The organism is Pseudoduganella sp. GW821-FHT05F09 (assembly GCF_059419605.1).
Genome location: NZ_JBWKSD010000001.1, coordinates 57,672 through 115,342 on the forward strand (window position 1 = coordinate 57,672; position 57,671 = coordinate 115,342).

The window sequence follows — 57,671 nt, forward strand, 5'->3', positions numbered from 1 at the left end:
CGCCAAATGACAATGCGCTGTCGCTGCGGGGGAGGTGGAAGGCGCAAACGCGGCGCTATACTGATTTTCAAGCTGGGCAATGCAGTACCAACAGAACAAGGAGCGAGATGATGGCTAAAGCAGTGCGATTCAACACCGTGGGCGGACCCGAGGTGCTGTACCTGGAAGACGTGGAAGTGGGCGCGCCGGGCAAGGGCGAGGTGCGGGTGCGCCATGTGGCGGTCGGCATCAACTACGCCGACACCTACTTCCGCAACGGCACCTACCCGATCGCGCTGCCGAACGGCATCGGCGTCGAGGCCGCCGGCGTGGTAGTGGAGGTGGGCGAGGGCGTGAGCGACTATGCGCTGGGCGACCGCGTCACCTACACCGGCTTCCTGAACACGCTGGGCGCCTACAGTACCGAGCGCGTGATAGCCGCCGCCGCGCTGATCAAACTGCCCGAGACCATCGCCTTCGAAACCGCCGCCGCCATGACCATGCGCGGCCTGACCTCGGCCTACCTGCTGCGCCGCCTGCACGCCTTCCAGCCCGGCGACAGCATCCTGCTGCACGCTGCCGCCGGCGGCGTAGGGCTGATCGTGTCGCAGTGGGCCAAGCTGCTGGGCCTGACCGTGATCGGCACCGTGTCCACGCCGGAAAAGGCCGAGATCGCGCGCGCCCACGGCTGCGACCACGTGATCAACTACAGCAGCGAGGACGTGGCGCCGCGCGTGCGCGAGCTGACCGGCGGGCGCGGCGTGGACGTGGTGTTCGACAGCGTGGGCAAGAACACCTTCATGTCTTCGCTCGACTCGCTGCGCAAGCGCGGCCTGATGGTGTGCGTGGGAACAGCCTCCGGCGGCGTGCCGCCGTTCGATCCGGTGCTGCTGGCCATGAAGGGCTCGCTGATGCTGACCCGCCCGGCGCTGGCCGATTTCATCGCCGACCCGGCCGAGAAGGCGGCGCTGGCGGCCGAGGTGTTCGAGCACGTGGGCAGCGGCCGCATCCGCATCGGTATCAACCAGCACTACACGCTGGAGCAGGCCGCGCAGGCGCACCGCGACCTGGAGTCGCGCAAGACCACCGGCTCGTCGATTTTCGTCATTTAAGGAAGGCTGCCATGCACATTGAACAACTGACTTGCGCACTGGGCGCCGAACTGCAGGGCGTCAAGCTGGCCGACGCGATACACGACCACGGCCTGTTCGCCGCCATCCGCGCGGCGCTGCTGACCCACCGCGTGCTGTTCCTGCGCGACCAGGACATGACGCGCGCCGAGCACGTGGCTTTCGCGCGCCGTTTCGGGGAACTGGAGGACCATCCCGTGGCCGGCAGCGATCCGGAGCATCCCGGCCTGGTGCGCATCTACAAGACGCCGGAACAGCCGGCCGACCGCTACGAGAACGCCTGGCACGCGGATGCCACCTGGCGCGACGCGCCGCCGTTCGGCGCCGTGCTGCGCTGCGTTGAATGCCCGCCGGTCGGCGGCGACACCACCTGGGCCAATATGGCGCTGGCCTACGAGAAGCTGCCCGAGGACGTGAAGCTGCGCATCGAGGGCCTGCGCGCGCGCCACAGCATCGAGGCCAGCTTCGGCGCCGCCATGCCGATCGAAAAGCGCCTGGCGCTCAAGGCCATGTACCCGGACGCCGAGCACCCGGTGGTGCGCATCCACCCGGAGACCGGCGAGAAGATTTTATTCGTCAACGCCTACGCCACCCACTTCAGCAACTACCACACGCCGGCGCGCGTGCGCTTCGGCCAGGACGCCAGCCCCGGCGCCAGCGAGCTGCTGAACTACTTGATACGCCAGGCCCAGATTCCAGAATTCCAGGTGCGCTGGCGCTGGCGCCCGAACAGCGTGGCGATCTGGGACAACCGCGCCACCCAGCACTACGCGGTGATGGACTACCCACCGTGCCATCGCAAGATGGAACGCGCCGGCATCATCGGCGACATCCCTTTCTGACCCAATAAAAAATAACGGAGCACACATGCAATTCCTCGACGATTCCCTGCACCCAGAAAACCAGGACAAGGTGGTCATCACCACCGCTCCCTACGGCCCGGAATGGGCGCCGGAGGACTTCCCGGAAGACATCCCGGTGACGATGGAGGAACAGGTCCAGAAGGCGGTCGACTGCTACAACGCCGGCGCCACCGTGCTGCACCTGCATGTGCGCGAGCTGGATGGCAAGGGCAGCAAGCGCCTGTCCAAGTTCAACGAGCTGATCGCCGGCGTGCGCGCCCGCGTGCCGGACATGATCATCCAGGTCGGCGGCTCGATCTCCTTCGCGCCGGAGGACGACGGCCAGGCCGCCAAGTGGCTGTCCGACGACACGCGCCACATGCTGGCCGACCTGGACCCGAAGCCGGACCAGGTGACCGTGGCCATCAACACCACGCAGATGAACATCATGGAGCTGCTGTATCCGGAATACCTGGAGGGCACCTCGCTGGCGTCGCCGATGATGCACGCGGCCTACAGCGAAATGACGGTGCCGGCCGGTCCGGCCTGGGTGATCGAGCACCTGCGGCGCCTGCAGGCGTCCGGCATCCAGCCGCACTTCCAGCTGACCGGCATGCACGCGCTCGAGACGCTGGACCGCATGGTGCGCAAGGGCCTCTACACCGGCCCGCTGAACCTGACCTGGATCGGCATCGGCGGCGGCTTCGACGGACCCAACCCGTTCAACTTCATGAACTTCCTGCGCGCGGCGCCGGATGGCGCCTGCATCACCGCCGAGTCGTTGCTCAAGAACGTGCTGCCGTTTAATATGATGGCCATGGCCATGGGCTTGCATCCGCGCTGCGGCACGGAAGACACGCTGATCGGCCAGCTGGGCCAGCGCATGACGTCGGTGCAGCAGATCGAGCAGTGCGTGCGCGTGGCCAAAGAGCTGGGCCGGGAGATCGCCAGCGGCAAGGAAGCGCGCGCCATCTACCGCATCGGCGTGCAGTACAAGGACGCCGAGGAAACCCTGCGCATGAACGGCATGGCGCCGAACCGTGCGCGCGGCCAAAAGAACGTGCCGCTGCGCACCTGAGGAGGACGCCATGGCTATCGCCCCACCGATTGACGACGGCAGCGCCGACCCGGCCGTCCCGCGCGGCTACGCGTGGATCGTGTTCGCGCTCTCGTTCGGCCTGCTGATCTCGGACTATATGTCGCGCCAGGTGCTCAACGCCGTGTTCCCGCTGCTGAAGGCGGAATGGGCGCTGAGCGACGCCCGGCTCGGCATGCTGTCCGGCGTGGTGGCGCTGATGGTGGGCCTGCTCACCATTCCGCTGTCGCTGCTGGCCGACCGCTGGGGCAGGGTGCGCAGCCTGGCCCTGATGGCCGCGCTGTGGAGCCTGGCCACGCTGGGCTGCGGCCTGGCGCAGGACTACAGCCAGATGTTCGCCGCGCGCTTCCTGGTGGGCGTGGGCGAGGCCGCCTACGGCAGCGTCGGCGTCGCCGTGGTGCTGTCGGTGTTCCCCAAGCATATGCGCGCCACGCTGACCGGCGCCTTCATGGCCGGCGGCATGTTCGGCTCGGTGCTCGGCATGGCGCTGGGCGGCTCCATCGCGGCCCACCTGGGCTGGCGCTGGGCCTTCGGCGGCATGGCCCTGTTCGGGCTGGCGCTGGCGCTGCTGTATCCGGTGGTGGTGCGCGAGAAGCGCATCGCGCCGCAAGGGCAGGGCGCAGGCGCGGGTGCTACCGTGCGCATGCCGTTGTCCAGCCTGTGCGGCAGCTGGTCGGTGCGCGCCGCGTATGTGGGCAGCGGCCTGCAGCTGTTTGTCGGCGGCGCCTTCATCGTCTGGATGCCGAGTTTTATGAACCGCTACTACGCCATGGACGCGGGCCGCGCCGGCGCCGTGGCCGCGCTGGTGGTGCTGGCCAGCGGCGCCGGCATGATCCTGTGCGGCATGCTGAGCGACCGCCTGTGCCGCAACGCGCCGGCGATGAAGATCAAGCTGGCGATGGGCTATTGCCTGGCCAGCTGCGCCCTGCTGTCGATGGGCTTCGCGCTGCCGCCCGGCGCGCCGCAGCTGGTGCTGGTGGCGTGCGGCATGTTCCTGGCGGCCGGCACCACCGGCCCGGCCGGCGCCATGGTGGCCAACCTGACCCACCGCTCGGTGCACGGCACCGCCTTCGCCACGCTCACGCTGGTCAACAACCTGCTCGGTCTGGCGCCCGGCCCCTATCTGACCGGGGTGCTGGCCGACCGCCTGGGCCTGGACATGGCGTTCCGCCTGGTGCCGCTGGTCAGCCTGGCCGCCGCCGCCGTGTTCTGGAGCATGCTGCGCCACTACAGCGGCGACGTGGAGCGCGCCGCGCAAGCCGCCGCCGCGCGGGCGGCCGCTGCCGCCGTTGCCGCAGGTTCTGGCGCTGCCGCCAGCGCGCCGGATGCGGCCAGGGAGGCCGTGTGACGCGCCGCCTGCGCATCGCCATGGGCTTCGACTTCGTCTGCCCGTGGTGTTTGATCGGCCTGCGCCAGCTGCGCCAGGCCATTGCCTTGCTGCACGCCGAGGCGCCGGACGTGGAGGTCGAGTGCGACTGGCGCGGCGTGCAGCTGCTGCCCCACATCCCGGCCGGCGGCGCCCCTTTCCATGAATTCTATCTGCGCCGCCTGGGAGGCGAGGCCGCGCTGGCGCAGCGCCAGGCCCAGGTGCGGGCGGCGGCCGAAGCGGCCGGCGCGCGCATCAACTACGCCGCCCTGGAGACCATGCCCAACACCGCCGACGCGCACCGCCTGCTGCAGCTGGCCGCCGGCCTGGGAGACAGCGCGCAGCGCGACGCCTTGTTCGAGAGCCTGCTGACCGGCTACTTCGAGCGCGGCGACGACCTGGGCCGCGAGGCCACGCTGATGGCGCACGCGGTGGCCTGCGGCTACAGCCCGCAGCAGCTGGCCCCGGCCATGCGGGGCGCGGATGTTCCCTACCAGGGCGACAACGCGGCCACCGGCGTGCCGTACTACACGCTGGAGGGGCAGCCCATCGGCAGCGGCGCCCGCTCGGCTTCGCACCTGCTGGACGCGATGCGCACGGCCCTTGCTGCACAGCCTGCGGCGGCGCAGTGACGCGCCGCGTCGAGGTGCCGCCGGAGCGCCTGCCGCCGCCCGGCGGCCGCTCCCTGCTGCACACCGGCGCCGCCTGCGTGGCGCTGTTCCAGGTCGACGGCCGGTACCACGCCATCGACGACCGCTGCCCGCACCAGGGCGCCTCCCTGGCCGGCGGCAAGCTGGAAGGGCGCATGCTGCAATGCCCCGCGCACGGCCTGCGCTTTGATTTGGCCAGCGGCTGCCTGGCCAACGTGCCGTCGGTGCGGGTGCCGGTATATCCCATCCACATAGAAGAGGGCCGGGTCTACCTCGACCTGCCCGACCAAGAGAACTGATATGAACACCACGATTACCGCCGCCGCGCCGCTCTGGCGCGAGCGCCTGCGCACGCTCGCGCCGGGCTTTCTCACCGCCGCCATGGTGGCCGCCGCCGCCAGCTTCCTGTCCGAACACTACGGCGCGCCGGTGATGCTGTTCGCGCTGCTGCTCGGCATCGCGCTGAACTTCCTGGCGGCCGAGGGCCAGTGCAAGCCCGGCATCGAATTCACCGCGCGCACCGTGCTGAGGGCCGGCGTGGCGCTGCTGGGCCTGCGCATCACGCTGGCGCAGATCGCCGCGCTGGGCTGGAAGCCGGTGGCGCTGGTGGTGGTGGTGGTGTGCGTCACCATCCTGCTGTCGGTGCTGGCGGCCAAGGTGCTGGGCTTTAATAAGCTGTTCGGCCTGCTGACCGGCGGCGCCACCGCCATCTGCGGCGCCTCGGCCGCGCTGGCGCTGGCGGCCTCGCTGCCGGCCCATCCGCAAAAGGAGAAGGCGGTGCTGTTCACCGTGATCGGCGTGTCCGCGCTGTCCACGGTGGCCATGATTTTGTACCCGATGATCTGCCAGCTGTTCGGCCTGACGCCGCTGCAGGCGGGCGTGTTCCTGGGCGGCACCATCCACGACGTGGCCCAGGTGGTCGGCGCCGGCTACAGCATGTCGCGCGAAACCGGCGACGCGGCCACCGTGGTCAAGCTGATGCGGGTGGCCATGCTGGTGCCGGTCATCCTGTGCGCGGCGCTGGTGGCGCGCGCCCAGGGCGCCAAGGACGGCAGCAGCGGCCCGCGTCCGCCGCTGCTACCCGGCTTCGCCGTGGCCTTCTTCGTGCTGGCCTGCGTCAACAGCACCGGCTGGATACCGCCCGCCATGCAGCAGCTGGGCAACGACTTGTCGCGCTGGTCGCTGGTGATCGCCATCAGCGCGCTGGGCATGAAGACCCAGCTCAAGGAACTGGCCAGCGTCGGCCTCAAGCCGGTGCTGCTGATGGTGGGCGAGACGGTGTTCCTGGCCGTGCTGGTGATGGTGCTGCTGCGCTGGGGAATGTAGAAGAGCTTACTGCGGCGGCTGCAATGGCTTGCCGTGCACGGCGCGCCAGTTGGCGGGCGTGTCGCCGAACTGGGTGGCGAACCAGCGGCTGAAGCTGCTCGCCAGCGAGTAGCCCAGCAGGTCGCCGATGCGCGCCAGCGAGTAGCTGGGATTGTTCATATAGCGCTGCACCAGGTCGCGCCGCACGCCGTTGATCAGGTCACTGAAATTCTCGCCGTCGTCCTCCAGCCTGCGCTGCAGCGTGCGCACATTCATGCCCAGCGCCTGGGCGATCTGCTCGATGGTGGCGCGGCCCATAGGCAGCAGCAGGTAGATCGCCTTGCGCACCTCGAACACCAGCGACGGCTCGTGCGCGCCCGGCAGCGTGTCGATAAAGCGCTGGGCGTAGCGCGCCATGGCCGGATCGGCCTTGGGATTGGGGGCGCTGAACGCTGCGGCCGGGCAGGCGATGCCGTTGAACTCGGCGCCGAAATGGATATCGCAACCGAACACGCGGCGGTGGACGCGCTGGTCTTCCGGCGCATCGTGCGTGAAATTGATGCTCAGTGGGCGCCAGGCCGGCCCCAGCAGGCTGGCGCACAGGCGCGCCATCACGCCCAAGGCCAGTTCGGTGGCCTGGCGGCACGGCGTGGGCGCGTCGGTCACCACTTCTTCCCGGATGATGACCAGGTCGCCGGCCTCCTCGATATAGATGGCCAGCGCGCGGTTCAGCAAGTGGCGGTACTGCACCGTGATCTGCAGCGCGTCGCGCAAGGTGGCCTGGTGGGTCAGCAGCAGGGCGACCGCGCCCAGGTCGGAGAACTGGCGCGATTCGGCCATGCGCAGGCCCAGGGTCTGGCAGCCGCTGCTGGCGGCCGAGTTTTCCAGCAATTGCACCGCGCCGAGCACGGGGATGGACTGGTCGGGGTCCTGCAGCATAGTCCTGGTCAGCCCCACCGCCGACAGTTCGGCCTGGGCGTTGATGCCCAGGTGCTGGGCAATTTCCAGATAGTTGGTTAGCACGGCTGCGCGAACTAGTGTTCCCATTGCGATTGATTCCTCCTTGATAGGCAGCGGCGGCCGCATGCATGGCTACTTGCAGTAGCCATGATACCGTATGGCGCGGCCCGAAATGTTGCGCGGTTTTGTCTTTTCATGACAGCGGCGAACCGGTTCACGACATCGGCCGCAGCGCTGCGCCCAGCCTTTCCATTGCCGGAACGGACGGTTTTTGTATCACAATATGTCTGCCATGCGCCCGGACACAGAGCGAGCGCCTTCCGACATGCGCCGGATACAGCTGCGCGGTGTAATGGCGGCTATCGACAATCACTATAGCGAGGCATGCAGATGAAACGGATCTCTTTGGCGCTGGCCGGCGGCGTGGCGGCCGTCCTGATGGCGGTGGCGGCAATCGGCATGGCCACGGCGGCGACGGCGCCCGCCGGGCCGCTCAGCGGCAAGCTGCCGGTGGAAGGCACTGCGCCCGGCTTTGACGGCGCGGTCACCTGGCTCAATTCCGCGCCGCTGACGAACAAACAGCTGCGCGGCAAAGTGGTGCTGGTGGACTTCTGGACTTATTCCTGCATCAACTGCATCCGCACCGTGCCCTATGTGCGCGCCTGGGCAAGCAAATACAAGGACCAGGGCCTGGCCGTGGTCGGCGTGCACACGCCCGAGTTCAAGTTCGAGCAGGACCTGACGAATGTGAACGCCGCCGTGGGCCGCTTCCAGATCGACTTCCCCATCGCGGTGGACAGCAAGCAGAGCATCTGGCAGGCCTGGGGCAACCGCTACTGGCCGGCCTACTACCTGGTGGACGCCAACGGCAAGATCCGCTACAAGCAGTTCGGCGAAGGCAGTTACGACAAGATGGAGCGCGCCATCCAGTCGCTGCTGGCCGAGGCCAGCGGCAAGCCGGCGGTCGACAGCGGCCTGGTGGACCCGCCCACGCCGGCCGAGCAGATGCAGCCGGACCTGGACCACATCGGCTCCGGCGAAGCCTACATCGGCTACCGCCAGGCGGAGAACTTCCGCTCGCCGGAGCGGGTGCGCGAGGACCGCCCGCAGCAGTATTCGGTGGGCGCGCTGCAGCTCAACGAGTGGGGCCTGTCCGGCCAGTGGACGGTGGGCGCCGAGAGTGCGGTGGCGGGGCAGGCGGAGGCCGCCGTGGCGCACCGCTTCAGCGCGCGCGACCTGCACCTGGTGCTGGGCGCGGGCAAGCCGGGCGCCAGCGTGCGCATCAAGGTCACGCTGGACGGCCAGCCGCCGGGCGCGGACCACGGCGCCGACATCGACGCGGACGGCAACGGCGTGGTCAGCGCCACCCGCCTGTACCAGCTGGTGCGCCAGAGCGGCAAGGTGCGCCAGCGCCGCTTTGAAATCCGCTTCCTCGACAAGGGAGCGGAAGCCTACGCGTTCACTTTCGGCTGACCGGACAGGGCAGGCAAATATTCCCCCTTGCGCATGTTAGGCTGTGGCAGGATTTGTCCTGTCTACCAAGCAAGGAGTAATGAATGCGCCAGTTCCTGCACCTGAAATTCGTCATGGCCGCTTGCATGCTCGCCGCCGCGCTGCTGGGCAGCACGGCGGCCAGGTCCATGGCGCTGGCGACGGAGCGGCTGTACCTTTCAGGGACCGGACCCAAGGATGCTGTTCCCTGGGAGTTCATGGTGACAGGTGGCAGGCGGGCCAACGAGAACGCGCAGATTCCCGTACCTTCGGTATGGGAGCAGCACGGCTTCGGCACATACAATTACGGTGAAGACAAATCGCGTCACAGCGAGGAGCATGGGCACTACCGTGTGACATTCAAGCCGCCCGCCGCCTGGAAAGGGCGCCGTATCCGGCTCGTCTTCGACGGCGTGATGACCGATGCGACCGTGAAGGTCAATGGCGTGCAGGCCGGGCCGACCCATCAAGGCGCTTTTTATCGCTTCAAGTACGACATCACCGAGCTGGTGAAGGTAGCCGCAGACAACTTGCTGGAGGTCGATGTCGCCAAGGAATCGGCCAATCGCGCCACCAATATCGCCGAGCGCCATGCCGACTACTGGGTGTTCGGCGGGATTTTCCGCCCTGTCTGGCTGGAAGCGGCGCCGCTTGAATCGATCGAGCACGTCGCCATCGACGCCAGGGCCGACGGCCAGCTGGCCGTGCAGGTCGAGCTGGCGGCGCCCCAGACCGTCACACGGGTGGAAGGCCAGGTGACGACGCTCGATGGCAAGGTGGTGGGGACGCCTTTTTCCGTGCGCGTACCCGGCGGCGGCGGGAGTCCGGTGCACCTGGGTAGCCGGATAGCCGCACCCAAACTGTGGAACGCCGAGACCCCGAACCTGTATCTGCTGAAAGTCACGCTGTACCGTGGCGGGGAGGCGCTGCACACGGTCACGGAGCGCTTTGGGTTCCGCACGGTTGAAGTGCGGCCGGGCCTGGGCATCTATGTCAACGGCCAGCGCGTACTGCTGAAAGGCGTCAACCGCCACAGCTTCCGTCCACAGACGGGCCGGGCGCTCGACCCGCAGGACAATGTCGACGATGTGCGCCTGATCAAGTCGATGAATATGAATGCGGTGCGCCTGTCGCACTATTCGCCGGACCAGGCATTCCTGGAAGCGGCGGACGAGCTGGGCCTGTATGTGCTCGACGAGCTGAGCGGCTGGCAGCGCGCGCACGACACCGAGGTCGGGCGCAAGCTGGTCAGGGAGCTGGTCGAGCGCGACGTCAACCACCCCAGCGTCATCTTCTGGGACAACGGCAATGAAGGCGGCTGGAACCGCGCGCTGGACGGCGAGTTTGCCCGCTACGACCCGCAAGGGCGCAGCGTGCTGCATCCATGGGAACTGCACAGCGACGTCGATACCAAGCACTATTCCAGCTACCAGGACCTGGCCCGTCGCTTGGCCGGCCGGCACGTCGTGATGCCCACCGAAGTCCTGCACGCGCTCTACGATGGCGGCGGGGGCGCCGGGCTGGATGATTACTGGAAGGCCATCGCCGCCTCGCCGGTGGGGGGCGGCGCCTTTATCTGGTCCTTGATGGACGAAGGCATCGCGCGTACCGACCGGGGCGGCGCGCTGGACGTCTTCGGGACTTACGCGCCCGATGGGGTGCTCGGGCCGCGCGGCGAGAAAGAGGGCAGCTACCATACCATCCGCGAAATCTGGTCGCCCGTGCAGATCGCCGCACCGGACCTGGGACGCGGGTTCGACGGCCGTTTGCAGGTCAAGAACAATTACGGCTTCACATCGTTGGCGCAGGTGCGGTTCCGTTGGCAACTGCTGCGTTTCGCCGCGCCGGACGCCGATAGCACCGCCGCCACGGTGCTGCAAAGCGGCCATGTCGCAGGGCCGGCCATACCTGCGCATGGGAGCGGCCAATTGAAGCTGGCGCTGCCGAAGGATTTCGCGGCGGCGTTAAGCCGGGCCGACGCGCTGGTCTTGGATGCCAGCGGTCCGTCCGGCGAGCCATTGTGGACGTGGACCTGGCCGGTGTCCGGCCCCACTTTGCCGGCAGCGTTGTTGCCGGCTGGCGGCGCCACACCGCGAGTGAGCAGCGGCGCGGAAGGCATCCGCCTTGGCGCCGGGGACGTCGTGGCGGCCTTCGATGCCGACACCGGCCTGCTGCGCGCTTACCAGCGCGGGCAGCAGGCGGCGCCGCTCACTGCCGGGCCGCGCCTGGTGTATGCCAAAGCATCCAAGCTGCCGGTGGTTGACTTGTCGGGAATAAAGCCGGCCGGCGACGTGGCGGACTTGCCCTGGACCGCGCTGGCGCCGGCGCCGCAAGCCCAGTTTCTGGCGACGCCGCAGATGGCCAATGTCGCGCGTATCGCACTCGATTTCCTGAAGACCGACACCTACGTCAAGTTCAAGCTGGAGGTCAGCGCCGACGGCCAGAGCTGGCATACGCTGTTCGACGCCGCCCGCCGCAGCAGCGACGGCGACCGCTACAGCTTCCCGCCGCAATTGGTGAAGGGGATACGCGTGTCCCAGCCGGTCAGCGAGGCGGGGCGTCTGATTCCGCTGCGGACGATCGCGCTGGGCTATGAAGCCGAACGCTTTCCGCCGCCCCCACAGCCAGCGCGCATTACCACCGGCTCGGACGGGGAACAAGCCTGGTTCGAAGCGGACGGCGCCGGCGGTCTACAGCACGTGCGCTGGACGCTGCGCCGCGACGGCGCCCTGAAGCTGGAGTATCGCTACGATTTAAGCGGAGACTATGTGTACCACGGCGTCACCTTCGACCAAACGCAGGAAGGGCTGCGGTCGATGAAGCGGCTGGCCGACGGCCCGTCGCGGGTCTGGCAAAATCGCTTGCGCGGGACGGGGCTGATGGTCAGCGAGACGCCGTATCGCGCCGGCGGCCCGGTATCATCCGGCGATGCGGAGTTCCAGGGTTATTTCGGCAACTTGCGCTGGGTACGCTTCGACTCCAGCGGCGGCCCGCTATTGGTGAACAATGGCAGCCCCGGTCTTTTTCTGCGGGTAGGCACGCCGCAGTTGGGCCACATCCACACCTCGATGGACTTCCCGCCCGGCGACCTGTCCTTCCTGGCCGCGATTCCGGCGATGGGCTCGAAGATGATTGCGGTTGGCTCGACGGGACCGTCGAGCCAAGCCGCGAAAGCAGCAGGCACTTATCAAGGGACACTGCTGTTCAGCCTGCCTTGACCCGGCAGCTCGCGCGGCGCGCCGTCCTGGTCCGGCTGCGGCGCGCCGTCGTCGTGGTGGAAGGGCGCCTTCCAGCACACGATGAAGGAAGGTATCGTAGCCACCATTACGAAGATAAAGTAAGGCACGTAGCCCATCATCTGCTGCAGGTGGCCGCTGATCACGCCGGTGACCATGCCGCACAGGCCCATCAGGCCGGTGCCGAAGGCGTAGTGGGTGGTGGCGTATTTGCCGGGGGCGAGCTGCTGCATCAGGTAGATCATGAAGCCCACCGCGCCGAAGCCGAAGAAGAACTTCTCGATCACCACGCCGGCGCTGATGGCCAGCAGGCTGTCGGGCTGGTAGATGCTCATCACCAGGAAGGTGGCGTTGGGGATGTTGATGGCGCAGCACAGCGTGAACAGCGTGGACTTGAGGCCGCGGCGCGCCACGAACCAGCCGCCCAGCAGGGAGCCGAGCAGCACGGCCGCCAGGCCGTAGGTGCCGTAGATGATGCCCAGCTGCTCGTTCGACAGGCCCAGGCCGCCCTTGGCCACCGGGTCCACCATGAAGAAGGGGCCGATCTTTTCCAGGAAGCCCACGCTCAGGCGGAACAGGAAGGCGAAGGCGATCATCAGCCACACGCCGGGCTTGGCGAACAGGGTGCGGAAGGCGTCGACCAGGATGCGGCGCGCTTCGGCGGCGGAGGAGGGCGTGTCCGGCGCGCGGGCGCCGTCCGGCATCACGCGCACATGCCAGGCCATCATCACCACCGTCAGCACGGCGACGATGATGAAGATGACGCGCCAGGCGTCCATCCACTCAGGGCCGAAGGTCTTGGGGTCATGGCCGAACACGTCGGCGTGCAGGCGGCCGGACAGGTAGACCAGGCCGCCCGAGGCCACGATGGGGCCGACGTTCCAGGACAGGCTCTGGATGCCGCAGTACAGCGACTGGCTGCGCGAGTCCAGCGAGGTGACGTAGACGCCGTCGCTGGCGATGTCCTGGGTGGCGCCGATAAAGGACATCAGCACGAACATGGCCACCAGCAGCGCCATCGCGCCCGGCATGGCCATGGCCAGCGCAATGGCGCCAAAGCCCAGGGCCAGCAGCAGCTGGGTGGCCAGCACGAAGAATTTCTTGGTGCGGTACATGTCCACGAAGGGCGCGAACAGCGGCTTGATGGTGTAGGCGAAGATCAGCATGCTCGAATAGCCGGCCGCCTGGCCGTTGTCCATGCCCAGGTTCTTGAACATGATGGAGCTCACGCTGGTCAGCATCACATAGGCCAGCGCCATGGTGAAATAGCCGGTGGGCACCCATAGCAGCGGCGAGGTTGATGGACGGTTTGGTGGCATTGCGGTCTCCGTTGCTGCTGTTTTGATGAATTATAGTCAGTCTTTGAAAACGTTTTCACATTTCATGAAAACGTTTTCATGATAACGACAGACTTTCTATAAAGTCAAACAAAACCTCACCAGAGGTGGTGCACGTGCGGGGCGATACGGGAATGGTAGATGGTGCGGATTTCCTGCATCACGTCGGCCGGCAGGGCTGCGGAGTTGCTGGAGGCGCTGGCGGCGCTGTTGGCCTGGGCCTGGGCGCCGTTCTTCGCGCCGGGGATGACGGTGCTGACCGCGCCTTCCATCAGTATCCATTTCAGCGCGAACTGGCTCATGGTGGTACCGGCAGGCAGCAGCTTGCGGATGTCCTCCACCACCTCCAGCGCCAGGCCGTAGGGCACGCCGGAGAAGGTCTCGCCCTTGTCGAAGGCTTCGCCGTTGCGGTTGAAGGCGCGGTGGTCGTCCGCCGCGAACAGCGTAGCGCGGTTCATCTTGCCGGTCAGCAGTCCGGAAGCCAGCGGCACGCGGGCAATCACGCCCACGCCGCGTTTGGCCGCCTCGGCGAAGAACAGGCCGGCCGGGCGCTGGCGGAACATATTGAAGATGATCTGCACCGTGGCCACGTTGGGGTACTCCATCGCCTTCAGGCCTTCCTCCACCTTCTCGACCGACACGCCGTAGCTGCGCAGCTTGCCCGCCGCGACCAGGTCGTCCAGCACGCCGAACACCTCCGGACGGTAATACACCTCGGTGGGCGGGCAGTGCAGCTGCAGCAGGTCCAGCGCGTCCGTGTCCAGGTTGGCCAGCGAGCGCTCCACGAAGGCGGTCAGGTTCGCGCGGTTGTAGCCGTCGGCGGTATGCGGCGACAGGCGGCGGCCGGCCTTGGTGGCCACCATGGGGCGCGGGCCGCCGCGTTCCTTCAGCACCTCGGCGATGATGCGCTCCGAGCGGCCGTCGCCATACACGTCCGCCGTGTCGATAAAGGTGGTGCCCGCGTCCAGCGAGGCGTGCAGCGCCTGTTTCGCGTCCGCCACGGACACGTCGCCCCAGGCGCCGCCGATGGCCCAAGCGCCAAAGCCGATTTCCGATACTTCTTTCCCCGTCTTGCCCAACACGCGATGTTTCATTGCTTGTATCCCTGGTGGTGTAAAGCCCAGTTATATCCCGGATCGCCGTTGGCGTGATACGATTTTGGATTAGCTGGCTTCATTGCAGCGATGAAGGAGATTCATCCATGTCCACCCTGGACCGTGTCGACCTCGCGGACCTGCGGGTCTTCCTCGCCATTACGCGCACGCGCAGCTTCAAGGCGGCCGCCATCCAGCTCGGGCTCACGCCGTCCGCCGCCAGCCACGCCATGCGCAGGCTGGAGGAGCGGCTGGCCACCAAGCTGCTCAACCGCTCCAGCCGCGCAGTCTCGCCGACCAATCTGGGGCAGGAGCTGGCGCAGCGGCTGGAGGAAGGCTTCGACCGCATAGGGCAGGCGCTGGCCGAGCTGGACGCGCCGGGCGCCGGCCGATTCGGCGAGCTGCGCATCAACGTCTTCGCCGACGCGGCCCACGTGCTGATACAGCCCGCCATCCCCGAATTCGCCAGGCAGTGCCCGGACGTGCGGCTCACCGTGGTGGTGGAGGACAGGCCGATCGACATCGTGGCCGAAGGCTACGACGCGGGCATACGCTACGGCCACTACGTGCCGGAGGACATGGTGGCCGTGCCGCTGAGCCGGCCACAGCGCTGGATCGTGGCCGGCGCGCCTGCCTACCTGCAAGCGCGCGGCCAGCCCGCGCATCCGGACGACCTGGCGGGCCACACCTGCTTGCAGCTGCTGCTGGGCGACAAATCGAGCTACCGCTGGGAGCTGGGGCGGGGCAGGGCGCGGCGGCATGTCCGCGTGCCCGGCCTGATCACGATAGGCGACACCGCCAGCACCATCGCCGCAGCCAAGGCCGGCGTAGGCCTGGCCTATGTGCTGGAAGCGCGGGTGCGGGAAGAACTGGAGCAGGGCAGCCTGCAGCTGGTGCTGGCCGGCTACGCCGCCAGCAGCGAGCCCTTCCACATGTACTACAGCAGCCGCCGCCACAACCACCCCGCCTTGCGCACGCTGATCAACATCATCCGTTCCCAGCAGTCGCTGGCGAAATTGCGTTAACCAACCCGGGGTCAGTTCTACCATCACGTCATGCTTTCAGGCATGACGTGATGGTAGAACTGACCCCGGGTGAGTGCATTAGCTGGCGCGGCCGCTGGTGTCGAACGGGGCGGGGCGCCAGGGGTCGCCGGTGCGCTCGAGCCAGGGCTGCAGCTCGCGCTCGACCAGGTCCTGCACCAGCGCCATGTTGGCGGGGGCGATGTTGTTGAGCTGGTGCGGGTCGGCCTTGCGGTCGAACAGCACGTATTGCAGCGGCTTTTTGTCCCGGCGCTCTACGGACAGCGTGTATTGCGCGGTGCGCACGCCGCGCTTGCCGAAGGCGTTGGCGCCGTAGGGCATGTACATGTAGAGCTGCGATGCCGGTCCGTCGCCTTTGCCGGTGCGCATGCGCCGGGACAGGTCGCTGCCTTCCACCGTGGCGGGTATCTTGCCCTCCAGTCCGAGCAGGCCCAGCATGGTGGGATACAGGTCCGGCAGCGACATCAGCATGTCGTCCATGCCGGCCTGCACCACGCCGGGCAGGCGCAGCATCATCGGGATGCGCATCGATTCTTCGTAGTAGTTGTTCTTGCTGACCTCGCCATGCGCGCCCAGGCAGCAGCCGTGGTCGGAGAAGAACACCACCAGGGTGTTGTCGCGCAGACCGCACTCGTCCAGCGTTTGCAGGATGCGGCCGAACTGTTCGTCCACGCCGCTGACCATGGCGAAGTAGGCCTGCGCGTGCTGCGGGCCCGCTCCCGCCGCGTAGGCCTTGTCCCAGTTCACCGCCGGGCTGCGGTTCAGCTCCCTGGCGCTCTGGCCCGCGTACATGTCCAGGTAGCGCTGCGGCACCTGGTCGTAGGGGCTGTGCGGCGGGTTCATCGAGACCACCAGCGCGAAGGGCTTGGCGGGATCGCGCAGCTTGCCGCCTTCGTTTTTCAGGTAGCCGATGGCCTTGTCGGCTTCGTGTTCGGGACCCCACTGGCGGATGTGCAGCGGCGTGTCGCGCGTGCTTTCGCTGCTCCAGTACATGGGCGTCAGGTGGCGGTCGTAGGTGCCGTAGGAGTACCAGTAATCAAAGCCGTGGCGGCGCTCCGGGGGCGTCCATTCGTTCCATTTCATGCCGTGGGGCGGGTTGTTGTAGCTGTCGACGTAGGGCGCGTGCGGCGCGTCCAGGTGCCATTTGCCGATGTAGCCGGTGGCATAGCCCTCGGCTTTGAGGATGTCGGACCAGCACAGCGCATGCCGCGACAGGTCGATGCCGACCAGGGCGCCGTAGTCGTGGCAGTTGCCCGTCATGCCGTTGCGGATGGCGTATTGGCCCGTCATCAGCATGCCGCGCGCGGGCGTGCACAGCGGGTAGTTGGACACGGCTTCGCGCAGCACGCGCGCCTCGCGGGCGAAGCGGTCGATATTGGGGGTGAGCACGGGATCGGCCTGCATGAATTGCTGCGCTTGCGCCCGCATTTCGTCCGGGAAAACCAGCAGCAGGTTGGGCGGCCGGCCCTTGCCCGGCTTGCGCGGCTTGCCCGGTGCGGCGGGCTGGGCTGGCGCTGCCAGCATGGCGCCGCCGGCGGCGGCCAGCTGTTTGATGAAGTCGCGGCGTTTTGCGGTCATGCTGGTGTCCTTTGAAAAGTTGGGCGCAAGGGCGTGAGTTAACGTTATCACTTTGCCGATCGCGTTGCAACTGCGGTTTGTTGTGGCCGGCAAACGGCGCGCGGGTTTTTCGATTGCGCCTGTACGTATTTGGGTGATAACGTTAACTTATAAAAATAATCCTGGTTGCGCACACATTGGAGAAACACATGAATCTCGCTTTCCGTCCGCGGCGCCCCGGCTTGCTGCTGGCCCTGCTGCTGCATGCCGGCCTGACCGCCGCCCCGGCCCGCGCCGACGTGTACGACGACCTGCGCACCAAGTGGCTTAACCGCGCCGCCAGTGCCCCGCCGCTGGCGGCCGACGATCCCGACGTGGCCATGCAGGCGGCCAACAGCAGCAGCGGCACAGAGCGCTACTGGACCACCTTGAACCAGGCGCCGGACCGCACTGCGCTGTGGCCGGATCTGCCGCTGGGCACGGTGTCGGCCAACATTACCGCCAGCGTGGCCCGCCTGAGCGCGCTCATGGCGGCCTACAAGTCTGCCAGCTCGCCTTACTACCAGAGCGCCGAGGTGCTGCAGGCCACGCTGGAGAGCCTGGACTGGCTGATCGAGCATGGCTATTCGGCCACCGGCACCGGCTACGACAACTGGTGGGACTGGCAGATAGGCACGCCGGCCAACCTGAACACCTTCATGCTGTCGAACTACAGCCTGCTGACGCCGGCGCGCATCGCGGCCTGCGTCGCCGCGATGGACCACTACACGCCCACGCCGGTCAAGCGCGCCAGCATGGATGGCACCATCGCCGCCAACGCCATCGAGGAGGTGTCCGCCAACCGGCTGGACAAGGCGCTGGGCGCGGTGCTGCGCGGCATAGTGGGCAAGGACAGCTCGAAGATCGCGGCCGGGCGCGACGCCATCCCCGCCGCGCTGGCCTATGTCGCCAAGGGCGACGGCTATTACGTCGACGGCAGCTTTATCCAGCACACCAACACGCCTTATGTGGGCGCCTATGGCACCGTGCTGCTGGCCGACATCACCAAGCTGTACTACCTGCTCAACGATACGCCCTGGTCCATCAGCTCGGACCCCAATTACCTCAATCCCTTTGACTGGGCGATGAACGCCTACCGCCCGTTCATCTTCGACGGCGCCATGATGGACAACCAGCGCGGCCGCAGCATCTCGCGCCAGGGCACGTCGGACCATCTGACCGGACGCTCCACCATCAACTCGCTGGCCGAGCTGGCGCAGGTCTTGCCGGAGCCGCAGGCCTTCCAGCTCAAGTCCGTGATCAAGGGCTGGGTTGAGCGCGACGGCAGTTTTGGCGACAGCTATTTCACGCCGTGGTCCGGCGCTGGCGTGCCGGTGTTCGACATCGCGCTGATCAAAGCCATCCTGAATGACGCCAGCATTCCTTCCGCGCCGGAAGGGAATGAAACCCGCATCTTCGCGTCGGCGGACCGCGCCATATCCCGCCGCGACGGCTATGCCTTTGCCTTGTCCATGTTCTCCAAGCGCATCAGCGCTTTCGAGTTCGGCAACGGAGAGAACAAATTGGGCGTGTGGACCGGCATCGGCATGACGCAGCTCTATAACGCCGACCAGACCCAGTACACCTACAACTACTGGCCCACGGTCAATCTGCGCCGCCTGTCCGGCACCACGACCGACGGCAGCAACGCCACGCTGGTGGCGTGGAAGCACTACAGCAACCCCAAGAACGCCATCGGCGGCGCGGAACTGAACCGCGAGTTCGCCACCGCCGCCATGGAGTTCGCAATGACCAACGCGACGGCCAGCACCTTGTCGGGCAAGAAGGCGTGGTTCATGTTTGGCGACCGCATTGTGGCCGTCGGCACCGGCATCACCAGCACCGACGGCGTGCCGGTGGAGACCATCGTGGAGAACCGCTTGCTGAACGGCGCGGGCGACAATCAGCTGACCGTCAACGACGTGGCCAACGCGAAGCCGGCCACGCTGGCCTGGTCCGAAGCCATGCCCGCCACCCAATGGGCCCACCTGGCGGGCAATACGTCCTACGGCTCCGATATCGGCTATGTCTTCCCCGACCTGCCCGCCGTGAACGCGCTGAGGGAAAGCCGCAGCGGCACGTGGCGCGCCATCAACGACGACGGCGGCACGGCCACGGTCAGCAACAACTTCCTGAGCCTGGCGCTGAACCACGGCGTCAATCCCACCAACGCGGTGTACACCTACATCCTGCTGCCCAACCGCAGCGCCGAGGAGACGGCCGCCTTTGCCGCCGCCAATCCCATCAGCGTGATCGAGCGCTCCACCACCGCCACGGCGGTGCGGGACAATGCGCAGGGCGTGACGGGCGTGGTGTACTGGTTTGATTCGTCCAAGACCGTCAACGTGGCGGGCCAGCCGTATCTCACCAGCGACAAGCGCTCGGTGGTTACGCTGCGGCAGGTGGGGAGCGAGCTGGAACTGGCGGTGGCCGATCCCACCCAGCTCAATACCGGCCTGATTAACCTTGAGCTGAACCGCAGCGGCAACCTGGTGAGCAAGGACGACGCCATTTCCTTCCTCAATCCGGGCGCGGCCACCATCAAGCTTGCGGTCAGCGTCAACGGTTCGCTGGGCAAGTCCTTCAAGGCCAAGTTCGCGCTGACCAACAAGACCGCGCTGGCGCCTGCTGCGGATGCGTATCTGCGTGACGGCACCTACGCCAGCACCAACTATGGCGCCACGGCGAGCATGGTGGTCAAGCAGGAGACGGTGAGCTATACGCGCAAGGGGCTGCTGAAGTTTGACCTGTCCTCCATCAGCGGCACGGTCACCAGCGCCAAGCTGAAACTGACGCCGACCTCGGTGGGCATGGCTGGCGTGACGCACAATCTTTACCAGACCGCCACAGACAATTGGACCGAGGGCGCGGTGACCTGGAACACCATGCCGGCCAGCGGCGGCTTGCTGGGAAGCTGGGAAGTGCCGGCGGCGAATACGCCGGTCGAGATTGATGTGACGGCGGCGGCCAGCGGCGTGATGGGCGGCGGCAAGGTCTTGTCGCTGAAGGTGGAGGGCGCCGCCAATTACGGCAGCGCCTCGTCGGTGGAGTATGGAACAAAGGAGAACGGTAACGCGAATTACCGTCCCACGCTCGTTATAACTTACCAGTAACAGTACAGCCGCAATTCACGAGCAACCTTTTGCCCGTTCCGGCGTTTCGCCGGGACGGGTTTTTTTTGGCCGCATCGCGAGCAAGGCCACCATCCCCGCACCCATCAGCAGCAGCGATGCCGGCTCCGGCACGGTCACCGCGTCCAGATAATTAATGGTCAGGACCATGTTGGCGCGGTCCGCCGCGTAGGCGCCGTTGTTGGCCACCGTCCATTGCGCCACGGTGGAGCCGCGCAGGTGCATGCCGAACCAGCTGTCGTGCGCGGCCAGGCTGGCCGCCAGCAGGGAGGTGACGTCGAAGTAGCTGGCCGCGCGTCCCGCCAGCGTGGATACCACCGAGCCGTAGTTGGCGCCGGGGGCATTCCAGCTGTAGGCAAGGTTGCCTGCGTTGGCGTCGGCGTCGAAGCCCACCAGCGTGCCGTTCTGCGACGTGGTCTCGCCCTCCTTGAGTTCAAACGACAGCACGGCGCTGGATATGGCCTTGCCCGCCAGCGCACCGATGTCGACCTGCATAATGGTGCGGCTCAAATTGCTGCGCTCCACGCCCAGTATGTGGCCCCAGGCGTTGCTGTACATGCCCAGGTAGCCGGTGCCCGCGTAGGTGCTGGCGGTATTGCTGTTCCTGAGCGCGGCGAAGGTGCCGATGTCGTTGAGCGAAATCGTCATCACGCTGGCGTGGACCTGCGTTGCGGCCAGCAGTGGAATCAGGGCGAACAGTTTTTTCATGATGCGTCTCCGGTGGGGTAGGTGGCAACGTGTTCCGTCCGCGCGGCTTTTGCTCCGGCGCGGCCTTCGAAATAGCGTCCGATTTCCTCCAGCGTCTTGCCGCGCGTTTCAGGCAGCAGGAAGGCGGCGGCCAGGAAGTACACCACCGTGCAGCCGGCCCAGGCGAAGAACATGGGGGCGTAGCCGTGCTGACCCACGGTGGGCAGGAAGACGGCGGCGATCGAAGTCGATACCAGCTGGTTGAGCAGCAGCGCCACGCTCATGCCGTTGGAGCGGATGCGGTTCGGCATCAGCTCGGACAGCGCCAGCCACACGCACACGCCGGGACCGACCGCGAAGCTGGACACAAACGCCAGCAGGCAGGCCAGCAGCAGCCAGCCTTGCGCGGGCGTGGGCGGGGCGCCGAGGCGGGCGCGTTCGATCACCAGCGGCGCGCCTTGCGCCAGGCTCATGTCGGGGAAGGGATTCAGGTGCAGCGCGCGGAAGGCTGCGCCGAGCGCGCTGTCGCCTTCGATGCCGGCGGGCGGGGCGATGTTCAGCGCTTGGCCTGCGCGCAGCGTGCGCACTTGCGTCAGCGGGCCGTAGCTGTAGGCGATCTCCAACTGGTAGGCGTCGCTGCCTGCGAGAGCGCGCAGCGCGGGTGCGTCCAGCGCGAGCGCTTCGTTCCTCGCCAGCGGCGCCAGCGCGGCGCGCATATCGGCTTTGCCGTTGTCCATGGCGAGGAACAGGGCGCCGGCGGCGCACAGGGAGGCGATAATGCCGCCGCAGCCGAGCATCAGCAGGAAGCGGCGGCCCTTGCGGTCCACCAGCACCACGGCGGCCACGGTCACCAGAGCGTTGGCCAGTTTCAGCGCGACGTCGCCCCAGTTGGCTTGCGAACCCGCCAGGCCGCCTTGCTCGAGGATGTTGACGGAGTAGGCCAGCACCGAGTTCATGCCGGTGGCCTGGTTGCAGGCCAGGATCAGGCAGGCCAGCAGGAAGGGCAGCACAAAGCGGCGCTGCAGCAGGCTGCCCTGGTCGGCGGCCGGCGCAGTGGCTCCAACTCCGGTTCCAGCTCCGGCTCCAGCTCCGGCCCCGGCGGCGGTGTTGCCGGTGGCCGCGCTGATGGCGGCCAGTTCGGCGTCGGCGTCGTCGTGCGTGCGGGTGCGGCGCAGGGCGGCGAGGGCTTGCTCGCGGCGTCCGCGTCCCAGCAGCCAGCGCGGCGATTCGCTCAAGCCCAGCACGCCCGCGCAGAACAGCAGTCCCGGCGCCAGGCTAAGCCAGAAGATGCGGCGCCAGGCGGCGTCCTGCATGGCGGGCAGGCCGGCGGGATTGGTCTGCGCGACCGCTTCCACCTGCTGCGCCACGGCCAGGCCGATCAGCGCGGCCGCCACCAGGCCTATGGTGAGCAGCAGCTGGAACAGCGCCGTGCCGCGCCCGCGCACGGCGGCGGGCAGCGATTCGGCCAGGTAGAGCGGCACGATCACGCCGATCAGGCCGCCGCTGACGCCTTGCAGCAGGCGCCCCAGCAGCAGCGGCACGTAGCCGTCGGCCAGCGCGATCATGGGGATGCTGGCCGAGAACAGCAGGCCCGCCACCAGCATGCCGGCCTTGCGGCCGATGGCGTCGGCCAGCGCGCCTGCGGCCAGCGAGGACAGCACGGACCCCAGCAGCACTGCCGCCACCACAAAGCCGAGCTGCTGCGCCGACAGCTTCCACAGCTGCGCGGCGGACGATACCAGATAGGGCAGGGCGCCGGCGATGATGCCGACGTCTATGCCGTACAGCAGGCCGCCAAGGCCGGCCACGGCCAGCAGGTAGCGGGTTTGGCTTGCATGTTTTTCAGGCGGGGACGGGCGCATGGTGTTTTCCTTGTTGGAGGTCCAGGGGGCGTCCGTGCAGCAGCACGGAACGGAGTTGCAATTCGTCGTCGAGCACGACGATGTCGGCGCGCGCGCCGGGGGCGAGGCGGCCACGGTCCTGCATGCCGAGGTAGTCGGCGGGGAAGCGCGACACGCGGTCGCTGGCATCGGCCAGCGTCAGGCCGATGCCGACCAGGTTGCGCAGCGCCTGGTCCATGGTGAGCGCGCTGCCGGCCAGCGAGTCGCCGCTGGCCAGGCGCACGCAGCCCGCGCACTTCATCACGCGCTGGCTGCCCAGCATGTAGGCGCCGTCAGGCATGCCGGTGGCGGAAGTGGCGTCTGTCACCGCGTACAGGCGCGGGATGGCGCGCATGGCGGCGTGTATCGCGCCCGGCTTGGCATGGTGCAGGTCGGGGATGATTTCAGCGTACTCGCCGTGCGCCAGCGCTGCGCCGACGATGCCGGGTGCGTACTGGTTCAAGCCTGTCATGCCGTTGAACAGGTGGGTGAATCCGGCCAGGCCCGCTTCGAGCGCCGCCACGCCGTCTTCATACGTGCCTGCGCTGTGGCCGGCCTGCACGCGGATGCCCATGGCGCACAGCTCGGGGATGAGCTGCAGGTGGCCTTGCACTTCCGGCGCCAGCGTCAGCACGCGGATGGGCGCCAGCGCATGCCAGGCCTGCACTTGCTCCAGCGTGCCCTGCGTGACCAGCGGCGGCTGCGCGCCCAGGCGGCCGATGTTGAGGAAGGGTCCTTCAAGGTGCACGCCGGCGATGTGGGCCGTATCCGGGGCGGGGCTGGCCATGGCCGCGCCGGCGCCGCGCAGCGCGTGCGCTATCGCTTCGGGCGGGGCGGTCATGGTGGTGGCCAGCAGCGTGGTGGTGCCGTGGCGCGCGTGCAGCCGGGCCACGGTCTGCGCGGCGTCGCCGCCCTGCATGATGTCCACGCCGCCCGCGCCGTGCACGTGCAGGTCGATGAAGCCGGGCAGTATCCAGCGGTCGCCGCGCGCGGTGTGGTCGGCTTCGATGGCGACGATGTCGCGGCCGTGGTGCAGGCGGCCGTGTATCCAGCCGCCGGGGGTGAGGATGCGGCCTTCCAGCATATCAGCTGCCATGCTCGTCCTCCGCGACGATGACGGTGATGCCTTGCGCGGCCAGCTGCTCGCGCAGGGCGGGCGCCAGGCTGGCGTCGGTGACGATGGTGTCCACTTGCTTGAGCGTGCAAATGCGGTTCAGGCAGATGCGCCCGAATTTGGACGCGTCGGCCAGCACGATCACCTGGCGCGCGCAGGCCGTCATGCGGGCGTTCAGGCTGGCGTCGGCCGCGTCATGGGTGGACAGGCCGAAGGCGGTGTCGATGCCGTCCGCGCCCAGGAACAGCTTGTCGAATACATAGCCGTCCAGGCTGGCCTCGGCCTGCTTGCCTTGCAGCGACTGGGAGGCGTGGCGCAGCACGCCGCCGGAGACGATCAGGTCGATGTCGCTGGAGTGCGCCAGTTCGGAAGCGATGGGCAGGCTGTTGGTGAACACCGTCAGCGTGCCGCGCGAGGGCAGCAGGCGCGCCAGCTGCAAGGTGCTGCTGCCCGCGTCCAGTATGAGCTTGTCGCCGGGCGCAACCAGCGCCGCCGCGCGCGCGGCGATGCGCTGCTTGCGGTCGCGGTGCTGCAGGCGCTTTTCGGCCAGCGGCGCCTCGGGCGGGGCGGAATGCGCCAGGCGCGCGCCGCCGTGCTGGCGCAGCACCAGGCCGGCGTCCGCCAGCGCGCGCAGGTCCAGCCGTATCGTCACCGGCGTAACGCCCAGGCGCTGGGCCAGGCGCTGCACGCGCACGCTGTCTTGCTCGCGCAAGGCGCGCAGGATCTGCTGGCGCCTTTCCTCGCAGCCCGCCGTGGTGTTGCCGTGGTATTGCGGCGCGGCGCCGCTTGCGGGGGCGAAGTTCAGCATGGCGCTTGCGCCGCGTTGCGTTGGGCAGCGCGTGCATAGCGCGCCAGCACCAGTTCCACCTTGTGGCGCGCCAGGTCCGCCGCGCGCGCGGCCAGGCGGCCGGCGTTCACCAGTTCGGCCTGTTCCGGCAGGTATTGGCTGAGCAGGGGCAGCGGCAGCGGGCGCGCATCCAGATTGGCCTTCAGCGTGGCCAGCGCCTGCTGCACCGGCTCCGCAGGCCAGTAGTAGCGGCTGCGGTCGGACAGCGCGTAGCGGCGCAGCGTGGCTTGCTGGCTGGGCGTGCCCGGATAGTGCTTGTTCCAGTGGCCGGGCTGCTCCAGCATGCAGCGCTCCAGCACGGCCTTGAAGTGGGAACGCTGCTCGATGGGCAGCAGTTCGTCCTCGATGGTGGCCAGCGCGAACCACGCCTCGCGCAGCGCATGGGTGGCGGCCGGCCCCACCTTGAGGATGGCGAAATGGTCACGCACCAGCGCGTGCAGCGCGTCCTCGGACTGGTAGTCGGTGGAGTGGGCTTCGTACACCAGGCCGGGGTGGTCCTGGATGAAGGCGGATAGTTCCACCGCCTCGGCAGGGGCATAATGGCGCACGGTGCTGTGGTCGAAGTCCACGCCGGGCTGCACCACCAGCGCAATCACGCGCTGCCACGCCGCTTCCAGGCCGCGCTGCGCGAATGCAAGGCGGTGCGCCTCCAGCGTGGCCGCCGCCGCTTGCGGGCGCGTAACCTGGATGCCGCCTTCGAGCGATGCCTCGCCGCCCGGCACTGGCACTTCGGTGCCGACGACATAGACCGGTGGCGGCAGGCCGGCGCCGGCCGCTGCGCGTTCGGCTACTTCGGCCAGTTCGGCGGAACGCGCCGCCACCAGCTCGTCCGGCAGCGGGAAGGGGTCGCCCGCGCAGGCCATGCTGCAATCGAGGTGGATTTTTTCAAACCCGGCTTCGACGTAGGCCGCGATCAGCGCGCGCGCGTGCGACATGGCTTGGTCCGGCGGCAGGTGCTGCCAGGTGTTGGGGCCGAGGTGGTCGCCGCCCAGGATCAGGCGGTCCAGCGGGAAGGCCATGGCGCCGGCCAGTTCGCGCACGTAGGCGACAAAGTCCGCCGGGCGCATGCCGGTGTAGCCGCCGAACTGGTCGACCTGGTTGGAGGTCGATTCCACCAGCAGCGGGCCGCCGTGTTCCAGTGCGACGGCGATGGCGGCCTGCAGCACTTCGGCATTGCTGCAGCAGACGCTGGCGATGCCGGTGGCGGCGCCTGCGCGGTGTTCGTGGATCAGGTTTTGGAGTTGGGACATCAGTTTTCCTTTGCTATGAGGTTGGGCTGGCGCGCCAGCAGGGCCGCGCCGCGCGCGCCGCCGGCGTCGCCAAACACGGGCGGCAGGATGGGTGGCACGGCAAGGCCGGGCAGCAGGTGGGCGCTGGCCGCTTGCCCCAGTTCGGCATACAGGTGCGGCATGCGCGACAGGCCGCCGCCCAGCACGATGGCGTGCGGGTCATACGCCAGCACGATGCGGGCGATGGCCGCGCCCAGCAGATCCAGGTGCTGCGCCACCACGCGCTGCGCCACGGGGTTGCCTGCGCTGCGCTGCGCGAGCAGCGTTTCCGCGTCCGCACCCTCGCCGTCACCGCCAATGGCGTGCCGGTGCAGGCGGCGCATGCCGGTGCCGGACACGTAGCATTCAAGGCAGGCCTTGCTGCCGCAGGCGCAGTTCCAGACCGGCAGGCCGTAGCGCTGCAGCAGGTCCGGGCCTATGGGCCAGTGGCCCCATTCGCCGGCGATGCCGTTGCGGCCGCGCACCAGCTGGCCGTCCAGCACATAGCCCGCGCCTGCGCCGGTGCCGATGATGACGCCGAACATGCTGGCGTAGCCTTGCGCCGCGCCGCCATGCGCTTCCGACAGCGCGAAGCACTGGCAATCGTTGCCCATGGCGATGGGGCGGTCCAGCATGGCTTGCAGCACAGGCAGCAGCTGCCGTCCGGTCAGGCAGGGCACGTTGGCGCTGAGGTGCTTGCCGCTGGCCGCGTCGACGATGCCGGGCACGCCCAGGCCCACCGGCGCGCGCATGCCCAGCTCCTCGTCGGCGCCGCGCACCAGGGCGGCCAGCGCGTCCACGAAAGTGTCGTAGTCGCCGCCGGGCGTGGGCACGCGGCGGCGCAGGCGCACGTTCAGCTCCGCGTCGCACGCCACCAGTTCCATCTTGGTGCCGCCGATGTCGATGCCGTAGCTGTAGCCGGCAGCCGGGTGGTCAGATGGCGTCATGGGCATAAACCGTCACGCCTTGCACCACGCGGTTCACGGTGCCGTCGGGGAAAGGGTTGTCCGGGGTGAGGCCGAGGCGCACCGACTGGTGCAGCGCCAGCGTTTGCGCCAGCAGCACGTAGGCGGCGGCCAGCCAGGCGTCGGACAGGCCGGCCGGTGCGCCCAGCGCGGAGCCGTCGAGGGCGGCCACGTGGCCCGCCACCTGGTCGCGCCGCAGCTCGGCCAGCAGGTCGTGCTCGTACAGGCGGGCGTGGGCGTCCTGGCTGTGGAACAGCACCACCAGCGTGTCCCGGTTCAGCATGGATTTCGGGCCGTGGCGGAAGCCCAGCGGCGTGTTGGGCATGGCCAGCACCTGGCCTGCGGTCAGCTCCAGCACCTTGAGCGCCGCTTCCTGCGCCAGGCCTTCGAGCGCGGCGCCGCCCAGGTAGACGATGCGCGACAGCGGCAGGCTGCCAAGCCGGCTCCACTCGGGTGCGAGCGTGTCGAGCCAGCGGTCCGCCAGCACCGCCAGGGACTCGATGCGCTGTGCCGCCTGCGCCAGCGGCGCCGGTTCCAGCAGCGACAGCGCGGCCAGCAGCATGGTGGTGAAGCTGCTGGTCATGGCAAAGCTGCGGTCGCAGGTGGCCGGCGGCAGCAGCAGGGTGATGGTGTCGCTGCGGCCGTCACCGTCGCGCGCCAGCGCGCCTTCGGCGTTGCAGGTGATGTGCAGGAACAGCGCCCCCGGCGCCTTGGCGCGCACCAGGTCCACCACGGCCTGGCTTTCCGGGCTGTTGCCGCTGCGTGCGAACGATACCAGCAGCAGGGGCTTGTCTGCCGCCAGATACAGGGCGGGGTGGCTCAGCAGGCTGGTGGTGGCGACGGCACGCACCTGCGCCGGCCAGGCGCCGTTGAGGCCGTCCGCCGCCAGTTCACCGATAAAGGAAGAGGTGCCGGCGCCGGTCAGGATGGCCTGGGCCGCCGGATCGGCCAGCAGCGCGTGCAGGCGGGCGCGGTTTGCGGTGGAGATGGAGGCGCCGGCGGCTTCGCTTTGCGTTTCATTGGCGAGTGCGGCGGCCAGCTGGCGCCACACCGCAGGCTGCTGCGCAATCTCGCGCGCCGTGTGCTGTCCGCCCAGCGTTTCCCATTGTGCGCTGGCCAGGCCGTAGTCTTGTGTCATGTATTTCTCCTGTTCGATTGTGGAACTGATTGAATTGATGGTAACGTTAACCCATCGTTTTTTCCAGTTTCGCTTTCGGATTTGTTGTCCGAATGCGCAAACGAAGAAAGGAAGAGAAAAACGCTGGCTTTGCCGGAAATGGGTGTGGTATCGTTAACGCACCATTGCCGCGATGCGGAACATAGATACCCAAACTTCCCAACTCTCAACAAAGGACGCCCTATGAAACCTACCCTGCCTTCCCGGTCCGCAGCCCGCCTGCTGGGCGCGGCCCTGGGCCTGGCGCTGCTGGCCGGCGCGCCGGCGGCGGCGCTGGCCGCCGATGCGCCTGTCTCGTCCCCGGCTGCGCAGCGCGCCGTCACGCCTGCCGCCACGCTGGCGGTCATGCAGCGCGTGGCGGACTGGCAGCTGGCCCACCCCAGCACCTATCCCGAGGACGACTGGACCCAGGCGGTCGGCGACGCGGGCATGATGGCGCTGGCCGGCATCGCCGCCGACACCCGCTACCGCGACGCCATGGTCTCCATGGGCCAGCGCAACGAATGGAAGCTCGGCCCGAGCATGTACCACGCGGACGACTACGCCGTCGGCCAGACCTACGCCGAGCTGTATCTGACACTGCGCGACCCGAAGATGATCGCCCCGATGCGCGCCCAGTTCGACTACATGCTGGCCCACCCGCGCGAAGGCAGCCTGAACTGGATCACGCCCGGCGTGCTGCACCGCTGGGCCTGGTGCGATTCGCTGTTCATGGGGCCGCCTGCCTGGGCGCGCCTGGCCGCCGCCACCGGCGATCACCGCTACCTGGACTTCGCGGTGGCGAACTGGTGGCGCACCTCGGACTATCTGTATGACAAGGAAGAGCACCTGTACTACCGCGACAGCCGCTTCTTCAAGCAGCGCGAAGCCAATGGCCGCAAGATGTTCTGGGGCCGGGGCAATGGCTGGGTGATGGGCGGCCTGGTGCGCATGCTGCAATACGTGCCGGCCGGCCATCCGTCGCGCGCCCGCTTTGTGCAGCAGTTCACCGAGATGTCCGAAAAGCTGCTGACGCTGCAGCAGCGCGACGGCATGTGGCGCGCCAGCCTGCTGGATCCGGCCAGCTACCCGCTGCAGGAAACCAGCGGCACCGGTTTGTATACCTACGCGCTGGCCTACGGCGTCAACGAGGGCATACTGGACCGCGCGCGCTTCGCGCCGGCGGTGGCCAAGGCCTGGGACGCGCTGGTGGCCAACGTGGACGCGGCCGGCAAGCTGACGCACGTGCAGCCTATCGGCGAAGACCCCAAGGCCTTCGACGCCGGCTCCACCGATGTGTACGGTGTGGGCGCCTTCCTGATGGCGGGCAGCGAGCTGCACCGCATGCAGGCGCGCGGCGCGCAGAAGTAGGGCGCCGGCTGGGCGGCAACTGCGTGTCCTGCGGGCCGTGCTGTGGTATTTACTGCAAATCCGGTAAAATAACCGATGTGGAGGCCAAAAGCCCGATATCGTTATCAGTAGCCAAAGGACAGCAATGAAGAAATCGACGGTGACCCTGGTCGATGTGGCCAAAAAAGCGGGTGTGTCAGTGATGACGGCCTCGCGCGCGCTGAGCGGCGAGGGCTATGCATCGGATGAAACCCGGGCCAAGGTGCAAGCCGCCGCGCAGGAGCTGGGCTACGCGCCGAACGCGCTGGCGCGCATGATGAAGGGCGGCCGCACCAATGTGATCGGGGTGGTCGTCAACGATCTGGCGTCCACGGTGGTGAACGGCTTCGTCACCGCCATCAGCGAGGAAGTGCGCAAGTACGAGATGGACATGTTCATCTACAACTCGCTGGGCGACCTGGGCGACGGCAAGGGCAAGCGCCTCAGCCAGCTGCTGCACGGCTTGTGGGACGGCCTGATCTACGTGCTGCCGCGCATGAGCGACGATTACCTGCGCACGCTGGAGGCGAGCACCAGCCCCATCGTCATGATTAACTACTGCAAGCAGGAAACCACCTTGCCGGTGGTGCGCGGCGACAATGTGAACGGCGCGCGCGACGCGGTGGCGCACCTGATCGAACTGGGGCACCGCCGCATCGCCTTCGTGCGCGGCACCGCCTACACCGGCCAGAGCGACGAGCGCGAGCGCGGCTACCGCGCGGCGCTGCAGGAAGCCGGCATAGACGGCGACCCGCAGCTGGTCGCACAGGGCGACTTCAACGAGCAGTCCGGCGCGGAAGCGGCGCGCGCGCTGATGGCGCTGGCCGAACCGCCGACCGCGATCTTCGCCGCCAACGACGCGATGGCGCTGGGCTGCATGGCCGCGCTGCGCGAAAAAGAGCTGCGCATTCCGCAGGACGTGTCGGTGATCGGCTTCGACGACATGGCCGGTTCGGCCGTGGTGCAGCCGGGGCTGACAACCTTGCGGCATCCGGTGGCGCCGATGGCGCAGGCTGCCGTGCAGGAATTGATGCGCCGTATCCAGTCCCAGCCGGGCCGGCGCCAGCGCATTGAATTCCCCAGCGAATTCATCATCCGCGAGTCGACCGGACCGGGTCCGGAAGCGCCCGCGCGCAAGAGCAAGGCGAGAACGCGCAAGCAGGCCTGAGGACGGGCAGCGGCCGGTATGGATGGCCGCTTTTTTGTGAATTAATATGATAACGATATCTCAACATGGTGGCAATGTGACCAACACAGCAGTCAGCGCGGCGCAGGCCAGCCTGTTCCAGGATGCGCAGGCCGCGGCGCTGGCGCAGCTGGAGCGCCACGCCGTGGGCTACGGCGCCGGCTTTCCCGACGACACGGCCACGGACGGCGTGTACCGCCTGCGCCGGGCGCCCGGCTTCCCGGAAGGCGCCAACGTGGGCTGGACCACCGGCTTCTGGACCGGCATGGGCTGGCTGGCGCATGAACTGAGCGGGCGCAGCGTGTTCAGGCAGTGGGCGCAAGGCCAGCACGCGAGCTTTGCTTCCCGCGTGGCGCTGCACACCGACCTGGACCACCACGACCTGGGCTTCCTGTACGGGCCGTCGGTGGCAGCCTTCGGCATCACCGGCGAAGGGCGCCACCGCGCGCTGGCGCTGGGCGCGGCGCAGGTGCTTGCCGAGCGCTTCCTGCCGGCGGCCGGCGTGATCCAGGCCTGGGGCCGGATAGGCGACCGCAGCGACCAGCGCGACCAGGGCCGCATCATCATCGACACGCTGATGAATCTGCCGCTGCTGCACTGGGCCAGCGCCGAGAGCGGCGACGCGCGCTACGGCGACGCGGCGCGCTCCCACCTGGCGCGCACGCTGGCGCTGCTGCTGCGCCCGGACGGCTCCAGCGCCCACAGCTGCCATATCGATCTGGACACCGGCGAAGCGCTGCGCATCAGCACCGTGCAAGGCCACGGCAGCGATTCCTGCTGGGCGCGCGGCCAGGCCTGGGGCGTCTACGGGCTGGCGCTGAACCACCGCCACGCGCCCGAACAGGGCGCGCTGGACGCCGCCTGCCGCATGGCCGACCACCTGCTGGCGCACCTGCCGGACGACGGCGTGTGCCAGTGGGATCTGGCGCTGGACTGGCGCGGCGGCGAGCAGCGCGACAGTTCCGCTTCCGCCATTGCCGTGTGCGGCCTGCTGGAGCTGGCGGAACAGCTGCCGCCGGGGGCGCGCAGCCGGCACTACCGCGAAACGGCGCTGCACATGCTGCAAGGCCTGGCCGCCGGCTGCGCCGCGCCGCCGGGCCCGGGCCGTGGCCTGCTGCTGCACGGCGTGTACAGCTACCCCGAAGGGCGCGGCGTGGACGAAGCCAATCTGTGGGGCGACTACTACTATCTGGAAGCGCTGGCGCGTGTCAACGCCGGCTGGCGCAGCTATTGGGGCGGCAGCGCAGCGGCGCAGCCCAGGCATGCCAGCGCCTGAGGCTGTGGACAGATACAGTGCCGTGTCTTGATGTGTAAAATGCGGTAAGTTTCACGCCCGGCTGCTACCGCTGAGTGTCCAAATCGGCTAGCATGCTACAAGTCATTAGCGTGCCACGGTACCGAAGGTCCGGCGGATGTGATAAATGCGCGAGCGCCGGAAGCGGGGAGGTAGGGTGGGCCAGAAAGTCCTTTTGCGGCAAGCGCCGCCGCTGCTTGCCGCCGGCTTGCTGTCGCTGCTGCCCCTGTATTTTTTCCTCCTGATGGGCGACCTGGCGTGGTCGCTCAAGGAGCGCGCGGTGCAGGAAGTAGTGAAAGCCCAGCTGCGCGAGTTCAGCCAGAACCCGGTGCTGCTCAACGTGCTGTTCGGCGCCTTGCCCGCCATGCTGTCGCTGCTGTTCGGTCCCCTGGTTGGCGCCTGGAGCGACCGTACCCGCACCCGCCTGGGGCGGCGCATCCCCTTTCTGCTGTGCGGCGCGCCGCTGCTGTCCGGCGCCCTGGTGGGGCTGGCCTATAGCGAAACGCTGGCGGACGCCGTCGTGGCCTGGTTCGGCATCGATCCCGCATTCCGCCGCGAGACGGTGATCGCCTGCATGGGCGCGTTCTGGGCGCTGTTCGAGCTGCTCAGCATCACCAGCAACGCGCTGTTCATCGCCCTCGTCAACGACACCGTGCCCAAGCCCATGCTGGGGCGCTTCTTCGGCCTGTTCCGCATTGTCAGCCTGGCGGTGGGCGCGGCCTTTTTCTATGTGGTGTTTGGCAACGACCTGCCATCGGTGGCGCGCCAGGTCATGCTGGCCATTGCCGCCGTTTACCTGGGCGGCTTCGCCCTCCTGTGCGCCTGCGTGCGCGAGCCGGAATGCCCGCCGCCCAGCGCGCTGGCGGCGCCGCCGGGGCTGGGCCGCTTGCGCGCGCCCGGCGGCGAAGCGCCCTGGTTCTATGTGCTGCTGTTCGCGGCGCTGGGCATGGCCACCACCAGTTTGCTGCCGGTGAATATCAACAGCTACAACGCCATCAGCCAGTTCGGCGTGGACCGCAGCAGTTTCGGCCACGCGGTGGCGCTCACGTATTGCATCTCCATCGTGTTCGCGCTGCCGCTGGGCTGGCTGGCTGACCGCGTCCATCCTTTGCGGGTGGGCTTCGCGGCGCTGACGCTGTATGCGCTGTGCATGCTGGGCGCCTGGTTCCTGGTGGTGGGGCGCACGTCCTTCCTGATCTGGTTCGTGGTGCACGGCGTGCTGGCGGGCGCCTTCCTCACCGGCACCGCCGCGCTGCTGCCGTCGCTGCTGCCGCGCGCGCGCTTTTCCGAACTGGCGGCGTTTTCCGCCTCCGTGACGGCGCTGCTGGCGATGGTGTTCACGCTGGCGATGGGCGCAGCGCTGGACTGGAGCGGCAGCGATTTTCGCCTGATGTTCCTGGCCGCCGGCCTGGTGGCGCTGGCCGGGGCGGGCCTGTGGTACGGCGTGCTGCGGCTGTTCCGGCGCGCCGGTTTTACGTCCCCATCCCAGGATCGCTGACGCCATGGCGTCCGGTCTCGAGCCGGCCCGCGAAGCGCCGCGTCCAGCCGCCGCTTTGCACGCTGTAGTCGTACCAGTAGCGCTGCGCTTCCAGCGGCAGCAGGATGCGCGCGCTTTCGCCCGGTTCGAGCGTGCGCAGCTGCACCGGCGCGGCGCCATAGGCGAGCTTGCGCAGCGCCACCTCGCACGCGGCCGTGCCGCCGTTGCGCAGGCTTAGCCGCAGGCCGTTGCCGTAGGCTTCCAGCGCCATGTCCAGCGCGTCCGCGTCGACGGCGCCCTGCAGCTGGCGGTGGAAACCGTTCGGCCCCAGCACCCATAAGTCGTACTTGCCCTGGTCGGCCGGCGCGGGCGTCCACAGGTCCTGCAGCGATTTGCCCGCTTCCACCGTGTAGCGGCGCGGAATGCGGTCCAGGTGCAGCTTGTCGTACACGTGGAAGACCGCGCCCGCCGCGCCGCTGTTGATGAATTGTAGCGCCACGGCGCGCTGCGCGCCCTCGGCGATGCCGGCCTGGAGCTCCAGGCTGTAAGGCAGGGCGCGCGAAGGGCGCTCTCCCGCAGGCTGGCGCGGCACGCCCTGGCTGGATTCAGGCGGCACTTCGATGCCGCCGCGCGCGCGCTGTTCGCGGCGCCAGGCGTCGGCCCAGGCCTGGCTGCGCGGCGCCAGCGCCGGCGGCGCGGCGTCCGGCGCGCGGAAGTCGAAGCAGCTGGTCAGGTCGCCGCACACGGCGCGCCGCCACGGGCTGATGTTGGGTTCGGCCACGCCGAAACGCGTCTCGAGGAAGCGCAGGATGGACGTGTGGTCGAACACCTGCGAATTGACCCAGCCGCCCTTGCTCCAGGGGGAAATCACCAGCATGGGTACGCGCGGTCCCAGGCCGTAAAGCCAGTTGACCGCGTGGCATTCGGCCGTGTAGTCCACGGTGGATTTGCCGGCGCGGCTGCCGTCGCGCTGGAGCGAGGGCGCGGCGGGCGGCGGGACGTGGTCGAAGAAGGCGTCGTTCTCGTCGTACATTTGCAGGAACACGGTCTTGCTCCACACGGCCGGATCGGCCAGCAGCGCTTCCAGCACCATCTGCGTGTAGGCGCCGCCCTGAACCGGCGTGGACGGCCCCGGATGCTCGCAGTACAGGCGCGGCGGGACGATCCAGCTCACCTGCGGCAGTCGCCCCGCCAGCACGTCGTCCTTCAGGCCCTGCAAGGTCGCGTTGCGCAGGTTGGTGGTGAGGCCTTTTTCGGCCAGCGCGTTGGGACGGTTCTGGTGCGCTTCGCGGAAGCTGCGGAATACTGTCAGCAGATTGCAGTCGTAGTTGTCGTCCATGTCCTGGTAGACCTTCCAGCTTACGCCGGCCTGTTCCAGGCGCTCAGCGTAGGTGGTCCAGGTGAAGCCCTGCTCGGGCGGTCCCAGGCCTTCCATGCGGTTGTCGATGGCGGGGCCGCCGCAGGCGCCGGTGGGGTCGTTGGTGCCGGTCAGCATATACAGGCGGTTGGGATTGGTGCCGCCCTGCAGCGAGCAGTGGTAGGCGTCGCACAAGGTGAAGGCTTCGGCCAGCGCGAACTGGAAGGGCAGTTCCTTGCGCGTGTAGTAGGCCATCGATGCGTCGGTCTTGGAGCGGGGCCAGTAGCCCATGCGGCCCTCGTTCCAGGCGCTTTGCGCGTCCGGCCAGGTGTGCGGCAGGTCCAGCGCGCACTGGGCGTTGCCGGCCTCCTGGTCCAGGTGGTAGGGCATGACGGTGCGGCGGCCATTGTGCTGCTGCCAGACGGTACGCCCGCCTGGCAGCGGTATGGTGAAGCGGTCGCCGAAGCCGCGCACGCCGGGCAGGGTGCCGAAGTAGTGGTCGAAAGAGCGGTTCTCCTGCATCAGGATCACCACATGCTGCACGTCCTGCAGCGTGCCGCTGTCGCGGTGCGCAGGCACCGCCAGCGCCTGGCGCAGCAGCGGCGGCATGGTTCCCATCAAGCCTGCGGCCAGAGCCTGGCCCAGGAAGCGGCGGCGGTGTTGCGGCACGGCGGTCTCCTTATCAAAAAAGGGCGTACACGGAGAACCGGTACGCCCAGCGGGAGAAACTCTCCCGGAGAGTGAAACTTTTACATCGCTACTGCATCATAACCGCGTCAGAACTGCATGTCGGCGCGGACCGAGAAGTAGCGCTGATAGTCGCGGGCTGGGGTCCAGCTGGTGGTATTCACCGCCGCGACCGGATTCGGCGCCTTGGCGCTCCAGGTGCCGTTCACCCAGGTGTTGGCCAGGCCGGTGGCGTAGGACTTGTTGAACAGGTTGTTGACCATGAAGCTCAGCTTGAAGCCGTCCTTCTTGTCCTTGATGCCGGCGCCCAGGTTGACGATGCCGTAGCCGCCTTGTTCGGTCATCGGGTCCTGGTTCAGGTTGAACTGGGTCTTGCTCTGCCAGCGGAAGGCCGTGGTGACGAAGCCGTTGTAGCTGCGGTCGGTCAGGATGTCGTACTGGCCGCCCAGGTTCACCTTGAACTTCGGTGCGTTGGGCAGGGTTTTGCCCGCCAGGTTGGCCACGTTGGTGTTGTTGTACTTCGCGCTGGCTGCGCAGTTGCCGCCCGGCGTGGTGCCGGTGCCGGCGGCATTGAGCACGCTGTAGCAAGGGCCGTTTTCAAAGTCGGTGACGATGGCCTTGGTGTAGCCGAAGGAGCCGTTGAGCAGCAGCTCGCGCGATACGCGCCAGTTCATGTCGGACTCGAAGCCGCTGGTGCGCAGGCCGCCGATGCTGTGCAGCGTGGTGCGGAAAATGCCGTCCGGGTCGGTGAAGCCGGCCGATTGCTGGAAGCCCGTGAAGTTGGTGCGGAACACCGCCAAGTCCAGGGACATGCGGTTGTTCAGCAGGCTCATTTTCACGCCGGCTTCGATGCTCTTGGCGTTTTCGCCCGGCACAGGCTGGGTCTTGGCGATGGCGGCGTTGAAGGAGCTGGTCAGGTCATAGGCCTTGCCCTTGTGGCCGGTGGAGTAGGTGGCGTAAGCCATGGTGGCCGGGTCGAGGCGGTGTTCCAGGCCGATCTTGCCGGTGGCCTTTTTCTCGGTGTCGTCGCTCTGGAAGTACTCGGTCAGCACGCGGCTGGTGGCCGGCGGCGGGTTGTAGCGGCTGAAGGAGTAGCCGGTGTCTTCCTTGTTGTAGCGCAGGCCCGCCACCACGCTGGTCTGCGGCGTCAGGTCGAAGCTGCCCTGGCCGAAGATGGCGTAGTTGGTGTTGTAGGCGGTGGCGCCGTAGTCGGTGACATAGGTGGTGACCGGTGCGCGGGTCAGTTCGCGCGCCAGTTCGTTCTTGCCGTACCACAGGCCGGCCACGTAGCGCACGCCGCCTTTGTCCGGCGAAGTCAGGCGCAGTTCCTGCGTCTTGGCTTTCACGTCGAACAGGCCGTACTGGTACAAGCCGCCGCTCACGCCGATCAGTTTATTGCTGATCAGCGCCTTGCCCAGCACGTCGCTGTCGGTGGCGTCGCCATCCTGGTAGTCGTTCATCTTGTAGTGCGACCAGGACGTGATGGAGGTCAGCGTGTGCTTGGCCAGCACGCTGTCGTCGCCGAAGGCATAGCTTACCTTCAGGCCAGCGCCCACGTCGCGCGCCTTGCCGCCGGCCGGATAGTCGTTGCGCACCGAGACATTGTCCGGACCGGGCACGATGCCTTTGAGTACCTGCGAGGCGGGCATATAGTTGCCGGCCGCGTAGGTGGTGCCGTTGTTCAGGTTGTACACCGCGCCGGCGAAGTTCGACATGGAGTTGAACGGTTGCACGCAGCAGGCTTTGGTGAATTTGCTGGCGCGCGGCGAGAACACCACGGTCCAGTTGTCGTCCGGGGTCCATTCCAGCTTGCCGGAGAGGTTGGTGTCGCGCGAGCCGTTCAGCTTGCCGCCGTCGTAGAGGTTTTTCACTACGCCGCCGAAGCTGGTCTTGCCCGCCGCCAGGCGCATGCGCACGGTGTCGCTCAGGGCGCCGGAAACCGAGGTGCTGGCGCGCCATTCGCCGTCGCTGGTCAGCAGCGTGGAAGCCTTGGTTTTCCAGATGCTGTCGATGGGCTTGGTGCTGATATTGACCGCGCCGGCGATCGAGCTCTTGCCGAACAGCGTGCTTTGCGGGCCTTTCAGCACTTCGATGCGGTTCACGTCCGCCAGGTCCTTGAAGGCGTTGGCCTGCATGGCGTAGGGCACGTCGTCGATGATGATGGACACGTCCGACTCCACGCCGATGCCGAGGGAGTAGGTGCCGATGCCGCGCATATTGATGCTGAAGTTGCCCGGCTGGGTGCTGTAGGAAATGCTGAGCGCAGGCGACAGGGCGGGCAGGTCGTCGAAGTCCTTGACGTTGTTGCGCTGCAGGACGGCGTCGTTCAGGACGGTGATCGCCATCGGCACGTCCTGCAGGTTCTGGGCGCGCTTGTTGGCGGTGACAACCACGGTTTCCAGTTTGACTTCGTCCTTGTTTGCGGGGGCTGCTTGCTGGGCTTGGGCCAGGCTGGCCATGGCCAGGGCAACGGCAGCTACGACAGGCCGCACCGCGTATTTTGCTGTGGCGGCGGCTGGATGCTGTTTATTCGTGTTCATGTACTCTCCTCGGTCGAAATTTAACATGTGCTTGCCAGTTGCGGGGCGCCTGGCTTCCCTTATTTGTGAGAACGTTATCAGTCGTCGTCCTAAAAAACACAGCGGTGAGCGCTGCGTTGATGTGATAACGATATCAGTCATTTTCGCCCGTCACAAGAAATTTTCATATGCTTGCGCGAAAAACGACAGATTCCCGTCACACCTGGCTACGAATTGAATTGCATTTGCCGAAAGGCTTAGGTAACGTTAACACACCGCATTTCCCGTCCATACAAAACAAGGAGCATTCATGACGCAAACCGCATCCCCCGTTCCCCGGCAGCGCACGCTGTACGCCGCCCTGTGCCTGGCCTTGCTGGCGGCGGCGCCCCTGGCCGCGCCGCGCGCCGAAGCGGCAGCGGCCGTGCGCGGCGCAGCCGATCCAGCCACGGCGGCCAGCCCGGCCGCCGTGCTGAACGTGATGCAGCGGGCGGCGGACTGGCAACTGGCCCATCCCAGCACCTATCCCGAGGACGACTGGACGCAGGCGGTGGGCGACGCGGGCATGATGGCGCTGGCGGGCATTTCCGGCGAGCGCCGCTACCGGGACGCCATGCTGGCTATGGGCGAGCGCAACCGCTGGAAGCTGGGACCGAGCATGTACCACGCGGACGACTACGTGCTTGGCCAAACCTACGCCGAGCTGTATTTGCAGACGCGCGAGCCCAGGATGATCGCGCCCATGCGCGCCCAGTTCGACTACATGCTCGACAACCCGCGCGACGGCAGCCTGTATTGGGAAACGCCGGGCGTGCTGCACCGCTGGGCGTGGTGCGACGCGCTGTTCATGGGGCCTCCCGCGTGGGCGCGCCTGTACGCGGCCACGGGCGACCAGCGCTACCTCGACTTCGCGGTGAAGAACTGGTGGCTCACGTCGGACTATCTGTACGATAAGGAGGAGCACCTGTACTACCGCGACAGCCGCTACTTCAGCAAGCGCGAAGCCAATGGCCGCAAGGTGTTCTGGGGGCGCGGAAACGGCTGGGTGATGGGCGGCCTGGTGCGCATGCTGCAATACCTGCCCGCCAACCATCCGTCCCGTCCGCGCTTCGTGCAGCAGTTCAGCGAGATGGCCGCCAAGCTGCTCACGCTGCAGCAGAGCGACGGCACCTGGCGCGCCAGCCTGCTCGACCCGGCCAGCTACCCTTTGCAGGAAAGCAGCGGCACCGGCTTGTACACCTACGCGCTGGCCTACGGCGTGAACCAGGGCTTGCTGGACCGCGCGCGCTTCGGCCCCGCAGCGATCAAGGCGTGGGACGCGCTGGTGGCCAACGTCAACGCGGACGGCAAGCTGACCCACGTGCAGCCCATAGGCGCGGACCCGAAATCCTACGACCCCAACTCCACCGACGTCTACGGCGTGGGCGCCTTCCTGATGGCGGGCAGCGAGATCTACCGCATGCGGCTGCTGGACAGCGCGCCGTCCAAGGTGGTCGTCGTGCGCAACGGCGGCGGCCTGCACCGGGCGGATGAGTCGGTGGAGGCGCCGCTGGCGGCGGGTGAGACGGGTGAAACGGGTGAGATTGCGGTGCTGGACGCGGCCACGTCGCGCATCGTGCCCAGCCAGCGCCTGGAGAAGAACGTGCTGTTCCAGGCCACGCTGGCGCCGGGCGAAACGCGCCGCTATCACGTGCTGCCGCGCGCCGCGTTGCCCGCCGTGCCGCCGGTGGACGCCAAGGCCCACGCCCGCTTCGTGCCGGAGCGGCTGGACGATTTCGCGTGGGAGAACGACCGCACGGCGCACCGCGTCTATGGCCCGGCCATCATGCGCGACCCGAAGGAGATGCTGGTCAGCGCCGGCGTGGACGTGTGGTCCAAGCGCACCCGCGCGCTGGTGCTGGACAAATGGTACGCCAGCGGCGACTACCACACGGACAAGGGCGAGGGCATGGACTTCTACAAAGTGGGCAAGGCGCTTGGCTGCGGCGGACTGGCCGTGTTCGACGGCGGCCGGCTGTATCCCGCGTCGTCCAACTTCAGCAAGTGGAAGGTGCTGGCGGACGGTCCGCTGCGCGCCGTCTTCGAACTGACTTATGAGCAGTGGGACGCGGGCGGACGCCAGGTGTCCGAGCTGCGCCGCGTCTCCATCGACGCGGGCACGAATTTCAGCCGCGTGGAAAGCCGCTTCAACGCCAAAGGACCGCTGGAAATCGGCGTGGGCATCGCGCAGCGCGAAGGGGAAGGCCGCTACAGCCAGGGCAGCGGCTGGATGAGCTACTGGGAACCGGCGCACGGCGCGGACGGCAACGCGGCCTGCGCGGTGCTGCTGGACGGCCGCCATACCCCGCACGACGGACAGTATCTGGCCGTGGGCAAGGCGCAGCCGGGCAAACCCTTCGTCTACTACCTGGGCGCCGGCTGGAGCAAGAACGCCGACTTCCCCACGCCGGAAGCGTGGGAACGCTACGTGAAGGAAGCCGCGCAGCGCGTGGCGGAACCGCTTGCCGTCAGCGTGGAAAGCGGCAAATAACGATAATATTGCCCCGCCATCCGGCGGGGCTCCATAAGGGGATCACAAATGAAGTTTGCGACACTTGCAATGATGCTGGCGGCGTGGGGCGCGCAGGCGCAGGCCGCGGAGACGCCGCCCGTGGTGCACATCGATTGTTCGGCTGCCGCTGCGGGCGCAGGCAGCCTGCAGCAGCCGCTGAACAGCCTGGCGCAGCTGAACGCCATCCGCTTCCAGCCCGGCACGCGCATCCTGTTCAAGCGCGGCGCCACCTGCCAGGGCAGTTTCCGGCCCATGGCGGGCAGTTCGGGCGCACCCGGCGCACCCGTCGTCGTGGATAGCTATGGCGACGCCGCGCTGCCGCGTCCCGCGATCGCGGCTGGCTGCGTTTCGTCGCGGCGCGATCCGCAGCAGGCGCTGACCGAAGCCAGCAAGCAGCCCGAGGGCGTGAGTCCCTACCATACGCTGTGCACCGCAGGCGACGGCCAGTTCAACCGCGCCGCGCTGCACCTGTTCAATCTCGAACACTGGGAAATCAACGGGCTGGAACTGAGCAACGACGGGATGGAAGAGGCGGGGCGCCTTGGTCTGCTGGTGCAGCTGGAGGACTTCGGCACCGGCCACCATTACCGCGTCAACGACGTGCTGGTCCACCATGTGCGCGGCTACACGAAGGACGAGCCGGGCCGCGCGCTGGCCTACAAAGCCACCGGCGGCATGCTGTTCGAAGTCACGCGCGACAGCGAGCGCTGGGGCGTGCGCCAGAAAAAGACCAACTTCGACGACGTGCTGGTTGAAAACAGCGAGATCTACCATGTGGACGGCATAGGCCTGTCCAACCGCTCGGCGTGGATGTGCCGTCCGCGCGGCGCGCCCTGCGGCGACTTTCCGCCCTACAAAAACAACCCCGGCTATCTGCAGGAGACCGCCGCGCAGGCCGCAAGCGAGTTTTACCCGTCCACGCGGCTGGTGTTACGCAACAATAAGATCCACGACATCGGCGGCGACGGCATCGTGGTGCGCACGGCCGTTGCGCCGCTGGTGGAAGCCAATCTGCTGTACGACATCTGGATGCGGGCGCCCGGCAACAGCGCGGGCGCGTGGGCCATCAACACGGACGGCGCCGTGTTCCAGTACAACGAGGTGCACGGCGTGCGCCTGCGGCCGGAGTTTGAATCCGGCGACGGCATGGCCTTCGATGCGGACATGGGCACGCGCGGCACCCGCATCTACGCCAACTACAGCCACGGCAACGCGGGCGGCCTGATGCTGTTCTGCGCCTGCGGCAAGGACGGACTGGGCCAGCAGGCCATGGCGGAGGACGTGGTGGTGGAGCGCAACCTGAGCGTGAACGACAAGCGGCGCGCCATCCTGGTGGCGGGGCTGGACAACGCCATCGTCAGCGGCAACCTGATTGTGACCGACGGCGCCACGCCGCTGCTGGAAAGCCACCACAAGGGTACCCCCGACGTGCTGGAACTGCGCGGCAACCAGTTTGTCGACACCAGCGGCAGCGGCGCGCTGTACCGCGCTTTCAGGCAGCCCGGCAGCCACGCGCGGTACGCGTGGAGCGGTAACAGCTTCCACGGCTATCCCGCTGGCGCGGAAAGCGGCGCGGCGGTGCCGGCGGCGCAGGCCGATGTTCCGGCCCTCATCGAGCAATGGTTCACCGCCACCCAGTTCCGCCAGCGCGGCTACCGCCCGCGCTGAAGCTCGAAGCGCGCCTGGTAGGACTTGCCTGCCGAGCCTTGCACCGCCACCGTCATCTTGATGGTGGGGCTCAGTTGCTGCACCGTGATGGCCGGGTCGTGCGACAGCACGGCGCGCGCGCTGCGGTGCAGCTCCAGGTGGATCACGTCCGTGTTCTCCTGGGTGGGATCGGCCACGGCCAGCTGCAGCTGCCCGCCTTCCTGCTGCACCACCACGGCCGCCTTGCGGTCGCTGGCCAGGTAGGGCTTGCCCGCCACCTTCACGGTCTTGGCCGCGTCCTCCCAGAACACCAGGCCGGTCAGGCCCAGCGCGCTATCCGTCACCGCCGTGGCGCTGGCTGAGCGCTCCGCCACGCGCACCGGATTGGCCGCCGCAAACGCCGCCACCTGGGCCGCGCTGCGGTTGGGCAGCAGGATGAAGGTGTAGGCGCCTGCGGCTGGACGCGCGCCGTGCGGCAGCGCCAGGCTCAGATAGCTGGCGCTGACCGGCTTCGCCGAGCCCTCGGCGTTGATGTCGCGCCAGGCGCCGGTGCGCGTCTCGCGCAGGCCCTGCACGGTGGGCGCGTCCGGGAACACATAGCCGATGTCCGAGCCGGGCACGCTGCCCGCCAGGTGCGCCCATTTTGTGTTCGGCAGCGCGTGCGACCAGCCGGCCGCTGCGGGCTGGCGCACGCCGTTGACGGTCAGTGCATTGTCGCCGGCCGCGTTCAGCTTGCGGTTCTCGACGATGGTTTCCACAGGTTCGGCTGAAGTGGCGGAGATGGCGGAGATGGCGGAACCCACCGCCACCACCCGGTCCCCGAACAGGAACCAGGCCTTCTTGCCCTGCAGGCCGCTGTCGCTCCATGCCCTGGTGGAGAAGTCCATGCCGATGGCCGCATGCTTGCCCGCCAGCTCGGCGCCGCCCACGGCGGCCTTGTCGTTGCCGTACAGTTTCCACTTCTCCGGCGCGCCGCTGCCGCTGTGGTCCGTGGTGGTGCCGGGCATGCGCAAGGCATCGACGGTGGGCCAGTAGCTGCCGCTGTACTGGGCCTGGTCCGCGTTGTAGAGGAAATGCGTGCCCACGCCGGTCCACCAGCCGCGCAAGTTCTCGCCGTTGCCGGACTCGAAGGAGCTGATGCGCTTCGAGAACATCGCCAGCGTGAAAGCGTGGCCCGGGCGGCGCTGCACGGCGCGGTCGGTGGCCGGGTAGTAGCGGGTTTCCACCGCTTCCGGCTGCGGCGCCACGGCGGCGTCCTGCTGCAGCGCCTTCAGCAGCCCCATTTGATACACCGGCAGGCCTGCGTAGATGCCGGGCACCGCCGTCGCCACCGGCGTGAAATAGGAGGCGCCGAAAGTGCGGTCGCGCTGCAGCCAGCCTTTCAGCACGGCCTTCAGCTGCGCGCCCTGGGCGGGCGGCAGCACTTGGGCCAGTTCCGCCATCGTGCCCGTGACCGTGCGGCCCACGCCATGGTCGGAATAGAACTCGCGCGAAATGGAGCGGCCGCGCTGCATGTCCATCATGGCGCCGTCGTAGATGAAGGGGCGGTAGGCCTGCATGGACCAGTCGAAGGGCAGGCCGGCGTTCGGGTCTTGCAGCTGCCAGGGCGAGCCGTTCAGCACATAGTACAGCGCGGCGATATCGGCCATGAGGACCACGCCGTAGCCGCCGATATAGGACACGTGGTCATGCTGGACGAAGGAGCCGTCGGCATAGAAGCCATCGCCGCTGGTCACGTAGGGCAGGGCCTGGCTGATGGCGTCGCGGCCCTGGGCGATCTTGGCGGCGTGCTTGCCGTTCACGCCGCGCATGATGGCGACGAAGGCCTTGTCGAGGCGGTTGGCGCCGGTTTCCTCGGTGCGCGACAGGGCGCCGCCCGGCGTGGTGCGCCATGCCGGATCGGGCACATGGAAATCGATGGCGGCAAGGCAGCGCTCCAGCTGCTCCGGCGCGAGCAGGCCGCGCACGGCCATCACGGCCTCGTTGAGCGCCATGGGCGCGCCGATCTGCCAGTCCCACCAGTTGTTGTAGGCATGGCGGCCGGCGGCGTAGCGGTTTTTGCTCATCCAGTCCAGGCCGTCCACCACGGCGGCGCCCAGCGCGGCATTGCCGTGCAGGGCGGAGTTGGGCGAGGCGTACACGGCTGCCATGGCGGCCAGGCGGCGGTAGGCGCTGGTGACGTGGGCGGAGACGGTGGCGGAGGCCAGGTCGGGCCAGAGCGCGGCGCGGCCGGGCGCGGTCTGCATGGACGACCAATAGCGTTGCGCGTTGGCGTCGTCGAGCTTGAGCTGGGCGGCGATTTCCTTGTCGGCGGTGTCCGCCGCCGCGCCGCCGGCCGCGCGCAGCAGCCACTTGGCGCGCATATCGTCGAAGTCATCGGCCAGGGCCGGCGCCAGCGCCTGGCAAGCCTGCAGCACAGCGGCCAGCAGCAGGCTGCGCCGCCAGGCCGGGCGGAACGGTGGTAAGCGATGCAGCATCTATGCTCTCCTCAAGATTAACAATCCGAGGACATGATAACGTTAACCTAGGCATTCCACCAGCGGGGTCAGTTCTGTCATCGCGTCATGATGACGCGATGACAGAACTGACCCCGGGGATTAGTCGGCGAGGAAGGCGTCCATGGCTTTGGTGGGGCGGCCGTCGCCGCCCCAGGCGCTGAGGGCGTATTTGCTCCAGCTGCGGGCGCCTTGCGGTTCCCAGTAGATCATGCCCAGCCCTTTGCCTTCGGGGACGGCTTTGACCTTGCGCTGCACGGCCACCAGCATGTCGTAGGTGTTTTGCGGTTGCGTGTCTTCGCCGCCGACTTCGACCACCATGACTTCCTTGCCGTAGCGCGCCGCCATGTCGTTCAGGTTGGCGCCCAGGTCGCCGATGGATAGGGTGTAGTCCGGCTTGCCGGGCAGCCAGTAGGGGTAGTAGGACAGGCCGATCACGTCGTAGCGCGCGCCGTGCGCCCTGGCCTGGTCGAACCAGCCCCGGAAGCGCGCGCTGTTGTTGCCCTGGTCCAGGTGCAGTATCACCTTGGAGGACGGACTGACGGACTTGACGGCGTCGTAGCCCTGGTTGATCAGCTGCGCCAGCTGCGGCCAGTTGGCGGTGCTGCCTTCCGGGTAGATCATGCCGCCCGGCGTTTCGTTGCCGACCTGTACCCATTCCGGCGTGACGCCGGCTTGCTTGAGCGCGCTCATCACGCCGTGGGTGTAGCTGTACACGTCTTGCAGCAGGCGCGGGAAGTCGTGGCCTTCCCAGGCGGCGGGTTTTTTCTGCTTGGCGGGATCGGCCCAGGAGTCGCTGTAGTGGAAATTGATCATTACCCGCATGCCCCACTTCTGCGCCCGCACCGCCATGGCGACGGTTTCGTCCTTGCTATTGTGGCCGCTGGTTTTGCTGTCCGACGGGTTGACCCAGGTGCGCAGGCGCACGGTGTTGATGCCGTGGTCTTTCAGGATTTTGAAGCAGTCTTCCTCCACGCCGTTCCTGTTGCGGAAGGTGTAGCCGGTGGCTTCCATTTGCTGCAGCCAGCCGATGTCGGCTCCTTTGACGAAGGCGCCGCCCGTGGCCGGCGCCGCTGCGCAGCCCGACAAGGCGAAGGCTACGCAAGCCAGCGCGAGGATGTTTTTCAACTGCATGTGTATGGTTCTCCTGTGTTTCCACGGCGGGCTAAAGGCCATCTACAGGAAGTGGGACTAGGCGCCGAACTGGATGGTGTCCTTGCTGGGCGCCCCGATATCGGGTGCGTCCAGTTTCTCCACCAGGTCCATGCTCCAGCCGCAGGTTGTTTTGGGACAGCGGATGACGGGGTATTCGGCGGTGTTGAAATTGCGGGAGTGCGACACTTTGATTTCGCGCCGCATGGCCGCTGCGCTGGAAAATTCCACTGTCACCGGCCGGCCCCTGCCGCTGCAGACGGGGTTGTTGCAGACGAAGTAGGCGTGCTTGGGGCCGTCGTCCCGGTCCGCCATTTTCTTGGCCACGCCGCCCTGGCCGTAGAAGCGCTCATGTATCCGCGCGAACAGCGCCAGGTTGCCATCGACCACCGCCCGCACGTCGGCGCGGATGCCGGCGGTGAGCGAGTCGTCGCTGTCGAAGGTGCTGACGCGGCCGCCGCCGAAACTGTAGCGCGGCATATTCTTTTGGCCGGGCTTGCGCCCGTCCGGGAAGATGTAGACGTAGGGGCCGTGGTTTTCCAGATGCAGTTCGAATTTGTAATCCATATTGTTCTGCCACACGGTGATCTCGCGGATCTCCTGTTCGGTGACTCCGCAGCCCCCTTGCGAGGCGGGCGTGGTCAGCATTTTGTCGTTATGGAGGAAGTAGAATCGCATGCTTCATTTCCTTGGGAGGTTGGACAAGATAGTTATTAAATAATAACACTTGTGGCGGCGCCTTCCGGCCCTGGCGCCGCCACGCTCCCGGTCTCGCTTACTGCTGCTTGCGCCGGCGCGGAGTACGCATCGCCAGCAGGCCCAGTCCCATCAGCAGCGCCGTGCCGGGCAGCGGGATGGAGTTGATGGCGTAGGACTGCAGCGGCGAGTCGTCCAGCTGGGCGGGGTTGTAGAAGGTGTCGTTGCTCCAGTCGAACAGGCCGTTGCTGACCGAGGTGTCAAGCGCCAGCGTGGCGCCCAGGTCCACCAGCGTCAGGTAGAAGCCGGCGTCCTGCTCGCCCAGCACCGCCGGGTTGGTGTTGGCCATGAACAGCCACGATTCGGGCTGCGCATTGTCCAGGTTCCAGACCTTGTTGATGGTGGTGGTCTGGGCCAGGTCCACCAGCGTGCCGGTGATTTGCGTGATGCCGTAGGGCGAGCTGCTGTCGTAGTAGAACTGGCCGCTGAACTGGCCGTCGCGCCAGGTGGCGTCCAGCTGGTACCAGCCGATATGGGCGGCCAGCGCCGATTGCGAGAACAGGCTGATGGCCAGGGCAAACATCATGTAAAGCTTTTTCATTTCATCTCCGGATTAAGGTACCAGCAGTTCGTCGATATTGGCCAGGCTTTGGCCGGTGGACTCGAAGCGCAGCGTGTTGATGCTGCCGGCGGCGAGGTTGACCGTGGCCGTCATGGTGGTCCAGGTGGTCCAGCTGCCGGTGATCTTGAAGGTGACCGGCTGCGAGACGCCGTTCACTTTCAGCACGCCGGTGCGCGGGGTGGGGTTGCCGTTGGCGTAGCGGATGGTGATGGTCTTGCTGCCGCCCGCGCCGCCGTTGATGCGCCCGAATTCCGCGCTGCCGCCGCTGGTGGGGAAGGTCAGGAAGGCCGTGCCGCGGTAGCCCGCGCGGTCGGTCTTGGCTGCCGTGCCGCCGTCCACGATGGCCGTTTCGGCCTGGATGGTGCCGGTGCCGTCGAACGGAATGTGCACCGGGTCCTGCGGGAAGGAGGTGGCGCCGGCGCCCAGGTAGAAGCTCGGGTGCGGCGGCTGGTTGTAGCCGGCGTTCTGGCCCGCCACCTGGGTGCGGTACTGCGGGTTGTGCATCAGGGTGGTGATGCGGGTGGCGGTCGGGATGGTGGTGCTGTAGATCTGCAGTTCGGTGTTGGCCGCGTTGCGCCAGATGACTTCTTCACGCCAGTCGCCGAACAGGTCGGCCGTCAGCACCGGGGTGGCCTTGGTGCCGTTGTTGGAGGCGGCGCCGTTGAGGGCGGCGTCGATGATCTTGGTGCCGGTGCGGGTGACGGGGTCGAACTTGTCGATCGAGGTGCTGCCCATCGGCTCGCGCAGCAGGTCGCCGTCCCACCAGGCCGCGAAGTTAACGTAGGCGGTGGGCGCGGTGGCGTTGATCAGGGCGCCGGTGGCGGTGCGGAAGCCGCCGCGCGTGGCCCAGCATTCTTCGCCTTCGTAGTTGGGGTCGATGTCGAAGCACACGCCGCGTCCCACGTCGGCGTTGGAGCCGCTCACGCCCCAGATCAAGGCGCCGGTGGCCGCGTCGTGCATGCCGGCGCCGGTGGCGCCGTAGACGGCCGGCGTCTCGTGCACCATGTAGACCTGCTGGCCGGGACGGTTCGGGTCGAGCTTGCCGAAGTGCAGGGCGTCGCCGTGGCCCAGGCCGGTGGCGTATTTGAGCTGGCCGTAGCTGTCGATGGTGGCCGCGCCGTAGACGATGTCGTCCTTGCCGTCGCCGTCCACGTCGCCGGTGGCGAACCAGTGCGCACCCTGGCCGCGCGCCGCTGCGCCGGCGATGTCGGTGTCGAACACCCAGCGGCTGGTCAGCGCGCCGTCGCGCCAGTCCCAGGCGGCGATCACGGCGCGCGTGTAGTAGCCGCGCGAGAAGATGGCGCTGGGGCGGTTGCCGTCCAGGTTGGCCACGCCGCCCAGGAAGCGGTCGACCCGGTTGCCGTAGTTGTCGCCCCAGGCGGACACGGTGCCGCGCGCGGGCAGGTAGTTCACGGTCTTCATGGCGGCGCCGGTCAGGCCGTTGAACACGGTCAGGAACTCGGGGCCGGTGAGGATGTAGCCGGCGCTGTTGCGGTGGTCGGCGGTGGCCGAGCCGATCACCACGCCCTGGCCGTCGACGGTGCCGTCGGCGGTCTTGGCCATGACCTCGGCCTGGCCGTCGCCGTCGAAGTCATAGGCCAGGAAAGTGGTGTAGTGGGCGCCGGCGCGGATGTTCTTGCCCAGGTCGATGCGCCACAGGCGGGTGCCGTCGAGCTTGTAGGCGTCCAGGTAGGTGTTGCCGGTGTAGCCGGACAGGGAATTGTCCTGCGCGTTGGTGGGCTGCCACTTGATGATGATTTCGTAGGTACCGTCGCCGTCCAGGTCGGCGGCCGAGCCGTCGTTGATCTCGTAGGTGTAGGCCTGGCCGGTGGGCGTGACGCCGGCCGGCGGCGCCTGCACCGGCAGCGATTTGTACAGATTGGCCCAGGTGGCGCCCGCTTCGTAGCCGTTTTGCTCCACGCCGTTGACCACGGCGCGCACCGAGTAGCTGCTCGCTTCGGTGCCGGCCGCGTCGGTGTAGTTGAGCGCGTTGAGCGGCGAGGCGTTCAGCTTGCTGCCGCCCTTGTAGACGTTGAAGGTGGTGCCGGCGGCGTCGGTGGCGAGCTGGCGCCAGCTGATGAACACGCCGGCCGGGGATTTGATGGCGACCGCGCCGCGGTTCAGGTTTTCTATCTGCTTGCCGGGACTGGTGATGACGGCGCTGGCGCCGCCGGCGATGGACAGCAAGGCGAGCAGGACAGCAGAGGTGGTGGCTTTTCGTAGCATGATGCGTGTCTCCCTATAAATTTTTATGGTTACCGCAACGTGAAGGTAACGGAAGGAGTTTGCAAAATGTCTACGCGCACCGGCCGCAGGCCGTAATGCTCAAACAGTCGAGCAATGCTGTTGTATTTCTGTACAGCTTATCGGGGCCAGCGCGGCCAGTACGGCCAGCTGCTGCAGCGCAGCAGCGTCGCCGTGCTGCAGGCTGAGGGGAAGGCGGAAGGCGAAGCCGGTGCGGGCGCTGGCGTACTCGAAACCGGCGCCGCCGGCGGCGTCGAGCAGGAAGCGCCAGCTGCGGTTGCGGAAGCCGATCAGGATGTCCACGCTGCCATCGTGGAGGGTGCAGTGCAGGTGGCGCGCCGGGTCGCGCCGGGTGGAGGACATGGTCCACACGAGCATATAGCGCACCACGTCGGCCACCGCATAGTTGGCGAACACGGCGGCCATGCGCGCCGGCTTGCTGTAGGGGTTGGCCAGCCAGTGCAGGCAGGGCAGGTCGTCGTTGGTGGAGGAGAGCGGGTCGCCGCACAGCGGGCAGGCGTCGCTGTGGCTGGACGCGGCCAGGCGCGCGTGCAGCGACGCGCCGGTCCGCGACTGGCACAGCCAGCCGGCTAGTTCAGGTGTACATTTCACGATCGCCCCGTTGCGGATGTGTGCCGCATATCATCCACTGGTGCGGGGCGGGCGAGGAATGCCTTTTCTCGGTTGAGCTATGTGATTTTGAGATACCTAGGCCGGGCGCAGCAGGGACGCGTCGCCGTGCAGCGCGAACGGCACGCCGCGCGCCCAGCGGTTGGAGGACAGCGAAAACGTCAGCGCGCTCACCTGGTGGTACCAGCCGGCCGGCACGTACAGCATGTCGCCGGGCTGGACCAGCAGCTCTATCATGGTGGCCTGGCGCGCCAGCGGGAAGGCCTCGAAATCCGGCGCCTCCGGGTCGAAGGGCGAGCCGAACAGGATGGCGTTGGCCTCGCTGGGATAGAGGAATTCGTCGTGGTGGGGCGGCGCCAGGAAGATGCGCTTGCTGCCCCAGATCTGGGCGAAGATGTTGTCGTCGTAGTCGCAATGCAGCGGCGTGCGGGTGCCGGCCGGGCCTATCCAGAAGCGCGGCGGCCCCATTTTGCTGAAGTAGGCCGGCCAGTGGCACAGGCTGTTGAGCTCGCGCAGCTCCAGGTTGCCTAGGTAGGGCGGCAGCGCGTGGCTGCCGTCGGCGGCCAGCTCCAGGTACTCCAACATGGACATGTCCTGCATGGCGCGGTCGGGCGCGAAGGCGGTGCTGATGTAGTCGCCCACCCGCGCGCGCACCGGCAGGTGGCTGTAGCGTTCGCGCAAGGCGGACGGGGTGAGGGCGCACAGCGGCCATTTGCCCACCAGGCCGGTCATCAGGAAGGGCAGGCCTTGCGCGGCGCGGGCGCGGAACTGGGCCGCGCTGAGCACGCCCAGGCGCGGCACTTCGGTAATGTGCGGCAGGCTGCGCGCGGCCTGGCGGATCGCGTCGCGCATCGCCTGGATGGACGTCACGCCGCGCACTTGCGCGTCCTTCTGTTCGCGCGCCAGTTTTTTGGCGGCGGCGCCTTCCGGCGGCACGGCGCGGGACGCCTCCAGGGGCGGGAGCTGTTTTAGTTTTGACATTGCTGACTATCTGTTGTGGGCGCAGCGTGGGAGCGTGCGCAGCGGGACTGCAATTATAATGCTGGGTTGCCCAATGCCGTCCGCTCCGCATGCTAGCCATCCTCGCCATCGTCAGTCCCATCTACATCATTATTTGCCTCGGCTACGCCACCACGCGCGCCGGGGTATTCGGCAAGGCCGAGCTGCTCGCGTTTGGCAAATTCGTTCTCAAGCTGGCGCTGCCTGCGCTGGTGTTCAACGCCATCGCCCAGCGCCATATCGCCGACATCATCGTTCCCGGCTATCTGCTGGCCTACACCGCCGGCGGCCTGGCGATGCTGGGCGGCGCCTATGCGCTGGCGAGGAAGGCTTTCGGGCTGAGCCACCAGCAGGCGCTGCTGCACGCCATGGGCATGTGCAGCTCGAACAGCGCCTTCATCGGCTACCCCATCCTGCTGCTGGCGCTGCCGGGCGTGGCCACCACGGCGCTGGCGCTGAACGTGGTGGTGGAAAACGTGGTGCTGCTGCCGCTGCTGCTGGTACTGCTGGAGAGCAGCGCGCGCAAGGCCGGCGGCGAAGGCGCGGGCGGCGGCGCGGCGGCGTTCAAGGCCACGCTCAAGCAGCTGGCGCGCAATCCGCTGATTATCGCGCTGCTGGCGGGGCTGGCCGTGTCCTTGCTGGAACTGCAGCTGCCTGCGCCGCTGGGCCGCAGCGTCACCATGTTCGCCCAGGCCAGCGGCGCGCTGTCGGTGTTTGTGATCGGCGGCACGCTGGCGGGCCTGCCGCTGCGCGGCGTGAGCGTGAAGGTGGCGCCCATCGCGGCGGGCAAGCTGCTGCTGCATCCGCTGATGGTGGCGCTGGCCCTGGCGGCCTTGCCGTTGTTCGGCCTGGCGCCGCTGGAACCCGAGCTGCGCAACGCGGCAGTGCTGATGGCCGCCATGCCGATGATGAGCATCTACCCGCTGCTGGCGCTGCCCTACGGCTTTACCGAACGCGCCGCCGCCGCGCTGGTGCTGGCCACCGTGGGCTCCTTCGCCACGCTTAGCGCTCTGCTTTGGCTGATGGGCCGGATTACGTAGGTTGACAAATAAATCATCCTGAATTACGTTGCGGGACTCGACCACTCAGCCAGGCTCCGATGAAAACGCTATTCGCCTTCCTTCTGTCCCTGTGCTGCTGTGCGCAAGCCGGGCAATTCAATGTGCTGGTGTTCTCCAAGACCGGCGGCTGGCATCATGATTCGATACCGGCGGGTGTGGCGGCCATCCAGGAACTCGGCAAGCTGCATGACTTTTCCGTGTTCTGGACCGAGGACCCCAAGCGCGTCTTCAAGCAAGAGGAACTGTCCAAATACCAGGCCGTGGTCTTCCTGCTGACCAGCGGCGACATCCTGGACCCGCCGCAGAAGGCGGCGTTCGAAAACTACATCAAGGCGGGCGGCGGCTACGTCGGTGTGCACAGCGCGGCGGACACCGAACACGGCTGGCCGTGGTACACCAAACTGGTGGGCCATATGTTCCAGTACCACCCCGCCAACCAGAGCGCCGTGCTCAAGGTTGAAGACCGCAACTTCCCCGGCATGGACCGCTACGCCCCGCGCAGCCTGGTGACCGAGGAATGGTATGCCTTCAAGCCCGCCATGTCGGACCAGCTGCACTACCTGCTAACGGTGGACGAGTCCACCTACAAGCCGGTCAAGGGCATGGGAACGTTCCACCCCATCAGCTGGTATCAGCGCTACGACGGCGGCCGCTCCTTCTACACGGCCCTGGGCCATCTGCCGGCTAGCTATGGCGATCCGGTTTTCCGCCACCACCTGTACGGCGGCATCTACTGGGCGGCTACCGGCAACACATTCAAAGCGGATTAAGGGGAAGCGATTGGACAAGAAAGCAGGCAAGGCAGCGACGGGCCTCAACCGCAAGCGCAGGACGTTCATGGTCTCGGCGGGGTTGGCTGCGGCCTTTCCCGCGCTGGCGCAGGCGAAAGTGGTGGCGCAGATTCATGGCGTCCGGGAAAGCCTGAGCTTGTGGTACGACAAGCCCGCCGCGCCCTGGGTCGAAGCGCTGCCGGTCGGGAATGGCCGCCTCGGCGCCATGGTGTTTGGCCGCGTCGCCCAAGAGCGCATCCAGCTCAATGAAGACACGCTGTACGCAGGCGGCCCCTACGACCCCAATAATCCCGCCTCGCTGGAAGCCTTGCCGAAAGTGCGCGCGCTGATAGAGCAGGAGCGCTTCCAGGAAGCGTCGGACCTGGCCGGCTCCGGCATGTTCGGCATCCCGATGAAACAGATGCCTTACGGCGCCGCAGGCGATCTGCTGCTGGATTTCATCGGCCTCGAAGATAGCGCTACCTACGACCGCTCGCTGGATCTGGCCACCGCCATCGCCACCACGCGCATCGGTATCGGCAAGGCTGTTCATGTGCGTGAAGTGTTTGCCAGCGCCCCCGACCAGGTGCTGGTGATACGGCTGACGGCGAGCGGCGGCGGGCAACTGAATTTCGACCTGGGCTACCGCCACCCGTCGGATGTGAAATACGGCTTGCTGCGCTCCGCCGACGCCGTCGCCAGCCAGTACACGGAATCGCTGAACGAGGACAAGCGCCCGGCGTCGCTGTCGATTACGGCGGACGGGCCGGGCGCGCTGCTGGTGCAGGGACGCAACCAGCCGTCGGCTGGCATCGCGGCCGCGCTGCGCTATGCCGTGCGCATCCAGGCGGTAGGGGACGGCAAGATCGCCGTGGCAGGCGACCGGCTGCAAGTGCGCGGCGCGCGGGAGATGACGCTGCTGGTGGGCGCGGGCACCAGCTACGTGAGCTATGCGGACGTGAGCGGCGACCCGGTGGCGGCGGTGCGCAAGCAGACCGGCGCCGCAGCCTTGCAGCCATACGCCCGGCTCAAGGCGGCGCACATGAAGGCGCATCATGCGCTGTACGGGCGCATGTCCATCCGGCTGGGCGGACCTGCGGACAGTGTGCCGCCGCCGCGTTCAACCGACGAACGCATTGCCGCCGCCGAGAGCGGGGCCGATCCCGGCCTGGCCGCCCTTTACGTGCAGTACGCGCGCTATCTGCTGCTGTCGTCCTCGCGCGCAGGGAGCCAGCCGGCGAACCTGCAAGGCATCTGGAACGAAGGCACCAATCCGCCGTGGGGTTCCAAGTACACCGTCAACATCAACACGCAGATGAACTACTGGCCGGCGGAAGCGGCCAACCTCGGCGAGTGCGTGGAACCGGTGCTGCGCATGATAGAAGACCTGGCCGTCACCGGCGCCGCCGCTGCGCGCAAAGGCTACGGCGCGCGCGGCTGGGTGGTGCATCACAACACCGACCTGTGGCGCGCCGCCGCGCCCATCGACGGCCCCAAGTGGGGCATGTGGCCCTGCGGCGGCGCCTGGCTGTGCAAGACCTTGTGGGATCATTACGAGTACCAGCCCGACCAGGCCTACCTGCGCCGCATCTATCCGCTGCTCAAGGGTGCGGCGCTGTTCTTCATCGACACGCTGGTGGAGGACGGCAAGGGGCGCGGCCTGGTGACTTCGCCGTCCATGTCGCCGGAGAACGCGCACCGGCCGGGCGTGGCGATCTGCGCCGGTCCCGCCATGGACCGCCAGATTGTGCGCGACCTGTTTGCCTGGACGCTGGCCGCGCACAGCCAGCTCAAGGAGGCGGACGGGGAATTTGCCGCCGCCTTGGCAGCGGCGCGCGGGCGCCTGCCGGCGGACCGCATCGGCGCGCAGGGCCAGTTGCAGGAGTGGCTGGATGACTGGGACGGCAAGGCGCCCGAGCAACAGCATCGGCACGTGTCGCACCTGTACGGTGTCTACCCCAGCGAGCAGATCAATGTGCGCGACACGCCGGAGCTGGTGGCCGCCGCCAAGGCCACGCTCAATACGCGCGGCGACAAGTCCACCGGCTGGGCCACCGCGTGGCGGTTGGCGCTGTGGGCGCGCATGGGAGAGGGCGAGCGCGCGCATGCAATCCTGCTGGGTTTGCTGGGACCATCCCGCACTTATCCGAACATGTTCGACGCGCACCCGCCGTTCCAGATCGACGGCAACTTCGGCGGCACGGCGGGCATATTGGAGATGCTGGTGCAGTCCTGGGGCGGCGAAATCCGCCTGTTGCCAGCGCTGCCGAAAGCCTGGCCGGACGGCAAGCTGAACGGCGTCCGCGTGCGCGGCGGCATGGAATTGGATATCGAATGGCGCGCCGGACGGCTGACGCAGCTTGCCATCCGTGGCCAGCCTGGCGCCAAGGCCGTGTTGCGCCATGGCGGAGAATTGCGGACCGTCGCGCTGGACGCCAAGGGGCGCTACCGGCAGGTGTTCGGGTGATGCGTTGTTACGCGGCGGCGCAGCATCTGCGGCGCCACCCGGTGATCTGCCTCATCACGCTGGCAATTCTGGCGTGCGCAGCCGCGCTTTGGATGCTGGGTTCAATGCTGATCGCTGTAAAGCCCAAGGCGGTGGCATTGCCGGCCATGAACGCGGAGGCGATAACGCTGCATGCGGGGCCGGGGCAGGTCGTCGCCGCGTCCTACCTTGCAGGGCAGGGACGCGGCGCCATCCTGCTGCTGCACGGCATCCGCGCCGACAGGCGGCAGATGGTGCAGCGCGCGCGTTTTCTGCACGAGCAAGGCTACGCTATCCTGCTCATCGACCTGCCTGGCCAGGGCGCCAGCACGGCGACCGCGGTCACCTTTGGGTTGACGGAGGCCGAAGGTGTGCGTGTGGCGCTGGCCGAACTGCGGCGGCGGAATGCCGGGCAGCGCATAGGCGTGATCGGCGTATCGCTTGGCGCCGCCTCGCTGGTGCTTTGCCGGGACTGCGGCCCATTGGATGCCGTGGTGCTGGAATCGATGTACCCGACGATCGAGGAGGCGGTCGCGGACCGCTTGAAAATGCGCTTCGGCGCTGCCGGCGGCCCCTTGTCCGAACTGCTGCTCATGCAATTGCCGCTACGGCTGGGCATCAACCGGGAGCAACTGCGGCCGATAGATCATATCGGCAACTTGAAAGCATCCTTGTTGATTGCGGCGGGAAGCGCCGACCAGCAGACCACGCTGCCGGAAACGCAGCGCCTGTTCCAGGTTGCCGCCGAACCCAAGGAGTTGTGGGTGGTGGCGGGAGCCGGGCACGTTGACCTGCATGCATTTTCCCCGGCCGACTACGAGCGCCGTATCGGGGTCTTTTTGGCACGCAATCTCCGACGTGACACGCCATAACAGCTTGCTTGCGGCCGGTTGCTGTTACAAAAGGTGTATTTTGGTTGTTTTGCAAAATGTTATCCTGAATGCAGACAACCTAGTTTTGCAAACGGCAAAAAATATCACCATGCACTTGCGCCAACTTGCCATACCCGTTGCGTTCGTTCTATCGAACGGAACGCTTGCCGCCTTACCTGCACAGGCCGTCACGCCGGCATATGCGCCCACTAAATTGCGCTTGTGCCGGCCCTGCACAATGCCAAGCATTCCCATCGCCCTACCGCAGCGAGGACTTGTTCTTTCGTTTGGTAGTTTTTTCGGCAATGGCTCAACGTGGTACGTGATAGACCTACAGCGCGCCGTGGCGACCCAGGTTTCCGCCCGATTGGATCGTTCCACCAGCCAGCAAAGCATCCGAGAGCAAGTAACTCGGCCATTGGCGCCTGAGGAAGTCTCCTCGCTTACGCAACTGGTCAATGGTATCTGGGCGAGCAAGGAGCTGTTACCGTCAATTGATGTGACCGATGTAGCCTGGGGTATTTGGTTGCTGGACGTTGATGACGTGAGGTATGAATTCAGCGTAGGTAGGCCCGACGGCTTGGCGAAGGAGATTGAGCAAAGCATGAGTCGGGTGTTTATGGCAGAGAAGCACGGTCAGCCAGGCGTTAGCCCATGATTACGGTGCCATAAGCGAAGCGAGATTAGCCCCAACTGCACCGGCCAGAAGCCGACCTTACCTGCGACAGATTAAACTGTCGATTCATTCACTGCCCTGTCCCGATCGGCCCACACAACCATGTTCGTCCGCCTCGCCTTCCTTGCCGCCACTCTGACGCTCGGCTTCGCCGATACAGCCGTCGCCGATACCGCTATCCTCGACAAACTCAAAGCCGACCGGCTCGCCATCACGCTGGACAAAGGCACGCTATCGGGACCCGGCGCGGCACCGCTGCTGCAGGCTTCGCGTCAGGTGCAGTACGTGCTCCTGGGCGAGGATCACGGTGTCGCCGAGATCGCCCAGTTCTCGTCGGCCTACTTCAATGCCTTGACGCCCGCAGGCTTCACGACATTGGTAACGGAAACTGGTCCAGTCGTGACGGGCGCGCTCGAAGGGATACTTAAGGGCAAAGACCCGGTTGCTGCGATCGCCAGATTCGACGCCAGCTATCCGGACTCCATCGCTTTCTACACCATGCGCCAGGAAGCAGAGATGCTCGCCAGCTTTGCAGTGGCCGCAGGACAGCGCTTCGCGCACTGGGGCATCGATCAGGAATTCGTGGGGACGGCCAAATACCTGATCACCTTGATGCTGGCCCAGCCGATTAATCCGGCTGCCCGCGCGAAGCTGGAAGCCTTGCGTCAAATGGAAGCTCTCGCGTCTCA

Annotated in this window: 44 protein-coding genes and 1 pseudogene (2 of these 45 cut by a window edge); 24 read left to right on the forward strand and 21 right to left on the reverse strand. The window is 67.3% G+C overall.

Going from position 1 to position 57,671, the window contains the following annotated elements; all coding sequences use genetic code 11:
• From AC07S4_RS00180 to AC07S4_RS00215, 8 genes are all read left to right on the forward strand, one after another.
• Nucleotides 1-10: the end of an RBBP9/YdeN family alpha/beta hydrolase gene (locus AC07S4_RS00180; protein WP_494985573.1), read on the forward strand. 581 nt of this gene lie to the left of the window's left edge; the window shows 10 of its 591 coding nt (coding positions 582-591); its start codon lies beyond the left edge, outside the window; the stop codon is at nt 8-10.
• Between the two features lie 100 nt (nt 11-110).
• Nucleotides 111-1,091, forward strand: coding sequence for a quinone oxidoreductase family protein (locus AC07S4_RS00185; RefSeq protein ID WP_494985574.1), 981 nt, complete (start codon nt 111-113; stop codon nt 1,089-1,091).
• 11 nt (nt 1,092-1,102) lie between these two features.
• Nucleotides 1,103-1,951 (forward strand): TauD/TfdA dioxygenase family protein, encoded by an 849-nt coding sequence (locus AC07S4_RS00190; RefSeq protein ID WP_494984675.1) that lies wholly within the window; start codon nt 1,103-1,105, stop codon nt 1,949-1,951.
• A 25-nt stretch (nt 1,952-1,976) separates the two neighbouring features.
• Nucleotides 1,977-3,029, forward strand: coding sequence for a beta-keto acid cleavage family enzyme (locus AC07S4_RS00195; RefSeq protein ID WP_494984676.1), 1,053 nt, complete (start codon nt 1,977-1,979; stop codon nt 3,027-3,029).
• 10 nt (nt 3,030-3,039) lie between these two features.
• Complete coding sequence (locus AC07S4_RS00200) at nt 3,040-4,395, forward strand: MFS transporter (RefSeq protein ID WP_494984677.1); 1,356 nt, start codon at nt 3,040-3,042, stop codon at nt 4,393-4,395.
• Entirely contained in the window at nt 4,392-5,045 is a 654-nt protein-coding gene (locus AC07S4_RS00205) for a DsbA family protein (protein ID WP_494984678.1), read from the forward strand. The genes AC07S4_RS00200 and AC07S4_RS00205 overlap by 4 nt, the downstream gene beginning before the upstream one ends.
• Entirely contained in the window at nt 5,042-5,362 is a 321-nt protein-coding gene (locus AC07S4_RS00210; protein WP_494984679.1) for a Rieske (2Fe-2S) protein, read from the forward strand. The genes AC07S4_RS00205 and AC07S4_RS00210 overlap by 4 nt, the downstream gene beginning before the upstream one ends.
• A gap of 1 nt (nt 5,363) precedes the next feature.
• Nucleotides 5,364-6,389: a YeiH family protein gene (locus AC07S4_RS00215; RefSeq protein WP_494984680.1), complete on the forward strand. Its 1,026-nt coding sequence runs from the start codon at nt 5,364-5,366 to the stop codon at nt 6,387-6,389.
• 6 nt (nt 6,390-6,395) lie between these two features.
• Here the strand turns inward: AC07S4_RS00215 and AC07S4_RS00220 are convergent, their stop codons facing one another.
• Both AC07S4_RS00220 and AC07S4_RS00225 read right to left on the reverse strand, forming a co-directional pair.
• Nucleotides 6,396-6,785 carry a helix-turn-helix domain-containing protein gene (locus AC07S4_RS00220; RefSeq protein WP_494985575.1) on the reverse strand — a complete coding sequence of 130 codons (390 nt, stop codon included), beginning with the start codon at nt 6,783-6,785 and terminating at the stop codon, nt 6,396-6,398.
• A gap of 33 nt (nt 6,786-6,818) precedes the next feature.
• Nucleotides 6,819-7,454 (reverse strand): annotated as a pseudogene (locus AC07S4_RS00225) (AraC family transcriptional regulator); the annotation flags it as partial.
• Nucleotides 7,455-7,718: 264 nt separating this feature from the next.
• On the opposite strand from AC07S4_RS00225, the gene AC07S4_RS00230 reads away from it, so the two are divergent.
• Nucleotides 7,719-8,801 carry a thioredoxin family protein gene (locus AC07S4_RS00230; RefSeq protein ID WP_494984681.1) on the forward strand — a complete coding sequence of 361 codons (1,083 nt, stop codon included), beginning with the start codon at nt 7,719-7,721 and terminating at the stop codon, nt 8,799-8,801.
• An 83-nt stretch (nt 8,802-8,884) separates the two neighbouring features.
• Nucleotides 8,885-12,037, forward strand: a complete 3,153-nt coding sequence (locus AC07S4_RS00235; protein ID WP_494984682.1) for a glycoside hydrolase family 2 protein — start codon at nt 8,885-8,887, stop codon at nt 12,035-12,037.
• On the opposite strand, the gene AC07S4_RS00240 is transcribed toward AC07S4_RS00235, so the two are convergent.
• On the reverse strand, nt 12,007-13,374 hold the full coding sequence (locus AC07S4_RS00240; protein WP_494984683.1) for an MFS transporter: 1,368 nt from the start codon (nt 13,372-13,374) through the stop codon (nt 12,007-12,009). The genes AC07S4_RS00235 and AC07S4_RS00240 overlap by 31 nt on opposite strands.
• A gap of 116 nt (nt 13,375-13,490) precedes the next feature.
• Complete coding sequence (locus tag AC07S4_RS00245) at nt 13,491-14,486, reverse strand: aldo/keto reductase (protein ID WP_494984684.1); 996 nt, start codon at nt 14,484-14,486, stop codon at nt 13,491-13,493.
• A gap of 107 nt (nt 14,487-14,593) precedes the next feature.
• Between AC07S4_RS00245 and AC07S4_RS00250 the strand changes: the two genes are divergently transcribed.
• Entirely contained in the window at nt 14,594-15,511 is a 918-nt protein-coding gene (locus AC07S4_RS00250; protein ID WP_494984685.1) for a LysR substrate-binding domain-containing protein, read from the forward strand.
• Between the two features lie 78 nt (nt 15,512-15,589).
• On the opposite strand, the gene AC07S4_RS00255 is transcribed toward AC07S4_RS00250, so the two are convergent.
• A complete protein-coding gene (locus AC07S4_RS00255; RefSeq protein ID WP_494984686.1) occupies nt 15,590-17,107 on the reverse strand; it encodes a sulfatase family protein in 1,518 nt (505 codons plus the stop codon).
• Between the two features lie 188 nt (nt 17,108-17,295).
• On the opposite strand from AC07S4_RS00255, the gene AC07S4_RS00260 reads away from it, so the two are divergent.
• On the forward strand, nt 17,296-20,238 hold the full coding sequence (locus tag AC07S4_RS00260) for a polysaccharide lyase family 8 super-sandwich domain-containing protein (RefSeq protein WP_494984687.1): 2,943 nt from the start codon (nt 17,296-17,298) through the stop codon (nt 20,236-20,238).
• Nucleotides 20,239-20,253: 15 nt separating this feature from the next.
• Here the strand turns inward: AC07S4_RS00260 and AC07S4_RS00265 are convergent, their stop codons facing one another.
• Genes AC07S4_RS00265 through AC07S4_RS00295 form a run of 7 tightly spaced genes read right to left on the reverse strand, consistent with a single transcriptional unit; the run spans nt 20,254 to nt 28,155 of the window.
• Nucleotides 20,254-20,964, reverse strand: a complete 711-nt coding sequence (locus tag AC07S4_RS00265) for a PEP-CTERM sorting domain-containing protein (protein WP_494984688.1) — start codon at nt 20,962-20,964, stop codon at nt 20,254-20,256.
• A complete protein-coding gene (locus tag AC07S4_RS00270; protein ID WP_494984689.1) occupies nt 20,961-22,805 on the reverse strand; it encodes an MFS transporter in 1,845 nt (614 codons plus the stop codon). The genes AC07S4_RS00265 and AC07S4_RS00270 overlap by 4 nt, the downstream gene beginning before the upstream one ends.
• Nucleotides 22,786-23,907 carry an N-acetylglucosamine-6-phosphate deacetylase gene (locus AC07S4_RS00275; protein WP_494985576.1) on the reverse strand — a complete coding sequence of 374 codons (1,122 nt, stop codon included), beginning with the start codon at nt 23,905-23,907 and terminating at the stop codon, nt 22,786-22,788. Before AC07S4_RS00275 ends, AC07S4_RS00270 begins: the two co-directional genes overlap by 20 nt.
• A 1-nt stretch (nt 23,908) precedes the next feature.
• Entirely contained in the window at nt 23,909-24,745 is an 837-nt protein-coding gene (locus AC07S4_RS00280; RefSeq protein ID WP_494984690.1) for a DeoR/GlpR family DNA-binding transcription regulator, read from the reverse strand.
• Nucleotides 24,739-26,034 carry a D-tagatose-bisphosphate aldolase, class II, non-catalytic subunit gene (locus tag AC07S4_RS00285; RefSeq protein ID WP_494984691.1) on the reverse strand — a complete coding sequence of 432 codons (1,296 nt, stop codon included), beginning with the start codon at nt 26,032-26,034 and terminating at the stop codon, nt 24,739-24,741. Before AC07S4_RS00285 ends, AC07S4_RS00280 begins: the two co-directional genes overlap by 7 nt.
• The gene (locus tag AC07S4_RS00290) at nt 26,034-26,999 is read right to left on the reverse strand and encodes an ROK family protein (RefSeq protein WP_494984692.1); all 966 of its coding nucleotides are present in this window, start codon (nt 26,997-26,999) and stop codon (nt 26,034-26,036) included. The genes AC07S4_RS00285 and AC07S4_RS00290 overlap by 1 nt, the downstream gene beginning before the upstream one ends.
• Entirely contained in the window at nt 26,986-28,155 is a 1,170-nt protein-coding gene (locus AC07S4_RS00295; RefSeq protein WP_494984693.1) for an SIS domain-containing protein, read from the reverse strand. The genes AC07S4_RS00290 and AC07S4_RS00295 overlap by 14 nt, the downstream gene beginning before the upstream one ends.
• A gap of 222 nt (nt 28,156-28,377) precedes the next feature.
• Here AC07S4_RS00295 and AC07S4_RS00300 point away from each other — a divergent pair, with 222 nt between their 5' ends.
• The 4 genes from AC07S4_RS00300 (at nt 28,378) to AC07S4_RS00315 (ending at nt 33,540) form a co-directional block, all read left to right on the forward strand.
• Nucleotides 28,378-29,544, forward strand: a complete 1,167-nt coding sequence (locus AC07S4_RS00300) for a glycoside hydrolase family 88/105 protein (RefSeq protein WP_494984694.1) — start codon at nt 28,378-28,380, stop codon at nt 29,542-29,544.
• Nucleotides 29,545-29,668: 124 nt separating this feature from the next.
• Complete coding sequence (locus AC07S4_RS00305) at nt 29,669-30,730, forward strand: LacI family DNA-binding transcriptional regulator (RefSeq protein ID WP_494984695.1); 1,062 nt, start codon at nt 29,669-29,671, stop codon at nt 30,728-30,730.
• A 76-nt stretch (nt 30,731-30,806) separates the two neighbouring features.
• The gene (locus AC07S4_RS00310) at nt 30,807-32,024 is read left to right on the forward strand and encodes a glycoside hydrolase family 88 protein (RefSeq protein WP_494984696.1); all 1,218 of its coding nucleotides are present in this window, start codon (nt 30,807-30,809) and stop codon (nt 32,022-32,024) included.
• A 175-nt stretch (nt 32,025-32,199) separates the two neighbouring features.
• A complete protein-coding gene (locus AC07S4_RS00315) occupies nt 32,200-33,540 on the forward strand; it encodes an MFS transporter (protein ID WP_494984697.1) in 1,341 nt (446 codons plus the stop codon).
• Here the strand turns inward: AC07S4_RS00315 and AC07S4_RS00320 are convergent.
• Together AC07S4_RS00320 and AC07S4_RS00325 are read right to left on the reverse strand one after the other, a co-directional pair.
• Nucleotides 33,515-35,494 carry a phosphocholine-specific phospholipase C gene (locus tag AC07S4_RS00320; RefSeq protein ID WP_494985577.1) on the reverse strand — a complete coding sequence of 660 codons (1,980 nt, stop codon included), beginning with the start codon at nt 35,492-35,494 and terminating at the stop codon, nt 33,515-33,517. The genes AC07S4_RS00315 and AC07S4_RS00320 overlap by 26 nt on opposite strands.
• Before the next feature lie 158 nt (nt 35,495-35,652).
• On the reverse strand, nt 35,653-38,103 hold the full coding sequence (locus AC07S4_RS00325) for a TonB-dependent receptor (RefSeq protein ID WP_494984698.1): 2,451 nt from the start codon (nt 38,101-38,103) through the stop codon (nt 35,653-35,655).
• A 289-nt stretch (nt 38,104-38,392) separates the two neighbouring features.
• On the opposite strand from AC07S4_RS00325, the gene AC07S4_RS00330 reads away from it, so the two are divergent.
• Nucleotides 38,393-40,612, forward strand: coding sequence for a glycoside hydrolase family 88 protein (locus AC07S4_RS00330; RefSeq protein ID WP_494984699.1), 2,220 nt, complete (start codon nt 38,393-38,395; stop codon nt 40,610-40,612).
• A gap of 48 nt (nt 40,613-40,660) precedes the next feature.
• Nucleotides 40,661-42,301, forward strand: a complete 1,641-nt coding sequence (locus tag AC07S4_RS00335; protein WP_494984700.1) for a right-handed parallel beta-helix repeat-containing protein — start codon at nt 40,661-40,663, stop codon at nt 42,299-42,301.
• Here AC07S4_RS00335 and AC07S4_RS00340 read toward each other — a convergent pair.
• The 7 genes from AC07S4_RS00340 to AC07S4_RS00370 form a co-directional block, all read right to left on the reverse strand.
• Nucleotides 42,286-44,757, reverse strand: a complete 2,472-nt coding sequence (locus tag AC07S4_RS00340) for a polysaccharide lyase 8 family protein (protein ID WP_494984701.1) — start codon at nt 44,755-44,757, stop codon at nt 42,286-42,288. The genes AC07S4_RS00335 and AC07S4_RS00340 overlap by 16 nt on opposite strands.
• Before the next feature lie 120 nt (nt 44,758-44,877).
• A complete protein-coding gene (locus tag AC07S4_RS00345; RefSeq protein ID WP_494984702.1) occupies nt 44,878-45,909 on the reverse strand; it encodes a glycoside hydrolase family 53 protein in 1,032 nt (343 codons plus the stop codon).
• Between the two features lie 57 nt (nt 45,910-45,966).
• Nucleotides 45,967-46,605: a hypothetical protein gene (locus AC07S4_RS00350; protein ID WP_494984703.1), complete on the reverse strand. Its 639-nt coding sequence runs from the start codon at nt 46,603-46,605 to the stop codon at nt 45,967-45,969.
• A 97-nt stretch (nt 46,606-46,702) separates the two neighbouring features.
• On the reverse strand, nt 46,703-47,224 hold the full coding sequence (locus tag AC07S4_RS00355; protein WP_494984704.1) for a hypothetical protein: 522 nt from the start codon (nt 47,222-47,224) through the stop codon (nt 46,703-46,705).
• A gap of 12 nt (nt 47,225-47,236) precedes the next feature.
• Complete coding sequence (locus tag AC07S4_RS00360) at nt 47,237-49,471, reverse strand: rhamnogalacturonan lyase family protein (protein WP_494984705.1); 2,235 nt, start codon at nt 49,469-49,471, stop codon at nt 47,237-47,239.
• 99 nt (nt 49,472-49,570) lie between these two features.
• Entirely contained in the window at nt 49,571-50,101 is a 531-nt protein-coding gene (locus AC07S4_RS00365) for a hypothetical protein (RefSeq protein WP_494984706.1), read from the reverse strand.
• Nucleotides 50,102-50,197: 96 nt separating this feature from the next.
• Complete coding sequence (locus AC07S4_RS00370; RefSeq protein ID WP_494984707.1) at nt 50,198-51,100, reverse strand: cupin-like domain-containing protein; 903 nt, start codon at nt 51,098-51,100, stop codon at nt 50,198-50,200.
• Between the two features lie 89 nt (nt 51,101-51,189).
• On the opposite strand from AC07S4_RS00370, the gene AC07S4_RS00375 reads away from it, so the two are divergent.
• The 6 genes from AC07S4_RS00375 to AC07S4_RS00400 all read left to right on the forward strand — a co-directional run.
• Nucleotides 51,190-52,158, forward strand: coding sequence for an AEC family transporter (locus AC07S4_RS00375; protein WP_494984708.1), 969 nt, complete (start codon nt 51,190-51,192; stop codon nt 52,156-52,158).
• A gap of 59 nt (nt 52,159-52,217) precedes the next feature.
• Entirely contained in the window at nt 52,218-52,949 is a 732-nt protein-coding gene (locus tag AC07S4_RS00380; protein ID WP_494984709.1) for a ThuA domain-containing protein, read from the forward strand.
• A gap of 10 nt (nt 52,950-52,959) precedes the next feature.
• A complete protein-coding gene (locus AC07S4_RS00385) occupies nt 52,960-55,416 on the forward strand; it encodes a glycoside hydrolase family 95 protein (RefSeq protein ID WP_494984710.1) in 2,457 nt (818 codons plus the stop codon).
• Nucleotides 55,417-55,457: 41 nt separating this feature from the next.
• The gene (locus tag AC07S4_RS00390) at nt 55,458-56,306 is read left to right on the forward strand and encodes an alpha/beta hydrolase (RefSeq protein WP_494984711.1); all 849 of its coding nucleotides are present in this window, start codon (nt 55,458-55,460) and stop codon (nt 56,304-56,306) included.
• Nucleotides 56,293-56,964 (forward strand): hypothetical protein, encoded by a 672-nt coding sequence (locus tag AC07S4_RS00395; protein WP_494984712.1) that lies wholly within the window; start codon nt 56,293-56,295, stop codon nt 56,962-56,964. The genes AC07S4_RS00390 and AC07S4_RS00395 overlap by 14 nt, the downstream gene beginning before the upstream one ends.
• Before the next feature lie 120 nt (nt 56,965-57,084).
• Nucleotides 57,085-57,671, forward strand: partial view of a hypothetical protein gene (locus AC07S4_RS00400; RefSeq protein WP_494984713.1) — the 5' end (the start) only. 655 nt of this gene lie beyond the right edge of the window; the window shows 587 of its 1,242 coding nt (coding positions 1-587); the start codon lies at nt 57,085-57,087; its stop codon lies beyond the right edge, outside the window.

What these genes read in the sequence shown, in the direction of transcription:
- AC07S4_RS00185 (WP_494985574.1), top strand. Translation starts at nt 111, where the DNA reads ATGGCTAAAGCAGTGCGATTCAACACCGTGGGCGGACCCGAGGTGCTG.
- AC07S4_RS00190 (WP_494984675.1), top strand. Translation starts at nt 1,103, where the DNA reads ATGCACATTGAACAACTGACTTGCGCACTGGGCGCCGAACTGCAGGGC.
- AC07S4_RS00195 (WP_494984676.1), top strand. Translation starts at nt 1,977, where the DNA reads ATGCAATTCCTCGACGATTCCCTGCACCCAGAAAACCAGGACAAGGTG.
- AC07S4_RS00200 (WP_494984677.1), top strand. Translation starts at nt 3,040, where the DNA reads ATGGCTATCGCCCCACCGATTGACGACGGCAGCGCCGACCCGGCCGTC.
- AC07S4_RS00215 (WP_494984680.1), top strand. Translation starts at nt 5,364, where the DNA reads ATGAACACCACGATTACCGCCGCCGCGCCGCTCTGGCGCGAGCGCCTG.
- AC07S4_RS00220 (WP_494985575.1), bottom strand. Translation starts at nt 6,785, where the DNA reads ATGGCGCGCTACGCCCAGCGCTTTATCGACACGCTGCCGGGCGCGCAC.
- AC07S4_RS00230 (WP_494984681.1), top strand. Translation starts at nt 7,719, where the DNA reads ATGAAACGGATCTCTTTGGCGCTGGCCGGCGGCGTGGCGGCCGTCCTG.
- AC07S4_RS00235 (WP_494984682.1), top strand. Translation starts at nt 8,885, where the DNA reads ATGCGCCAGTTCCTGCACCTGAAATTCGTCATGGCCGCTTGCATGCTC.
- AC07S4_RS00240 (WP_494984683.1), bottom strand. Translation starts at nt 13,374, where the DNA reads ATGCCACCAAACCGTCCATCAACCTCGCCGCTGCTATGGGTGCCCACC.
- AC07S4_RS00245 (WP_494984684.1), bottom strand. Translation starts at nt 14,486, where the DNA reads ATGAAACATCGCGTGTTGGGCAAGACGGGGAAAGAAGTATCGGAAATC.
- AC07S4_RS00250 (WP_494984685.1), top strand. Translation starts at nt 14,594, where the DNA reads ATGTCCACCCTGGACCGTGTCGACCTCGCGGACCTGCGGGTCTTCCTC.
- AC07S4_RS00255 (WP_494984686.1), bottom strand. Translation starts at nt 17,107, where the DNA reads ATGACCGCAAAACGCCGCGACTTCATCAAACAGCTGGCCGCCGCCGGC.
- AC07S4_RS00260 (WP_494984687.1), top strand. Translation starts at nt 17,296, where the DNA reads ATGAATCTCGCTTTCCGTCCGCGGCGCCCCGGCTTGCTGCTGGCCCTG.
- AC07S4_RS00265 (WP_494984688.1), bottom strand. Translation starts at nt 20,964, where the DNA reads ATGAAAAAACTGTTCGCCCTGATTCCACTGCTGGCCGCAACGCAGGTC.
- AC07S4_RS00270 (WP_494984689.1), bottom strand. Translation starts at nt 22,805, where the DNA reads ATGCGCCCGTCCCCGCCTGAAAAACATGCAAGCCAAACCCGCTACCTG.
- AC07S4_RS00275 (WP_494985576.1), bottom strand. Translation starts at nt 23,907, where the DNA reads ATGCTGGAAGGCCGCATCCTCACCCCCGGCGGCTGGATACACGGCCGC.
- AC07S4_RS00280 (WP_494984690.1), bottom strand. Translation starts at nt 24,745, where the DNA reads ATGCTGAACTTCGCCCCCGCAAGCGGCGCCGCGCCGCAATACCACGGC.
- AC07S4_RS00285 (WP_494984691.1), bottom strand. Translation starts at nt 26,034, where the DNA reads ATGTCCCAACTCCAAAACCTGATCCACGAACACCGCGCAGGCGCCGCC.
- AC07S4_RS00290 (WP_494984692.1), bottom strand. Translation starts at nt 26,999, where the DNA reads ATGACGCCATCTGACCACCCGGCTGCCGGCTACAGCTACGGCATCGAC.
- AC07S4_RS00295 (WP_494984693.1), bottom strand. Translation starts at nt 28,155, where the DNA reads ATGACACAAGACTACGGCCTGGCCAGCGCACAATGGGAAACGCTGGGC.
- AC07S4_RS00300 (WP_494984694.1), top strand. Translation starts at nt 28,378, where the DNA reads ATGAAACCTACCCTGCCTTCCCGGTCCGCAGCCCGCCTGCTGGGCGCG.
- AC07S4_RS00305 (WP_494984695.1), top strand. Translation starts at nt 29,669, where the DNA reads ATGAAGAAATCGACGGTGACCCTGGTCGATGTGGCCAAAAAAGCGGGT.
- AC07S4_RS00320 (WP_494985577.1), bottom strand. Translation starts at nt 35,494, where the DNA reads ATGGGAACCATGCCGCCGCTGCTGCGCCAGGCGCTGGCGGTGCCTGCG.
- AC07S4_RS00325 (WP_494984698.1), bottom strand. Translation starts at nt 38,103, where the DNA reads ATGAACACGAATAAACAGCATCCAGCCGCCGCCACAGCAAAATACGCG.
- AC07S4_RS00330 (WP_494984699.1), top strand. Translation starts at nt 38,393, where the DNA reads ATGACGCAAACCGCATCCCCCGTTCCCCGGCAGCGCACGCTGTACGCC.
- AC07S4_RS00335 (WP_494984700.1), top strand. Translation starts at nt 40,661, where the DNA reads ATGAAGTTTGCGACACTTGCAATGATGCTGGCGGCGTGGGGCGCGCAG.
- AC07S4_RS00340 (WP_494984701.1), bottom strand. Translation starts at nt 44,757, where the DNA reads ATGCTGCATCGCTTACCACCGTTCCGCCCGGCCTGGCGGCGCAGCCTG.
- AC07S4_RS00345 (WP_494984702.1), bottom strand. Translation starts at nt 45,909, where the DNA reads ATGCAGTTGAAAAACATCCTCGCGCTGGCTTGCGTAGCCTTCGCCTTG.
- AC07S4_RS00350 (WP_494984703.1), bottom strand. Translation starts at nt 46,605, where the DNA reads ATGCGATTCTACTTCCTCCATAACGACAAAATGCTGACCACGCCCGCC.
- AC07S4_RS00355 (WP_494984704.1), bottom strand. Translation starts at nt 47,224, where the DNA reads ATGAAAAAGCTTTACATGATGTTTGCCCTGGCCATCAGCCTGTTCTCG.
- AC07S4_RS00360 (WP_494984705.1), bottom strand. Translation starts at nt 49,471, where the DNA reads ATGCTACGAAAAGCCACCACCTCTGCTGTCCTGCTCGCCTTGCTGTCC.
- AC07S4_RS00370 (WP_494984707.1), bottom strand. Translation starts at nt 51,100, where the DNA reads ATGTCAAAACTAAAACAGCTCCCGCCCCTGGAGGCGTCCCGCGCCGTG.
- AC07S4_RS00375 (WP_494984708.1), top strand. Translation starts at nt 51,190, where the DNA reads ATGCTAGCCATCCTCGCCATCGTCAGTCCCATCTACATCATTATTTGC.
- AC07S4_RS00380 (WP_494984709.1), top strand. Translation starts at nt 52,218, where the DNA reads ATGAAAACGCTATTCGCCTTCCTTCTGTCCCTGTGCTGCTGTGCGCAA.